This window comes from Sphingopyxis sp. H073 (genome assembly GCF_001468395.1).
In the GTDB taxonomy this organism is placed as follows: domain Bacteria; phylum Pseudomonadota; class Alphaproteobacteria; order Sphingomonadales; family Sphingomonadaceae; genus Sphingopyxis.
The window spans coordinates 1-55898 of the sequence record NZ_LNSG01000015.1; the positions used below are offsets into that span (position 1 = coordinate 1).

General features: G+C 64.6%; 56 protein-coding genes, 3 tRNA genes and 1 pseudogene (1 of these 60 running past the window's edge). 42 read left to right on the forward strand and 18 right to left on the reverse strand.

Annotation, left to right across the window (positions count from 1 at the left end; all coding sequences use genetic code 11):
- Positions 1-381: pseudogene (locus ATE64_RS19460) on the reverse strand (energy transducer TonB); the annotation flags it as partial.
- A 46-nt stretch (positions 382-427) separates the two neighbouring features.
- Entirely contained in the window at positions 428-1294 is an 867-nt protein-coding gene (locus ATE64_RS19465; protein ID WP_058456694.1) for an alpha/beta hydrolase, read from the reverse strand.
- A gap of 94 nt (positions 1295-1388) precedes the next feature.
- Here ATE64_RS19465 and ATE64_RS19470 point away from each other — a divergent pair, with 94 nt between their 5' ends.
- Complete coding sequence (locus tag ATE64_RS19470; RefSeq protein ID WP_058456695.1) at positions 1389-2180, forward strand: SDR family oxidoreductase; 792 nt, start codon at positions 1389-1391, stop codon at positions 2178-2180.
- A gap of 43 nt (positions 2181-2223) precedes the next feature.
- On the opposite strand, the gene ATE64_RS19475 is transcribed toward ATE64_RS19470, so the two are convergent.
- Positions 2224-2298: transfer RNA gene (locus tag ATE64_RS19475), tRNA-Val, on the reverse strand.
- Between the two features lie 71 nt (positions 2299-2369).
- On the reverse strand, positions 2370-2747 hold the full coding sequence (locus ATE64_RS19480; protein ID WP_058456696.1) for a response regulator: 378 nt from the start codon (positions 2745-2747) through the stop codon (positions 2370-2372).
- A 207-nt stretch (positions 2748-2954) separates the two neighbouring features.
- Here ATE64_RS19480 and ATE64_RS19485 point away from each other — a divergent pair, with 207 nt between their 5' ends.
- Positions 2955-3761 (forward strand): N-formylglutamate amidohydrolase, encoded by an 807-nt coding sequence (locus ATE64_RS19485; protein WP_058456744.1) that lies wholly within the window; start codon positions 2955-2957, stop codon positions 3759-3761.
- A 167-nt stretch (positions 3762-3928) separates the two neighbouring features.
- Here ATE64_RS19485 and ATE64_RS19490 read toward each other — a convergent pair.
- Both ATE64_RS19490 and ATE64_RS19495 read right to left on the reverse strand, forming a co-directional pair.
- A tRNA-Pro gene (locus ATE64_RS19490) sits at positions 3929-4005 on the reverse strand.
- A gap of 104 nt (positions 4006-4109) precedes the next feature.
- Positions 4110-4538: a JAB domain-containing protein gene (locus tag ATE64_RS19495; RefSeq protein WP_231729171.1), complete on the reverse strand. Its 429-nt coding sequence runs from the start codon at positions 4536-4538 to the stop codon at positions 4110-4112.
- A 141-nt stretch (positions 4539-4679) separates the two neighbouring features.
- On the opposite strand from ATE64_RS19495, the gene thyA reads away from it, so the two are divergent.
- The 4 genes from thyA (at position 4680) to ATE64_RS19515 (ending at position 9309) form a co-directional block, all read left to right on the forward strand.
- The gene (thyA, locus tag ATE64_RS19500) at positions 4680-5615 is read left to right on the forward strand and encodes a thymidylate synthase (protein WP_269433234.1); all 936 of its coding nucleotides are present in this window, start codon (positions 4680-4682) and stop codon (positions 5613-5615) included.
- Positions 5616-5708: 93 nt separating this feature from the next.
- Positions 5709-7004 carry a 3-methyl-2-oxobutanoate dehydrogenase (2-methylpropanoyl-transferring) subunit alpha gene (locus ATE64_RS19505; protein WP_058456698.1) on the forward strand — a complete coding sequence of 432 codons (1296 nt, stop codon included), beginning with the start codon at positions 5709-5711 and terminating at the stop codon, positions 7002-7004.
- Between the two features lie 20 nt (positions 7005-7024).
- Complete coding sequence (locus tag ATE64_RS19510) at positions 7025-8029, forward strand: alpha-ketoacid dehydrogenase subunit beta (RefSeq protein WP_058456746.1); 1005 nt, start codon at positions 7025-7027, stop codon at positions 8027-8029.
- Positions 8030-8034: 5 nt separating this feature from the next.
- Positions 8035-9309 carry a dihydrolipoamide acetyltransferase family protein gene (locus ATE64_RS19515; RefSeq protein WP_058456699.1) on the forward strand — a complete coding sequence of 425 codons (1275 nt, stop codon included), beginning with the start codon at positions 8035-8037 and terminating at the stop codon, positions 9307-9309.
- Here ATE64_RS19515 and ATE64_RS19520 read toward each other — a convergent pair.
- The 4 genes from ATE64_RS19520 to ATE64_RS19535 all read right to left on the reverse strand — a co-directional run bounded on the left by ATE64_RS19520 (position 9306) and on the right by ATE64_RS19535 (position 16989).
- A complete protein-coding gene (locus ATE64_RS19520; RefSeq protein ID WP_231729172.1) occupies positions 9306-14384 on the reverse strand; it encodes a DUF11 domain-containing protein in 5079 nt (1692 codons plus the stop codon). The two genes, ATE64_RS19515 and ATE64_RS19520, sit on opposite strands and share 4 nt — an antisense overlap.
- Positions 14385-14472: 88 nt before the next feature.
- A complete protein-coding gene (locus ATE64_RS19525; RefSeq protein WP_058456700.1) occupies positions 14473-15531 on the reverse strand; it encodes a DUF11 domain-containing protein in 1059 nt (352 codons plus the stop codon).
- 73 nt (positions 15532-15604) lie between these two features.
- Positions 15605-16069, reverse strand: a complete 465-nt coding sequence (locus tag ATE64_RS19530) for a hypothetical protein (protein WP_058456701.1) — start codon at positions 16067-16069, stop codon at positions 15605-15607.
- A complete protein-coding gene (locus tag ATE64_RS19535) occupies positions 16069-16989 on the reverse strand; it encodes a DUF11 domain-containing protein (protein ID WP_231729177.1) in 921 nt (306 codons plus the stop codon). Before ATE64_RS19535 ends, ATE64_RS19530 begins: the two co-directional genes overlap by 1 nt.
- Before the next feature lie 278 nt (positions 16990-17267).
- Here ATE64_RS19535 and ATE64_RS19540 point away from each other — a divergent pair, with 278 nt between their 5' ends.
- Both ATE64_RS19540 and ATE64_RS19545 read left to right on the forward strand, forming a co-directional pair.
- Positions 17268-18467: an AI-2E family transporter gene (locus ATE64_RS19540; RefSeq protein WP_058456702.1), complete on the forward strand. Its 1200-nt coding sequence runs from the start codon at positions 17268-17270 to the stop codon at positions 18465-18467.
- A 43-nt stretch (positions 18468-18510) separates the two neighbouring features.
- A tRNA-Asp gene (locus ATE64_RS19545) sits at positions 18511-18587 on the forward strand.
- A 78-nt stretch (positions 18588-18665) separates the two neighbouring features.
- Here ATE64_RS19545 and ATE64_RS19550 read toward each other — a convergent pair.
- The 4 genes from ATE64_RS19550 to ATE64_RS19565 form a co-directional block, all read right to left on the reverse strand.
- The gene (locus ATE64_RS19550) at positions 18666-18896 is read right to left on the reverse strand and encodes a DUF2842 domain-containing protein (RefSeq protein ID WP_269433235.1); all 231 of its coding nucleotides are present in this window, start codon (positions 18894-18896) and stop codon (positions 18666-18668) included.
- Entirely contained in the window at positions 18893-19531 is a 639-nt protein-coding gene (locus ATE64_RS19555; RefSeq protein ID WP_231729173.1) for a 5-formyltetrahydrofolate cyclo-ligase, read from the reverse strand. The genes ATE64_RS19550 and ATE64_RS19555 overlap by 4 nt, the downstream gene beginning before the upstream one ends.
- 177 nt (positions 19532-19708) lie before the next feature.
- Positions 19709-20131, reverse strand: a complete 423-nt coding sequence (locus ATE64_RS19560; RefSeq protein ID WP_058456704.1) for a cell division protein ZapA — start codon at positions 20129-20131, stop codon at positions 19709-19711.
- Positions 20124-20324, reverse strand: a complete 201-nt coding sequence (locus ATE64_RS19565; RefSeq protein WP_058456705.1) for a hypothetical protein — start codon at positions 20322-20324, stop codon at positions 20124-20126. The genes ATE64_RS19560 and ATE64_RS19565 overlap by 8 nt, the downstream gene beginning before the upstream one ends.
- 157 nt (positions 20325-20481) lie before the next feature.
- Between ATE64_RS19565 and tkt the strand changes: the two genes are divergently transcribed.
- The 5 genes from tkt to ATE64_RS19590 all read left to right on the forward strand — a co-directional run bounded on the left by tkt (position 20482) and on the right by ATE64_RS19590 (position 26464).
- The gene (gene tkt, locus ATE64_RS19570; RefSeq protein ID WP_058456706.1) at positions 20482-22449 is read left to right on the forward strand and encodes a transketolase; all 1968 of its coding nucleotides are present in this window, start codon (positions 20482-20484) and stop codon (positions 22447-22449) included.
- 36 nt (positions 22450-22485) lie between these two features.
- A complete protein-coding gene (gap, locus tag ATE64_RS19575) occupies positions 22486-23493 on the forward strand; it encodes a type I glyceraldehyde-3-phosphate dehydrogenase (RefSeq protein WP_058456707.1) in 1008 nt (335 codons plus the stop codon).
- 143 nt (positions 23494-23636) lie between these two features.
- A complete protein-coding gene (locus ATE64_RS19580; protein ID WP_058456708.1) occupies positions 23637-24833 on the forward strand; it encodes a phosphoglycerate kinase in 1197 nt (398 codons plus the stop codon).
- 100 nt (positions 24834-24933) lie between these two features.
- Positions 24934-25803, forward strand: coding sequence for a fructose bisphosphate aldolase (locus ATE64_RS19585; RefSeq protein WP_197410182.1), 870 nt, complete (start codon positions 24934-24936; stop codon positions 25801-25803).
- A 1-nt stretch (position 25804) separates the two neighbouring features.
- Complete coding sequence (locus ATE64_RS19590) at positions 25805-26464, forward strand: O-methyltransferase (protein ID WP_058456710.1); 660 nt, start codon at positions 25805-25807, stop codon at positions 26462-26464.
- Here ATE64_RS19590 and ATE64_RS19595 read toward each other — a convergent pair.
- Complete coding sequence (locus ATE64_RS19595) at positions 26461-26862, reverse strand: hypothetical protein (protein WP_231729174.1); 402 nt, start codon at positions 26860-26862, stop codon at positions 26461-26463. The two genes, ATE64_RS19590 and ATE64_RS19595, sit on opposite strands and share 4 nt — an antisense overlap.
- A gap of 35 nt (positions 26863-26897) precedes the next feature.
- Here ATE64_RS19595 and thiE point away from each other — a divergent pair, with 35 nt between their 5' ends.
- Entirely contained in the window at positions 26898-27533 is a 636-nt protein-coding gene (gene thiE, locus ATE64_RS19600; protein ID WP_058456711.1) for a thiamine phosphate synthase, read from the forward strand.
- On the opposite strand, the gene ATE64_RS21815 is transcribed toward thiE, so the two are convergent.
- On the reverse strand, positions 27518-27682 hold the full coding sequence (locus ATE64_RS21815) for a hypothetical protein (RefSeq protein WP_156416627.1): 165 nt from the start codon (positions 27680-27682) through the stop codon (positions 27518-27520). The genes thiE and ATE64_RS21815 overlap by 16 nt on opposite strands.
- A 136-nt stretch (positions 27683-27818) precedes the next feature.
- Here ATE64_RS21815 and ATE64_RS19605 point away from each other — a divergent pair, with 136 nt between their 5' ends.
- The 3 genes from ATE64_RS19605 to ATE64_RS19615 all read left to right on the forward strand — a co-directional run bounded on the left by ATE64_RS19605 (position 27819) and on the right by ATE64_RS19615 (position 31385).
- On the forward strand, positions 27819-29774 hold the full coding sequence (locus tag ATE64_RS19605) for an oligopeptide transporter, OPT family (protein ID WP_058456712.1): 1956 nt from the start codon (positions 27819-27821) through the stop codon (positions 29772-29774).
- Positions 29775-29880: 106 nt separating this feature from the next.
- The gene (gene efp / locus ATE64_RS19610) at positions 29881-30444 is read left to right on the forward strand and encodes an elongation factor P (protein ID WP_058456713.1); all 564 of its coding nucleotides are present in this window, start codon (positions 29881-29883) and stop codon (positions 30442-30444) included.
- 122 nt (positions 30445-30566) lie between these two features.
- Positions 30567-31385 carry an inositol monophosphatase family protein gene (locus ATE64_RS19615; protein ID WP_058456714.1) on the forward strand — a complete coding sequence of 273 codons (819 nt, stop codon included), beginning with the start codon at positions 30567-30569 and terminating at the stop codon, positions 31383-31385.
- Between the two features lie 122 nt (positions 31386-31507).
- On the opposite strand, the gene ATE64_RS19620 is transcribed toward ATE64_RS19615, so the two are convergent.
- Positions 31508-31990: a YbjN domain-containing protein gene (locus ATE64_RS19620; protein ID WP_058456715.1), complete on the reverse strand. Its 483-nt coding sequence runs from the start codon at positions 31988-31990 to the stop codon at positions 31508-31510.
- 218 nt (positions 31991-32208) lie between these two features.
- Between ATE64_RS19620 and ATE64_RS19625 the strand changes: the two genes are divergently transcribed.
- The 23 genes from ATE64_RS19625 (at position 32209) to ATE64_RS19730 (ending at position 52052) form a co-directional block, all read left to right on the forward strand.
- A complete protein-coding gene (locus tag ATE64_RS19625; protein ID WP_058456716.1) occupies positions 32209-32583 on the forward strand; it encodes an NADH-quinone oxidoreductase subunit A in 375 nt (124 codons plus the stop codon).
- A 29-nt stretch (positions 32584-32612) separates the two neighbouring features.
- On the forward strand, positions 32613-33146 hold the full coding sequence (locus tag ATE64_RS19630; RefSeq protein WP_058456751.1) for an NADH-quinone oxidoreductase subunit B: 534 nt from the start codon (positions 32613-32615) through the stop codon (positions 33144-33146).
- Positions 33146-34066, forward strand: a complete 921-nt coding sequence (locus ATE64_RS19635) for an NADH-quinone oxidoreductase subunit C (RefSeq protein WP_058456717.1) — start codon at positions 33146-33148, stop codon at positions 34064-34066. Before ATE64_RS19630 ends, ATE64_RS19635 begins: the two co-directional genes overlap by 1 nt.
- Before the next feature lie 35 nt (positions 34067-34101).
- Positions 34102-35319 carry an NADH-quinone oxidoreductase subunit D gene (locus tag ATE64_RS19640; RefSeq protein WP_197410183.1) on the forward strand — a complete coding sequence of 406 codons (1218 nt, stop codon included), beginning with the start codon at positions 34102-34104 and terminating at the stop codon, positions 35317-35319.
- Positions 35316-35531, forward strand: coding sequence for a hypothetical protein (locus ATE64_RS19645; protein WP_058456719.1), 216 nt, complete (start codon positions 35316-35318; stop codon positions 35529-35531). The genes ATE64_RS19640 and ATE64_RS19645 overlap by 4 nt, the downstream gene beginning before the upstream one ends.
- Positions 35524-36192, forward strand: a complete 669-nt coding sequence (locus ATE64_RS19650; RefSeq protein WP_058456720.1) for an NAD(P)H-dependent oxidoreductase subunit E — start codon at positions 35524-35526, stop codon at positions 36190-36192. The genes ATE64_RS19645 and ATE64_RS19650 overlap by 8 nt, the downstream gene beginning before the upstream one ends.
- A 112-nt stretch (positions 36193-36304) precedes the next feature.
- A complete protein-coding gene (nuoF, locus tag ATE64_RS19655) occupies positions 36305-37597 on the forward strand; it encodes an NADH-quinone oxidoreductase subunit NuoF (RefSeq protein ID WP_058456721.1) in 1293 nt (430 codons plus the stop codon).
- Complete coding sequence (locus ATE64_RS19660) at positions 37594-37947, forward strand: hypothetical protein (RefSeq protein ID WP_058456722.1); 354 nt, start codon at positions 37594-37596, stop codon at positions 37945-37947. The genes nuoF and ATE64_RS19660 overlap by 4 nt, the downstream gene beginning before the upstream one ends.
- A gap of 9 nt (positions 37948-37956) precedes the next feature.
- On the forward strand, positions 37957-39969 hold the full coding sequence (nuoG, locus tag ATE64_RS19665) for an NADH-quinone oxidoreductase subunit NuoG (RefSeq protein WP_058456723.1): 2013 nt from the start codon (positions 37957-37959) through the stop codon (positions 39967-39969).
- Entirely contained in the window at positions 39966-40241 is a 276-nt protein-coding gene (locus ATE64_RS19670) for a hypothetical protein (protein WP_058456724.1), read from the forward strand. Before nuoG ends, ATE64_RS19670 begins: the two co-directional genes overlap by 4 nt.
- Positions 40238-40378 carry a hypothetical protein gene (locus ATE64_RS21820; protein WP_156416628.1) on the forward strand — a complete coding sequence of 47 codons (141 nt, stop codon included), beginning with the start codon at positions 40238-40240 and terminating at the stop codon, positions 40376-40378. The genes ATE64_RS19670 and ATE64_RS21820 overlap by 4 nt, the downstream gene beginning before the upstream one ends.
- Positions 40379-40526: 148 nt before the next feature.
- Positions 40527-41552, forward strand: a complete 1026-nt coding sequence (gene nuoH, locus ATE64_RS19675; RefSeq protein WP_156416630.1) for an NADH-quinone oxidoreductase subunit NuoH — start codon at positions 40527-40529, stop codon at positions 41550-41552.
- The gene (locus tag ATE64_RS19680; RefSeq protein ID WP_058456725.1) at positions 41549-42031 is read left to right on the forward strand and encodes a hypothetical protein; all 483 of its coding nucleotides are present in this window, start codon (positions 41549-41551) and stop codon (positions 42029-42031) included. Before nuoH ends, ATE64_RS19680 begins: the two co-directional genes overlap by 4 nt.
- Complete coding sequence (gene nuoI / locus ATE64_RS19685) at positions 42028-42516, forward strand: NADH-quinone oxidoreductase subunit NuoI (protein ID WP_058456726.1); 489 nt, start codon at positions 42028-42030, stop codon at positions 42514-42516. Before ATE64_RS19680 ends, nuoI begins: the two co-directional genes overlap by 4 nt.
- A gap of 168 nt (positions 42517-42684) precedes the next feature.
- A complete protein-coding gene (locus ATE64_RS19690) occupies positions 42685-43296 on the forward strand; it encodes an NADH-quinone oxidoreductase subunit J (protein ID WP_058456727.1) in 612 nt (203 codons plus the stop codon).
- Complete coding sequence (gene nuoK / locus ATE64_RS19695; RefSeq protein WP_058456728.1) at positions 43293-43598, forward strand: NADH-quinone oxidoreductase subunit NuoK; 306 nt, start codon at positions 43293-43295, stop codon at positions 43596-43598. Before ATE64_RS19690 ends, nuoK begins: the two co-directional genes overlap by 4 nt.
- 4 nt (positions 43599-43602) lie before the next feature.
- A complete protein-coding gene (nuoL, locus tag ATE64_RS19700; protein ID WP_058456729.1) occupies positions 43603-45654 on the forward strand; it encodes an NADH-quinone oxidoreductase subunit L in 2052 nt (683 codons plus the stop codon).
- Complete coding sequence (locus tag ATE64_RS19705; protein WP_058456730.1) at positions 45651-47207, forward strand: NADH-quinone oxidoreductase subunit M; 1557 nt, start codon at positions 45651-45653, stop codon at positions 47205-47207. Before nuoL ends, ATE64_RS19705 begins: the two co-directional genes overlap by 4 nt.
- Positions 47204-48637 carry an NADH-quinone oxidoreductase subunit NuoN gene (gene nuoN, locus ATE64_RS19710; protein WP_058456731.1) on the forward strand — a complete coding sequence of 478 codons (1434 nt, stop codon included), beginning with the start codon at positions 47204-47206 and terminating at the stop codon, positions 48635-48637. Before ATE64_RS19705 ends, nuoN begins: the two co-directional genes overlap by 4 nt.
- Positions 48559-49359 (forward strand): biotin--[acetyl-CoA-carboxylase] ligase, encoded by an 801-nt coding sequence (locus ATE64_RS19715; protein WP_082657830.1) that lies wholly within the window; start codon positions 48559-48561, stop codon positions 49357-49359. The genes nuoN and ATE64_RS19715 overlap by 79 nt, the downstream gene beginning before the upstream one ends.
- 12 nt (positions 49360-49371) lie before the next feature.
- Positions 49372-50157, forward strand: coding sequence for a type III pantothenate kinase (locus ATE64_RS19720; protein ID WP_058456754.1), 786 nt, complete (start codon positions 49372-49374; stop codon positions 50155-50157).
- On the forward strand, positions 50154-51788 hold the full coding sequence (locus tag ATE64_RS19725; protein WP_058456732.1) for a ribonuclease J: 1635 nt from the start codon (positions 50154-50156) through the stop codon (positions 51786-51788). The genes ATE64_RS19720 and ATE64_RS19725 overlap by 4 nt, the downstream gene beginning before the upstream one ends.
- Positions 51789-51791: 3 nt before the next feature.
- Complete coding sequence (locus tag ATE64_RS19730) at positions 51792-52052, forward strand: DUF1467 family protein (RefSeq protein ID WP_058456733.1); 261 nt, start codon at positions 51792-51794, stop codon at positions 52050-52052.
- 236 nt (positions 52053-52288) lie between these two features.
- Here ATE64_RS19730 and ATE64_RS19735 read toward each other — a convergent pair whose 3' ends face one another.
- Complete coding sequence (locus tag ATE64_RS19735) at positions 52289-54652, reverse strand: hypothetical protein (RefSeq protein WP_058456734.1); 2364 nt, start codon at positions 54650-54652, stop codon at positions 52289-52291.
- A 68-nt stretch (positions 54653-54720) separates the two neighbouring features.
- Here ATE64_RS19735 and ATE64_RS19740 point away from each other — a divergent pair, with 68 nt between their 5' ends.
- Entirely contained in the window at positions 54721-55017 is a 297-nt protein-coding gene (locus ATE64_RS19740; RefSeq protein WP_058456735.1) for a hypothetical protein, read from the forward strand.
- A 161-nt stretch (positions 55018-55178) separates the two neighbouring features.
- Positions 55179-55898 carry the 5' portion of a hypothetical protein gene (locus ATE64_RS19745; RefSeq protein WP_058456736.1) on the forward strand. 555 nt of this gene lie beyond the right edge of the window, so the window shows 720 of its 1275 coding nt (coding positions 1-720); the start codon lies at positions 55179-55181; its stop codon lies off the right edge, out of view.

The window sequence follows — 55898 nt, forward strand, 5'->3', positions numbered from 1 at the left end:
GCCCGATCCGGGGCCGGGGACGGGGGTAGCCCCGGCCGACGCATCGCTGCCCGTGCCTGGCCGGGGGGCGGCGCTGACCGGAGGCGGTTCGGGTGGCGGCAGCCTGGGTTCGGGGGCGGCGACGGGGGCTGCTCTTGCAAATCTGTTGGCGGCCGATGCCTTGGCGCTTGCCTTCTCGTGCTGCGTCTTGGTGGGCACGATGACGTCTTGCGGAGGTTTCGGCGCGGGGATGGCGATGGCGCTGATCGCCTCGCTGGCGGCGCGAACGACATGGAGGTCGAGCCCGCCGACAAGCCCGGCGCCGATCGCGAATGCCGCGAGCAGCGCGGCGCTGCCAGCGATAAGCCGCTGACGTCCGGTTATCTGCCCCGTATAGGCCATGACAACATCCGCGGCGAACGCCCTTCGTCCGCCTTCGCCATGCCGTTTAGAGGAAATCCTCTAGCGTGGACATGAACCGGTCGAACTGGTCGTGATGCAGCCAGTGACCGGCATTCTCGAATTCGATCACTCTAGCGGTATTGAAATGCGCGATGCGTCCGTCTTTTTCGGGGTTGGAAGCCCAGCTGTCGGCGCCATAAAGAAGAAGCGTCGGGCAGCTGATCGCTGACCAGAGCGATTCGATGTCGCTTTGCGGAAGGTCGACCACCGGCCAGACGTTCAGATAATTGTCGAACTTCCAGCTCCAGCTGCCGTCCTCGTTGCGGTTGATGCCATGGATCGTCAGGTGGCGCGCCTGATCGGGGGTCAGATAGCTGTTCTCGGCGATCATCCGCGCCAGCGCGTCGTCGAGCGTCGCATAGCGGCGCGGCGTGCGGCCCGCCGCCTGGCGCTTTTTGTCGATCCAGCCGCGAAAACGTTCGGCGAAGGGCGTCTCGGCACGCTCGGCCAGAACCTTGGGCGAGGGGCCGAGTCCTTCGATTGCGACGAGCTTGCGGACGTTATCGGGATAGAGGCCGGTATAACGCAACGAGACATTGCCGCCCATCGAGTGCGATACGATCGTCACCGGCGCGAGATCGAGCTGGTGGATGAGCTGCGCGAGGTCATAGACGAAGGCGCCCATCTCGTAATTGCCGTCGGGCGCCCAAGCGCTGTCGCCATGGCCGCGCAGGTCCGGCGCGATGACATGATAGCGATCGGCGAGCTTCTCGGCGACCCAGTCCCAGCTTCGGCAATGGTCGCGGCCGCCGTGGACAAGCAGGAGCGGCGGCGCGTCGCGATTGCCCCAATCGACATAATGGAGCTTCAGCCGCTGTGAAATGATGCTGTTCGAGGTCGGGCCGCTTGCCATCTTGTCGTCCTTGCTGTCTGATCGGGTTTCAAAAGGCGACTGAATGGCATCCGTCAAGCCCGGTCGCGATCATCGGGAAGGGAGCGGCAGGCGCATGACGACATTTCGGGACAATCTGCTTGCGGGCAAGACGGCCTTCGTTGCCGGCGGCACGAGCGGCATCAACCTGGGCATTGCGAAGCGCTTCGCCGAGCTTGGCGCCAAGGTCGCAGTCGCGGGGCGCGACCCCGACAAGGCGCGCCGCGCCGCAGAGGAGATCGGACCGGGGGCAATCGGCCTGTCGGGCGATGTGCGCGACTATGCCGCGATCCGCGGCGTGATGGAGACCGTCGCCGACAGACTCGGGTCGATGGATATCGTGATCTCTGGCGCAGCGGGCAATTTCCTGGCGCCGGTGCTCGGCATGTCGGCGAACGCTTTCCGCACGGTGGTGGACATCGATCTCAATGGCACCTTCAACGTGTTCCGGGGATGCCATGACCTGCTGAAACGACCCGGAGCATCGCTGATCGCGATCACGGCGGGGCAAGCGGTCAACGCTTCGGCGCTGCAGGCCCATGCCTGCGCCGCGAAGGCGGGGATCAACCAGCTGATTCGCGTCCTGGCGCTCGAATGGGGCCCCGACGTGCGCGTGAACGGTATTTCGCCGGGACCGATCGCCGATACCGAAGGAATGAAACGCCTCGCGCCCGACGCCGGGACGCGTCAGGCGCATTATGACCGCATCGCGATGAAGCGCTGGGGAACGATCGCCGAGGTCGCCGAATCGGCGGTGTTCCTGTGTTCGCCGGCCGCGGGCTATTTCACCGGCACGATCCTCGACTGCGACGGCGGCAGCCAGATCGGCGACGCCTCGCGCGGCGATCTGGCGAAGGGCATGGCCTGAACGCAAAAACGCCGCCAACCCATTGGGTCGGCGGCGTTTTTAATGGTGGGCGTGGCAAGGATTGAACTTGCGACCCCTGCGATGTCAACACAGTGCTCTACCACTGAGCTACACGCCCATCCCTTGGGGTGACGCGCCCCCTAATCTCCTCCGCCGGGCTTTGCAACCCCTTCGCGCGAAGTTGCGTCGTTATTGTTGGTGCGACTGGTCGGCGCGCCCGAACAGGCTGTCGACCTCGCGCACCAGATCCTTGAGGTGGAAGGGCTTCGACAGCAGCTTCGCCTGCGGCACATTTTCCTCGGCGCGGAGCGACACGGCGGCAAAACCGGTGATGAACATCACCTGCGTTTGCGGCGCGACTTTGGCTGCGTGCTGCGCCAGCTCGATGCCGTCCATCTCGGGCATCACGATGTCCGACAGCAGCAGGTCGAAGGTGCCCGATTCGACATAGGGCACGGCCTCGGTCCCGCGATCGACGGCGGTCACATGATAGCCGGCGCTGGTCAGCGCGCGCGCCAGATACTCGCGCATCACATCATCATCTTCCGCGAGCAAAATGCGAATCATGGCCCGAAATACGCTCCCTGGTCCTTCATGGCGCCCGTTCCCGGCGCCGTCCGTGGTGAAACTGTCCTATAGCGGGAGACATTTAACAAATTGCGGCGCGGCTGGATTTGCTTCTCCTTTTTTGCCACGCTTCCCGCAATGACCCTTTTCGGCATTCCGTCCAGCGCCATCGCTGTCAATCGGCCCGCGTCGGGCGGCCCCGTTATCGTGTCGATTCCCCACGCCGGGCGCATCTATCCGCCCGAGATACTGGCCGCCGCGCGTGTCGGGCGGGAGCAGCTAGAACGGCTCGAAGACAGTTGGTGCGACCTGATCGCGGGGCAAGCCGCCGATCGCGGGGCGACGGTGGTCCAGGCGGTATGGGCGCGTGCGGTCGCCGATTGCAATCGCGGCGAAGGTCAAATGGCGCCCGGAGATGTCGCGTTACCGCTGCGCGCGCAATTTTCCGCACCTGGACGGAAGGAACGCGCCGGGCTGGGCGTCATCCCGACGCGACTTGCCGATTGCGGTCCCCTCTGGCGATTCCCGATCGACCGGCATGGATTGAACTGGCGGCTCGAATCCTTTCACCGCCCCTATCATCTGGCGCTGTCGCGCGAATTGGTGCGCGCGCGCGCCAGGTTCGGCCATGCCGTTCTCATCGACCTGCACAGTATGCCGGCGATTCCCGCCGGTCAGTCGGGTCACGGCGCGCGGATCGTCATCGGCGACCGTTTCGGACGAACCGCCGATGACCGGATTACGGACGCTGTCGTCGAGCAGGCCGAGAGACTGGGCGTCGCGGTGACGCGAAACCAGCCCTATGCCGGGGGGCATATCGTGTCGGCGCACGGCCGGCCGGACCGGTCGATCCACGCGGTGCAGATCGAGATCGACCGCAGTCTCTATCTTCGCTCGGACCGATCCCCCGATCATGAGGCGGTTGCCCGGATGTCCGAATGGTTCGGTGGGCTGATCGACCGGCTGGCGGGCTTTGCGCCCGGCGAAGACGAGGTGCCGCTCGCTGCCGAATAAAAAACCACCTCGTACCGAAGTACGAGGTGGCCAGGGTCCAGGGAGGACGCGCCCGCGTCGAACGACGGGGCACTCGCCGAAATGGAAAGGGGGAAAACCACGACGGCGTGGGGACAATCTAGGGATAGTCGCCGCGCGTTACAAGGTCTGTTGATTACAAAAGATACTGGTCGGGGAGAGAGGATTCGAACCTCCGGCCCCTGCCTCCCGAAGACAGTGCTCTACCAGGCTGAGCTACTCCCCGACCGATCCGGCGCCGGTAGTCCGGCGCGAGGGCAGGGCGGTCCTCTAGACGCGCATTTTGCGAACATCAAGCGCCAATCGGCATGGCGGTCACGATTGTTCGGTCTAGATCAGCAGGGCATTGCGGAAGCTGAAATGTCCGCTTTCGACGAAAATCAGATGATCGGTGAGGTCGATGCCGACAAGCCGCAGGAACTGCGCGGCTTCGCGCGTGCATTGCAGGTCGGCGGGGCTCGGCCGCGCTATTCCCGACGGGTGGTTGTGCGCCATCTGCACCGCCACGACACGGCCGCCGAGCAGCCGGTGCCAGCATTGCGGCGTGATGACGCATCGGTCGGTTGCCTCGCCCGCAATGCGCTGGAAGCTGGCAAGCCGGGCATAGGCGTCGAAGCCTGCGAGGATCATGATTTCGCGATCGGCGGGGATCGTCGGGCGGTACAGCAGGCGCGCGATCTCGTCCTCCGCCTCGCGCGGTATGAAGCCGGCCGCGATCGTCGATCGGGGCAGCTTGCCGATGGGCTCGATCAGGGTCACCGGGCTGCTCATGCGGCCGATAACGAAGCTGCGAAAGACGGGATTGGGCCGTATCGGACAATAGGTCCGTCCGCGAGGCCGCGCCCCTTGTCGCGCGGCGCGGGGCGGCCTAGCAAAGACGGTGAAAGCGAGGAGCGAGTCTTGCCCGAATCCATCCATTATGAACTGCAATATCTCGACCTGATGCGCCGCATCTGGGTCGAGGGCGACGAGCGCGTCGACCGCACGGGGGTTGGCACGCGGTCGCTGTTCGGCGAGACGATGCGATTCTCGCTGGCGGACGATGCGATCCCGCTCCTGACCACGAAGCGCGTCTATTGGAAAACCGCGCTGCGCGAGATGCTGTGGTTCCTGACCGGCGACACGAATATCCGCTCGCTGGTGGCGCAGGGGGTCCGGATCTGGACCGACTGGCCGCTCGACAAATATCGCCGCGCGACCGGCGACGAGATCAGTGCCGAGGATTTCGAGGCACGGATCGTCGCCGACGAAGATTTCGCGGCGCAATGGGGCGATCTCGGCCCCGTTTACGGCCATCAATGGGTGAATTGGCCGCGCTACGAACCGGTGGGCGACGGGCTCTTCCGCCGCGCGGGCCAGGGCTACAACCAGATTGCGACGCTGATCGACTCGCTGCGCACCAATCCGGGGTCGCGGCGGCACATCTTTAGCGGCTGGAACGTCGCCGACCTCGACCGCATGGCCTTGCCACCGTGCCACATGACCTATCAATTCCACGTCCGCAGCGACGGGGGATTGTCGTGCCTGCTGTTCCAGCGCTCGTGCGATCTGGGGCTGGGATTTGCCTTCAACATCTTCGAGGCCGCGCTGCTGACGCGGATGATCGCGCAGCAATGCGATCTCACCGCGCACGAGGTCGTCTGGACCGGCGGCGACGTTCATCTCTATCTCAATCATGCCGAGCTGGTCGAACAGCAGCTGCGACGCGTTCCACAGGGGGCACCCAAGCTGCGCATCCTTCGTCGGCCCTCGAGCATTTTCGACTACAGGTTCGAGGATTTCGCGGTCGACGCCTATGCACCGCAAGCGCATATTTCCGCCCCTGTCGCGGTCTGATCGCTGCCGTTGCATTCGTATGGCGACCGTAATAATATGTCGCCACACTGAAATATAACTAGGCGCGCGATTCGCGGCCGAAGGGAAGAAGATATGCCTGAGTCGGACAGCCGACCGGCGAGCAATCTGCCGCCGCTCTCGCTCCATATTCCCGAACCGCGCTATCGCCCCGGCGACACGCCCGACTTCGGCGATATCGCCGTTCCGGCGGTCGATGCAACGCCGCGCCCGAGTGAAGATACGAAGCCCGATGCGATGCGCGATATGTGCTACGGCTTGGTCCGCGTGCTCGACTTCGACGGGGTTGCGAAGGGGCTGTGGGATCCCAAGCTTTCGGCCGAGCGCTTGCGTGCGATGCTGCGCTACATGATGCTGACCCGCGCCTTCGACGAGCGGATGTTCCGTGCGCAGCGGCAGGGCAAGACGAGCTTCTACATGAAATGCACCGGCGAAGAGGCGACGTCGGTCGCTTCGACGATGGCGATCGACCGGTCGGACATGTGCTTCCCGAGCTATCGCCAGCAGGGCATTTTGATCACGCGCGATTATCCGCTGATCCAGATGATGAACCAGATCTATTCGAACCGCGGCGACCATCTGCTCGGTCGCCAGTTGCCGATCATGTATTCGGCGCCCGAGCATGGCTTTTTCAGCGTGTCGGGCAATCTGGCGACGCAATATCCGCAGGCGGTCGGCTGGGCGATGGCGTCGGCGTCGAAGGGCGATACGCGGATCGCGACCGTGTGGTGCGGCGAGGGCTCGTCGGCCGAGGGGGACTTCCATTCGGCGCTGACCTTCGCGACCGTCTATAATGCGCCGGTCATCTTCAATGTCGTGAACAACCAATGGGCGATTTCGAGCTTTTCCGGCTTCGCCGGCGGCGAGCGGACGACCTTCGCGGCGCGCGCGGTGGGCTATGGTATCGCGGGCCTGCGCGTCGACGGCAACGATCCGCTTGCGGTCTATGCCGCGACGCAGTGGGCGGCCGATCGCGCGCGCACCAACAACGGCCCGACTTTGATCGAGCATTTCACCTATCGTAGCGAAGGGCACAGCACGTCCGACGATCCGAGTGCCTACCGCGCCGCCGACGAGGCGACCGCGTGGCCGTTTGGCGATCCGATCGCGCGGCTGAAGCAGCATCTGGAAGTGCTGGGCGAATGGGACGATGAACGCCATCAGGCGCAGGCCAGAGAGCTCGAAGATCTGGTAAAGACGACCCAGAAACAATCGGAAAAGCTCGGTGTTCTTGGTCACGGAATGCACCAGCCGTTCGAAACGATGTTCGAGGACGTGTTCGAGGACATGCCTTGGCACCTCAAGGAACAATGCGATCAGATGCTCGCCGAGCAAGAGGCCAAGTTCGGCCCGAACTGGAAGCCCGAATGATGAGCGCCGATACCAAGACCATGAACATGATCGAGGCGATCAACAGCGCCATGGATATCATGCTCGAACGCGACCCCAACACCGTGGTGATGGGCGAGGATGTCGGCTATTTCGGCGGCGTCTTCCGCGCGACCGCGGGCCTGCAGAAAAAGCATGGCAAGACGCGGGTGTTCGACACACCGATCAACGAATGCGGCATCATCGGCGTCGCGGTCGGGATGGGCGCCTACGGCCTGCGTCCGGTCCCCGAAATCCAGTTCGCTGACTATATCTATCCCGGCCTCGACCAGCTCGTCAGCGAGGCGGCGCGGCTGCGCTATCGGTCGGCGAACGACTTCATCTGCCCGATGACGGTGCGCACTCCCTTCGGCGGGGGGATTTTTGGCGGTCAGACGCACAGCCAGTCGCCCGAGAGCATCATGACCCACATTTGCGGCGTGAAAACCGTCATTCCTTCGAATCCCTATGACGCAAAGGGCCTGTTGATCGCGGCGATCGAGGATAATGACCCGGTCGTGTTTCTCGAACCCAAGCGCATCTACAACGGCCCGTTCAGCGGCTACTACGACCGGCCGGTCGAGCCCTGGTCGAGGCATGAGGCGAGCGCGGTGCCCGAAGGCTATTATCGCATCGACCTCGGCAAGGCGGCGACGGTGCGTGCGGGCGAGGCGGTGACCGTCCTCGCTTACGGCACGATGGTTCATGTCGCGAAGACGGTGGTCGAGGAACGCGGCATCGACGCCGAAATCCTCGACCTGCGCACGCTGCTGCCCCTCGACATCGACGCGATCGAGGCCTCGGTAAAGAAGACCGGACGCTGCCTCATCATCCACGAAGCGACCCGAACCTCGGGCTTCGGCGCCGAGCTCGCCGCCTTGGTGCAGGAGCGCTGCTTCTATCATCTCGAGGCGCCGGTCGAACGCGTCACCGGCTTCGACACGCCGTACCCGCACAGCCTTGAATGGGCCTATTTCCCCGGACCGGTGCGCATCGCGACCGCGCTCGACAAGATTCTGAAGGACTGATCGCCATGGCTCGTTTTTCGTTCCGTCTGCCCGACATCGGCGAAGGCATCGCCGAGGCCGAAATCGTCGCCTGGCACGTGCGGGTCGGTGACCGCATCGAGGAAGATTCGCAGCTCGCCGACATGATGACCGACAAGGCGACCGTCGAGATGGAATCGCCGGTTTCGGGGATCGTCGTCGAACTCGCGGGCGAAGTCGGCGACATGGTGTCGATCGGCTCGACGCTCGCGGTGATCGAGACCGAAGGCGAGGGTGTTGACGACGCGCCGCCGGCAGATACGCCGGTCGAGGAAGAAATCGTCGCGGAAACACCGGGAACCGAGGAGGTTACGGTTGTCGAGGTTGCGCCTGCTCCAGCACCCGCGCCCGCTACGGCGCCCGAGCCAGTTCCGGCTCCTGAAACTCCGGCGGCTCATAGTCGCGCTGTTCTTGCATCTCCGGCCGTCCGCGCGCGCGCGCGCGATCTCGGGGTCGATCTCGGCCAGGTTCATGCCGAGGGCGACCGTATCCGCCACGCCGACCTCGACGCCTTTCTGCGTTACAGTGGCGGGCAGGGCTATCATGCGCCGGGCGCCTCGCGCGCCCGCGCCGACGAGCCGGTCAGGGTCATCGGGATGCGCCGCAAGATCGCCGAGAATATGGCGGCTTCGAAGCGCACGATCCCGCACTTCACCTATGTCGAGGAAATGGATGTCACCGCGCTCGAGGATATGCGCGCCGACCTCAACGCCAATCGCGGCAATCGCCCGAAGCTCACGATGCTGCCCTTCCTGATCGTCGCGATCTGCCGCACGATCCCTCAGTTTCCGATGATCAATGCGCGCTACGACGACGAAGGCGGCGTGGTGACGCGTTACGGCGCGGTGCATCTCGGCATGGCGACGCAGACCGATGCCGGGCTGATGGTTCCCGTGATCCGCGACGCGCAGGACAAGAATGTCTGGCAACTCGCGAGCGAAATCAGCCGCTTGGCAGAAGCTGCGCGCACCGGAAAGGCGAAGGTCGAGGAACTGACCGGTGGCACGTTAACGGTTACGTCGCTCGGCCCGCTCGGTGGCATCGCGACGACGCCGGTGATCAACCGCCCCGAAGTGGCGATCATCGGCCCGAACAAGATCGTCGAACGCCCCGTGTTTGACGGCGACGACATCCGCCGCGCCAAACTGATGAACCTGTCGATCAGTTGCGACCACCGCGTCGTCGATGGCTGGGACGCCGCAAGCTATGTGCAGGCGCTCAAGAAGCTGATCGAGACGCCGGTTTTGCTGTTCGCCGATTAGAGGCCGAGCCCCGCAAAGCTCGTCTGGTCGAACTTCAGCTTGAAGGTGACATAGGCCCCCGACCGCGAGAAGCGCGCGTCTTCGAAGTCTCGGTCGTGGAAGCCGGCGAAATTATAGCCGAAGGTTATGTTGGCGTTTTTCATCGGCGCCAGCGTGACCGTCGGACCGCCCGCCCACGCGAGGGTGTCGCCGCCGGTGCCGATGCGCGCGGTGCCCGAGGCGCCGACATCGACACTCTCGGTCAGGTTGAAACGGACGTCGGCGCCGAGCAGGTTCGACCAACCCTCGACATCGTCGGCGCCGAAGCGGTCGAAATTGTAGCGCGTGCCCCAGAACAGGCCGATTTCGGCGCGTTCGTACCAATTGTTGCCGCTGCCGGTCCCGCGGTTGCCGAGCGGGGTCCAGTTGATCGACAGGCTGTTGAGCAGGCGGCGGCTCGTCGCGTCGCCGTCGATCGTCAGCACGGCGCCGCCGATCGGCCCGGCCTGACCCGCAATGGCATCGCGAACCTTGTCCGAGCGGAACTCGCTCTTGTTGAGCCACGAAATTTGCGAGTCGGCGGGGCGGTGCGCCCAGCTTGCCTCGAAGGTGATGACTTCGGTCGTCGGGGTCGAGCCGCTGCCGCTGGCCTTCGCATAGGTGAAGAGCGCGCCGAGTGCCTGGCCCTCGCCGAGCTGGCGGAGGCCGCCGAGCGTCAGGCCATAGCGGTTGGCCAGCTCGCCATCGCGATATTCGGCGCGGCCGGTGATCGTCCAGCGCTGCGAGCGATACGTCGCCCCCGCGCTGATCGCGGTGAAATCCTCGGTCAGCGTGCCGTTGTCGCCCAGGAAGCCGCCCGATGCGACCGGCTGGTCGACATTGAGCACGTCGCTGGCGCGAATGCCGCCGATCGTGCGGTTGCCGTCGAGCGACAGGTCGACCGACCAATGCTCGTCGAGCTTCAATGACTGCGACAGGCCATAGGCGGCGAAGCTGCGCGGCCCATATTCGCCGATTTCCTGCTGGTTCGCAGTCGCGAGAAGTCGTGCGCCAGCCCACGGAGCAAGATCGAAGCCGATGCGGGCGGTGCGGGCGCGCACTGTGTCGCCATCGGCGATTTCATAGCTGCCGACGAGGTTCACGTCGCGCGTCACCGCATAGCGCGCACCGATGCGGTGGCGGGTCGGAAAATCGACGCTCGCGTCCTTGCCTCCGAGGGCGAATTCGGTCTGGGCGTCGAGTTCGAGCTTCTTGTCGAATAGCCGCTGCGTCGCGCCGAGCTGGACGATGTTCGAGGTGTTGCGCGAGCCGTCCGACAGGTGGTCGTCGGCGTGCGTCAGGCCGGCCCGGATCAGCGTCGTGCCGTTGTCATATTCGACAAGCGCGCGTGCGGCGCGGCGGCGCGCATCGACGTCGAGATAGTCTTCCTGCCAGGCGCTGCCGGTCACCGACAGATTGCGCGTTGCCTTCACGCGCGCGTCGAAGCCGAACTTGCGTGTGCCATCCTCGCCGCTGTTAAGCTGGCCCGTGCCGAAGCCCGCTTCGCGTTCGCGGACGTAGGCCAGGAAGTCGGCGTTGCGGCTGTGATGCTCGGCCTCGATCAGCCACGCCTTGGCAGTGCCGACCGCAGCGGTGCTGCTGCCATTCTTCGCCTTTGCGTCGCTCACCGCATATTCAGCGCGTACTTCGGTATCGACGTTCGGACGATAGCGGGCGTCGACGCCGCCGAGGTTCGTCTTGGCGCTATTGTCCTCGTCATGGATGAAGGTCGCGCCAACGCGCAGCTTTTCGTCGCTCGACTGGTAGCTGACCCGCCCGCCTGCATTCAGGACGCGCTCGCCGACACCGTCGACCTCATATTCGGCGACGATGAACTGCGGATCGAGGTTCGACGAACGGCTGAGCACCGGCGAGCGGAAGCGGATCGTGCCCGCGAGATAGTCGATGTCATAATCGACGTGGCGCGTCAGCGTGACGCTCTCGACGATCCGCTCGCTGTGCAGGCGGTCGCGCGTTTCGATGACGATGCGTTCGCTGTTCGGCAGGATGTCGCGCGCACCGAGCTGGTAGGGGCCGGTCAGGCCATTGCCCTGGATTTCGTCGCGGCGGAAGCGGTATGGCGTGTCGGCAATGAACGCGGTGGCGGCGAGGTTGCGGCCGCGATACTCGGCCTTGCCGCCATTCAGCGCGCGCTGGTAGCGGGCGAGCTGCGGTTCGGAAATGCCGGTCTCGATATCGCCGAACATCGCATAGAATTGCGGGCGTTCGAGGCGCAGATAGAGTTTGCGCACCGATGCGGCGTCATAGCGTGTCTCGTTGCGATCGGCGTAGATGGTGTAATAGGCGCGCGGATCGATCACCCCGCCGAAGCGTGCGTCGTCCTTGTCCTTGTCGCTGTCGTACGACAGCGTCATCAGCCATTTACCCTGCACGCGGCCCTTCGCATAGAGCGCGAGGCGGGCGTCGGCATTGAGATCGTCGAGCGTCTCGGCGACGGGCTCCATGCGGTCGTCGAGCGTGTTGTAACCGATCGTGCCGGCAGCGAAGCCGACGACGGTCCACGGACGATTGCCGGGATCGAGCCAGGTTTCGATCGTCTGCTTGCGCGTCACCTTGTCGTCGCGGAAATTGAAATCCATCGTCAGTGTGCCCGACGCGGTCGTCGGTTCGAGCTCGATATAGGCGATGCCGTCGTCGCCATCGATGCGCCAGACCGGCTGCGCGCGTTCGAGGCCGGCGAGTTGCCGCGCCTGCTGTGCATCGGCCTCGACGGCGGGATAATAGGGGGCAGGGACGCTGAAATCGCCGGTCAGGCCCGAACGGACCGGTTTGCCGTCGCGGTCGGTCAGGCGCACCGCGATCACCGGACGCGTCACGCCGTCGGCGATCAGTACCGACTTTTCGCGGATCAGCGTCGCGTGCATCGCGGTGATCGAATAATGGATGCTGCGTTCGAGGGTTTCGAGCACCGCGCCATTCTCGTCCGTCACCTGCGCGACTAGTCTGTTCTCGCCTTCGCGGATCTCGACGGCGCGCCACAGGCTGACCGCGACCAGCCCGTCGGCTGACTTGCTCGTGCCTTCGAACGTGAGCGGATCGACGGGTTTGCCGTTGATCGTCAGCGTCACCTTCTGGCCCGGTGCGTGCTTGATCGCCGCGCGGATCGCCTTGGTGCGCGGATTATGGCCGGCTTCGGGGAAGAGCCAGCCGATGCCCGGCGCCTGACCCGCAAGCCAATTGCGGTTCGCGCCCGCGGCTTCCGGGTCGCCGATCGGCTTGGGGGCTTCGAAGGCCGCGGTTTTCGGCGCTGCTCGCGGGGCGACCGCAATGACGCGGAAGTCGGCGCGCTCCAGCGAGCCCCCGCGCCCCTCGACGAAGCGCGAGATCGTGCTGCCCGCGCTTGCGGTCGAACGCGCGCAATCGATGGCCTCGCGGTCGAGCGGCAGGGTCGATGGATCGATCTGGACCACATGGAGTCCGGGGCGGACACCCTCGAAATGGTAGCGGCCATCCTCGTCGGTGACGGTGTAACTGCCGTCCTGCAGCATCACGCGGACGCCCGCGATGCCCGGTGCCTTGCCGGGGTTCACGCTGCAGCCGCCATCGGTGATACGGCCGATGATCGTCATGCGGTCGCCGAGCTGGTCGCGTTTGATCGCGATGGTCGCTTCGGCGATGTTGCTTTCGGTGCGGCGGTTGTCGACGGCGCTTGCGCGGTTGAGCGCGTTGCCGGGCTGGGCGGAGACCGTCACTTCGGCGACATAGGTCAGCAGGGCAGTCGCGCCGGGCGCGAGCGGGGGCAGGCTGACGGTGAAATCGCGGCCGTTGGCGGTCGCGACGGCGTCTATCCGTTGACCGTTCGCGCGCACGGTATCGGGGCGCAGACGCATCCCGGCGGGCAGAGCGTCGCTGACGGTGACAGCGCCGGTCGAGCGGCGCGCATCGCGGTTCGTGACTTCGATACGATATTGGACGACGTCGCCCGGCGCGGCGGACTGCGTCGAGGTCGTCTTGCGCAGGATCAGCGGCAGGCCGGGCTGGTCGACGGGAAGGTCGACGCGAACAGGCGCGGGGCTGTCGAGCGTGAATGTGCGGCTGTAGCTCGCATCGGTGATGGTGAAGGGCAGGCCGTCGTCGGGACGGCGCAGCGGCGCGAGGTCCGCGGGGCTTGACGTCGACGGTGCGGTGTAGGGCGCGGGGGGCTCGACGATCAGGCGATAGGAGCCGGGCGCGACGAACGGAAAGCGATAGTCGCCCGGCGGATAGCTGTAGAGCCTGCCGCTGGCATCGGTGACGGTCTGACCCGTAACGACGGTCGATGGGTAAGCGGATACGCCGTCGTCGCCGAACACCTGCGCGGGCTGGCCGGTCGCGGCGTCGATCAGCGTGACGCGGCTGCCCGCGACCGCCGATCCGTCGCCGCTGTCGAACACGATGCCGAAGGGGTCGACGAGGAAATCGACCGTCGCGGTGGCAACCAGGCTGGCGTTCGCCTGATCGGTGACGCGAAGCTGGAGCGGCGATCCTGGATTGACCGACAGGCGGCAATCGCCCTGGACGACGGCGGGCGGCACGCCGATCGTGTTGATGAAGCCGGTGAATTCGCCGCTGTTCGATGCGGTCTCGGTAAGCGTGATCTGTTCGCGATCGCCGTTGGCAAGATCAAGGACGACCGGCAGGGTATCGACCGCGTTCGGATCGGTATTGGCCGAGGCAAGGGTGAGGCCGACGACCAGCACTTCACCGGCGCGAAACGCGTTGCTGCTCTGGAGTGACGCCGGGTTGGTCGGCACGCTGGCATAGACACCGGCGAGCTGGATGAGATTGCCGGTACTGGCGCTTGCGGCGATGATCGAGCCCCCGCATTGCGTGGGACGCAGCGGCGCCGATTTGTTGCCGCCGTTTTCGAGCAGGCGATAGGTCTGGATCACCGGCTGTTCGGGCGGGCGTGACCGGACGGTCACGTCGACGCGGTTCGACAGCGTTTGACCCGCGCGGCCATTGTCGGTCCAGTCGGCCGTGGCGGTATTGGAAATGACCTGCGCATGGGCCGCCGGCGCCGCGGGCAGCAGCGCTGCCGCGACCGCGGCGGTCACGAACGACAAACATTTCCGGTGAAACTGCATCGCTGGCCCAGAGGCGGGCAGCGGAAGCACGTCGGACGCCTTCCGCTGCCCCGCAGGATCAGTTGACCGTCGCGCGGAAGACGAGCGTGCGCGTGGCGCCCGCCGCGATCGTTGCGATGGTGCCCGACACGTTCGGCGCCGCGTAGCTGCCGCCGGCAGTGCCGTCGGCGTTGCAGGTGCTGCCCGTGACCGTGCCGTTCAGCAGGATGGTGCCTGCGTTGAACGTCAGCTGGCCCGGGACCGGGTCGGTGATCGCGACCGAAGTCGCCGCCGCGCTGCCGCTGTTCGCGACCGCGATGCAATATTCGACGACGGCGCCTGGGATCAGCTTCGGATTCGTCGTGTTGTTGAACGGATCCGAAATGACGCGGCTGGTTTTGGTCACCGCCAGTGTCGCCGTCTGCACCGTATAGTCGTCGTTATCGCTGTGCGAGCCGTCGCGCGCGGCGTCGCCGGTGACACCGGCGGTGTCGGCGAACACCGTGTCCTTGCCCGATGTATTCGCACCCGCCGTCTCGGTGATCGCAGCGCCCTGCGTGCTCGCGGTGCCGCCCTCGCGCGCTGTGGCGCGGAGCGTGACCCCGGCGACAGCATTGTTGGCGAGGCCCGTCGGAATGTCGGCGACGACGAACAAGGTTGCCGACGCATCGGCGGCGAGTTCGTCGACATAGGTAACGAGCGTGTCGGCCGCGTCCCAGCTGCCGACGGTGCCGCTGGTGCTGTCGCGATAGATGCGGACGTTCGTGGCGTCGAATGTGTCGGTGCCGCCGTGCGAGGCGGTGCCGCCGGTGATCTGCGACGCGACGAGCGCGAAGTCGAGCACCTCGTTCGAGTTATTGGTGAGCTGGAAGGTTGTGACCGCGTTGGTCTGTCCCGGTACGACATTGGTCGTGACGGTCCCCACCTCGGCGACGGTCAGGTTGATCTTGCGGTCAACCGTGAACGTATCCGAAGCGGTCTGCGCGCCTTGGGCGACGCCGCCCACCTGATAGTTGACGGTTGCGGTATTCGTGATCGAGGTTCCCGCGGTGGTCCCGGCCGCATAGGCCGGGCTGGCAGCAGCGGCGAACGCCACTGCCAGACCGATGGAGCCCCAGTAAGTCAGCTTGCTGGTCATAGCTGAATCCCCAGGCTTTGCTGGTCGCCAATTCCCCACCGCCGGCAACCGTTAAGCGGCTTACTTCAAAGGATTATTTGACTACCCCCCGAAACATGAGCTTTCCGGTGCCCCCCGCCGGAATGGGTTTCTGGAACGCCCAGCGGATGTGCGTGACATCGGCGGGCTGCGCCGGACGGCGGGTGCCGTCGGGCTGGATGACCGAGAGCGTATCGAGCGCACCCCATGCCTTGCCGCCGTCGACCGAGACGATCGGGCTGGCGTCGGCCGCGCCCGCGAAGCGCACCGCCGACGGCATCGGATTGGTGATGACGAACTTGTCGGCAGGCTCGCCGCCCGCGTTGCGATAGTTGAGCACGAACACCAGCCGGTCGCCGGGAACGACGACCTTCGGTTCTTCGAGCAATACGCGCTGCTTGCCGCTGGCGTCGGTCGAGACGCGTTCGACGAACACGTTGTTGTCGAGCGCGACCTGGTTGGCGGCGAACGCCGGTGCCGGCGCAAGTGTCGCGAGCAACAGGATAAGGAGCTTTCGCATCAGTTGATCCTCGTGCGGAAGGTGACGGTACGGGTCTGGCCGCCGGCAACGGTGCCGAGGCCGACGTGAATGCGGGTGCCGTTATAGTCGCCCGCGTCGGCGTCTGCGGCGTCGGTCAGCGGACTGCCGCCGAGCGTGATCGATCCGGCGACATAGGCAGTGTCGGCGGGAATATTATCGTTGATCGCCAGCCCGCTCACCGACCCCGACCCGGCGATGGTGGCGGTGATCGTGTAGGTGATGATCGCGCCGGGAACCGGTTCGCTGCCGCCGAAGGGATCGACGATCGTCGCCGATTTGACGAGCGACACGGTCGCGGCGGAAACGAGGAAATTGCCATTGTCCTGACCGTCTGCGCCGGTAGAGCCGACAATCGCATCGCCGCCGCCTTCGCCCTGGCCGGCAAAGGGTGTGCCGGGGGCGCCGGTTCCCGTCTTCGCCGCCGCGACGAGCGTAACGATGCCGCGATTTCCGTCGGTGACGCTGCCCGGGGTCGTCGCGAGGACAAAGACGGTCATCGTCGCGTCGGGCTGCAGCGCGCTTTCCGATCCCGCGACATAGAGGGTGTCGGTCCCGGCATCATAGGTGCCGTTGTTGTTGGCATCGATGTAGATCTGGGTGACAACCGGATCGTAGTCGTCGCCGCCGACATTCGCGGTCGTGCCGAGCGCAAAGGCTTCGGGGCCGTTACCGGTGTTCGTGACGCGGTAGGTCAGAACCTGGTTCGTCGCGCCGGGGGTCGTCGGGACGTCGGTTGCCTGGTCGGCGACCACGACGTCGAGCACCTCGTCGACGCGCATGTCGACGGTGTTCGAATTGATCGTCTGGTTCCCCGAGCCATTGTCGAAGCTGGCGCTTGCGGTGTTGCTGATGGTCGTGCCCGCGAGCGTGCCGGCTGCTTCCGCCGACACGGGCGTCATCAGCGCCACGGCGAGCGCAAGGGTTGAAGAGGGAAGTAGAAGCGTATGATGCCTCGCGCCCCCCACAGGCGCTTTCACCATGATCTTTGACTCCAAATGCTGGTCCTTGATGTTTGGCATCGGCGAAAAAGGGTAATTTCTGGTTAAAATTCCGGTAGAAATCAGCAATCTGCTTCAAATGGGGACAGACGGCATGCGCATTTCGCGGCAAATACGGCCGGGTGGCGCGGCGGCCGAAGCTCGCGTAAGAAGAAGCGGTTAACCGGGAGGCTCGAGGCGTGGCTGAAGACAGGGGGAGGACGAAAGCGGATGCTGCGCGCGCGAGTACCCTGCGCCAGATCGAGGTCGACGATTTCCGGCGCGACCGGCTGCTCGCCGCGCTTGCGCTGATCCTTGGTGCCAGCTTCTGCCTGGGTTTTCCCTTTGCGCTGAAGGCTGGAGCCGAATTCTTCCTGCCGCTCACCGCCGCCATCGTGGTCTCGATTGCGCTCGTTCCGCTGCTCGAATGGCTCGAGCGGCGGGGGTTGCCGTCGGCGCTCGCTGCATTTCTGGCGCTCGCGGGATTCGTGGCGCTGGTGAATGCGGCGCTGGCGATCATCGTCCTGCCTGCGACCGGCTGGTTCGCCCGCATTCCCGAATCGATCCCGCGCATCCAGAGCAATCTGGCGCCGCTCATCGATTTCTATTCGAGCCTGCAGAAGTTCGTCGACCGGACGCTGACCTCGGTCGCGACGGGGACCGAGGCGACCGCGCAGGCGGTAGCGGCGACCGCGCCGTCGTCGGTCGTCGATTATTTCATCTCCGCGGCGCCGTCGGCGGCGATCCAGCTCTTCTTCGCTGTGCTCGTGATCTTTTTCTTTCTGTCCGGGTGGACGCGATTACGGCGCGCGACGATCCGCCGCCGCGGCAGTTTCGACGGCGCGATGCAGACCGCGCGCGTGATCCAGAATGTCGTCGATGCGACCGCGGACTATCTGGCGACGATCACGATGATCAACGCGATCCTGGGGCTTGTCGTCTCGCTGCTGCTCTGGGCTCTCGGCATGCCGTCGCCCTTCATGTGGGGCGGGATCGTCAGCATCTGCAATTTCGTGCCCTATCTGGGACCGATCGTTGCGGCCGCGTTGCTCGGGCTCGGCGGTCTGATGACCTTCGATGCCGTCGGATTCGCGCTGTTGCCGGCCCTGCTCTTCATCGGCGTCCATCTGGTCGAGGCGAATCTCGTCACGCCGCTGGTGCTCGGCAAGCGGCTGACGATCAATCCGCTGCTGATTCTCGTGTCCTTGAGCTTCTGGGGATGGGTGTGGGGAACACCGGGGGCGCTGCTCGCGGTGCCGCTTCTGCTGATTCTGCAGACCATCCTCGCATCGACAGGAACGCCCGATCTGGCGGGTTTCCTGTTCGAACATGGCACGCTGACTACCGCCGAAGAGGTACGCGATCGGCTAAATCGAAAAAAGGAGGATGGCGACGGTTGACAGGCCGGAGCGCGGCGCATATTGGCGCCTCTCCCAAGCACACGCGGGTGTAGCTCAGTTGGTTAGAGTGCCGGCCTGTCACGCCGGAGGTCGCGGGTTCGAGCCCCGTCACTCGCGCCATTTCCTGCCCTTCGGGGCGAAATGGCCACCGCAGCTTGGGACATTCCCCGATCGGAATTTATGGACTGGCGCGGCTTCTCAGCCGCGCCACCGTCCGAGCTCCATCCAGCGCAGCAGCGGCTTCAAGGGCAGCACCCAGATGATGCCTGCGACAAGATAAAAGACCGCCTGGACGAGCATCGGCCATTCGCCGACCCAGGGCGACAGCGCGACGACACCCGTCGCCCAGATCGCGATCAGCAGCAGGATCAGAAACATGCCCGCGGGCTTGCGCCAGCTTGGCTGCGGGTCGGGAAGGGGCGGGGTCACAGGCGGTCTCCGGTCACGATGAATTCCTGTTCGGTCAATATGGCGTCGAGCCGCGCGTCGGTCGGCTCGGTCGGAACAGTGTCAACTTCCTGCACCGACCATGCGATTCCGATGCGCGGGATGCCGGGGTGGGCGGCGAAATAGCGATCATAGTGCCCGCCCCCTTGTCCGAGCCGCCCTCCGGCGCGATCAAAACCGAGAAGGGGGCAGAAGATGAGGTCAGGGACGACGGATTCGCCGGTTTCCTCGGGTTGTTCGGTGCCCCACGGCCCGCGCTCCAGCGCGTCGCCCGGCCGCCAGTGGCGAAAGCTCATCGTGTCGACGCGCCCTGCGTGATGGGGCAAGGCGAGCATCTGGACGCCTGTTAACATCGGGAGAATGTCCGGCTCGTCGCGCCACGCGATATAGGCGGCGATGCACCGGGCGGCCGCCGTCAAATCCGCGAGTGGGGCTGGCAAGCTCCTGAATGCCGCAAACCGCGCCAAAGGGTCGAGATTCGCCGCGAAATGTTTACAACGAAAGCGAAGCTTGTCCCGCAATGCGTTCTTTTTATTTGAAAGACTATCGGATCGGTCTGTCATCGCCCTGATCCGGTCTTTCTGCCGCGCTTGGCGGGTGGGTGGCGGGACCACCATGGGTCGGTTGCCGGAAGATCCTCTGACGCCAGTAACGTCAGGTGGGGGCCATGTACGTCGGACCAGGGTCCGGGCAGGGACAGCTCCCTTGGATGATGTATCGCCTCAGGGATTTTCGCAACGGCTCGTGCCGGGCAGTTCCCGCCGCCTCCTATGTAGGGTGCGCGGCGCCTCGGCTCAAGGGATTTGCTCGACCTTTTCGGCCAGCGCCTCGATACGATCGGCGATCTGCAGCAGCGCGCGGTCGTTGCGCGTCGGGGTGATGACGGCGTCAGCATTGGCTTTTTTGAGTGCGTTGAGCTCGCTGAGGGCCGATTTGAGTTCGTCGCGCGCCTGCGCTTCGCGGCTTTCGGCGAGCGCGACAGCGGCGCGGAGCGAGTCGGATTGAGGTTCGGCCTTGTCGGCCTTGCCCTTCGCCTCGATCGCCTCGTCGGCCAGCATCAGCGACGCGAAGAGCAATTGGCGCGTTTCGGTGCCGCCGGGCATGGCGCGCACCTTTTCGTCGACGATGGCGGCAAGCCCTATAAGCTGCTGCTCCTGGCCGTCCTCACAGTGAACGTCATAGATGCGCCCGGCGATGTTGAGCTTTACGTCACCCATGCTTCGCCTCCGATATCAGCCGGTCGAGTTCGCCGATCACGGCAACGACCTCGGCCTTCAGCGCCGATTGGTCATTCGCTGCGGGTTCGGGGGCGGGACGGTTCGCGCGTTCGGTCAGCGCCTTTTCGATCCGGCTGAGCGCCCGTTCGATGCGGCCGATGGCGAGGCTGGATTCGTCGAGATCGAGTTCCATGTCCAAGGGTTAGCAGCGCCGGCGGAGGGGTGCAATCGCCTCTCCGTACCGAAATGCGCGCTATTTTATGCCGCGGGCGGTTGACTCCTGCCCCTCCCGCCGCAAAGGGCTGTCCCCACCGAATCCCGTCATCTTCACTTCCTGTCCCGGGGGACCCATGACACTGCCCGAACGCCAGCTCGCCAACGCCATCCGGGCGCTTGCGATGGATGCCGTACAGGCCGCGAACAGCGGTCATCCGGGGATGCCGATGGGCATGGCCGATGTCGCGACGGTCCTCTATTCGGACTATCTGAAGTTCGACCCGACCGATCCGAAATGGGCCGACCGCGATCGATTCGTCCTCTCGGCGGGCCATGGTTCGATGCTCGCTTACGCGACGCTTCATCTCGCGGGCTATGCGCACCCGACGATCGATGAGATCCGCAATTTCCGCCAGCTGAGCAGTCCGTGTGCGGGGCACCCCGAGAATTTCGAGCTCGCGGGCGTCGAGACGACGACGGGGCCGCTGGGCCAGGGGCTGGCGACCGCGGTCGGCATGGCGATCGCCGAGCGGCATTTGAACGCGATCTATGGCGACGATCTTGTCGATCATCGCACATGGGTGATCGCGGGCGACGGCTGCCTGATGGAAGGCATCAACCACGAAGCCATTGGTTTAGCTGGGCATTTGCAGCTCGGACGGCTGATCGTGCTGTGGGATGACAACAAGATCACGATCGATGGCGCGACCGACCTGTCGACGAGCGAGGATGTGAAGGCGCGCTATGCCGCCACCGGCTGGCATGTCGAGAGCTGCGACGGGCATGATCCGGCCGATATCCGCCGCGCCATCGACGGTGCGCTGGCTGACAACCGCCCGTCGCTCATCGCGTGCAAGACGCTGATCGGCTTCGGGGCTCCGAACAAGCAGGGCACCTCGGCGACGCACGGTTCGCCGCTGGGCGCCGATGAGGTTGCCGCTGCTCGCGCGACGCTGGGCTGGACGGCCGAGCCGTTCGTCATTCCGGCCGATGTCGCGGCGGCGTGGGCGGGCTTTGGCGAGAAGGGCAAGAAACTTCATGCCGAATGGAATGATCGCCTCGCAAGCGACCAAAAGAAAACGGAATTCGAGGATCGCCTGAGCGGCAAGATAGCGCCGGGCGATGCGTTCAAAGCCTATCTCGACGGGCTGATCGCCGAGCCGCCGAAGGTCGCGACCCGCAAGGCGTCGGAGAACGCGCTGACCGCGCTGACGGCCGATATCGCGTCGCTGGTTGGCGGCAGCGCTGACCTGACCGGCTCGAACAATACCAAGACGTCGTCGACCAAGCCGCTGACGAAAAATGATTATTCGGGCCGCTATATCTATTACGGTATTCGCGAGTTCGGCATGGCTGCGGCGATGAACGGCATGGCGCTCCACGGCGGCATCGTGCCTTATGGCGGTACGTTCCTGGTGTTTGCGGACTATTGCCGCGCGGCGATCCGCCTGTCGGCGCTCCAGCGCCAGCGCGTCGTCTATGTGATGACGCACGACAGCATCGGCCTCGGCGAGGATGGCCCGACGCACCAGCCGATCGAACATCTCCAGTCGCTGCGCGCGATGCCGAACCTGCTCGTGATGCGCCCCGCCGACGCGGTGGAAACGGCCGAATGCTGGGCGCTGGCGATCGCGCAGACCGCGCGGCCCTCGCTGCTCGCGCTGACCCGTCAGAATCTCCCGCCGCTGCGTCATGACGTCACGGAAAATCTTTGCGCTAAAGGCGGTTACCGCCTCCGCGGCGCATCGGCTGCGCGCAAGGTCGTGCTGGTCGCGACGGGCTCTGAGGTGTCGCTCGCGATGGAAGTCGCCGACAAGCTGGAAGCCGCCGGGCAGGGCGCCGACGTCGTGTCGATGGTCTCGACCGAGCTGTTCGACGAACAGGCCGCCGCCTATCAGGCCGACATCCTGCCCGACGATACGCTGATCGTCTCGATCGAGGCGGGTACGACCTTCGGCTGGGAGCGCTACACCGGTCGTCACGGCCTCCGCTTCGGCATCGACAGCTTCGGGGCCTCGGCGCCGATCGAAGACCTATTCAGGCATTTCGGCCTTACCGCCGATGCTATCGCACCCCAGATCCTGGCACGGCTCGGCGCGTAAGACCCAAGCCCCCACACGCAGAAAGGACTCCTCGACATGGCAGTGAAAGTCGCAATCAACGGTTTCGGACGCATCGGCCGCAATGTAGCGCGCGCCATTCTGGAGCGGACCGACCACGACCTCGAACTCGTGTCGATCAACGACCTGGGCGATGCCAAGGCGAATGCCCGCCTGCTTCGCCATGACTCGGTGCATGGTCCGTTCAACGGCAGCGTCGAAGTCGACGGCAACGACCTGATCATCAACGGCAAGCGTATCCAGGTGACCGCCGAGCGCGATCCGGCCGCGCTGCCGCACGCCGCGAACGGCATCGACATCGTGATGGAATGCACCGGCTTCTTCACCGACAAGGCCGGCGGACAAAAGCATCTCGACGCTGGTGCGAAGCGCGTGCTGATCTCGGCCCCCGCCAAGGAAGTCGACCTGACCGTCGTCTATGGCGTCAACGACGACAAGATCACCGCCGAGCACCGGATCATCTCGAACGCCTCCTGCACCACCAATTGCCTCGCGCCCTTCGCCAAGGTTCTGCACGAGGCAATCGGGATCGAGCGCGGCCTGATGACGACGATCCACGCCTATACCAACGACCAGAAGATCCTCGACCAGATCCACAGCGACCCGCGCCGCGCCCGCGCCGCCGCGATGTCGATGATCCCGACCTCGACCGGTGCGGCCGTGGCCGTCGGCCTGGTGCTGCCCGAACTCAAGGGCAAGCTCGACGGTTCGTCGATCCGCGTGCCGACCCCGAATGTGTCGGTCGTCGACCTGACCTTCACGCCGTCGCGCGACACGACGAAGGAAGAGGTAAACGCGGTGCTGAAAGCCGCTGCCGAAGGCCCGCTGAAGGGCGTGCTCGGCTATACCGACGAGCCGCTGGTTTCGATCGACTTCAACCATAATGCCGCAAGCTCGACCATCGACAGCCTTGAAACCGCGGTCATCGACGGCAAGCTGGTGCGCGTGCTGAGCTGGTACGACAATGAATGGGGCTTCTCGAACCGCATGGTCGATACCGCGGGCGTGATCGCCAAGTTTCTGTAAGTCGATATTTTGATGTTCCCCCGCGAAAGCGGGGGCCCATCTCCGACCATATCGAAATCGCGCGAACCGCAGTGGGCAACGAGAGCGCAGGTGATGGACCCCCGCTTTCGCGGGGGAACATTTCAGGATTGGAGCGAGGAAAAGTGGCGAACTTCAAGACCCTCGACGATATCGGCGACGTCACCGGCAAGCGCGTGCTCGTGCGCGTCGACCTCAATGTCCCGATGATCGATGGCGCGGTCAGCGACGCGACGCGGATTCAGGCGGCGATGCCCACGATCCGCGAGCTTTCGGACAAGGGCGCAATCGTCCTGCTCCTCGCCCATTTCGGGCGACCCAAGGGCGCGAAGAACCCGACGCAATCCTTGAGCCTCGTCATGGGCGGGGTCGAGGATGTGCTCGGCCATTCGGTGATGTTCATCCCCGAAGCAGTCGGCGAGGGCGCGAAGGCGGGCGTTGCAGTCCTCGCGCCGGGCGACGTCGCGGTGCTCGAAAATACCCGCTTCTATCCCGGCGAAGAGACGAATGATCCGGCCTTTGCTGATGCGCTCGCCGAAATTGGCGACCTTTACGTCAACGACGCCTTTTCGGCGGCGCACCGCGCGCATGGCTCGACCGAGGGCATTGCGCACCGGCTGCCCGCCTACGCCGGCCGCGCGATGGAGGCCGAACTGAAGGCACTCGACGCCGCGCTCGGCAATCCGGCGCATCCGGTCGCGGCGGTCGTCGGCGGCGCGAAAGTGTCGAGCAAGATCGATGTGCTGCGCAACCTTGTCGGCAAGGTCGACCATCTGATCATCGGCGGCGGGATGGCGAACACCTTTCTGGCCGCGCGCGGGGTCGATGTCGGCAAGTCGCTGTGCGAGCATGACCTTGTCGATACCGCCAACGCGATCTTCGACAGCGCCGATGCCGCGGGTTGCACGATCCATCTTCCGTATGATGTCGTGGTGTCGAAGGAATTCGCGCCCAATCCGCCGACGCGTACCGTCAACGTCCATGAAGTCGCGGCCGACGAGATTATCCTCGACGTCGGCCCCGCCGCGGTCGAAGCGCTGGCGGACGTGCTCAAGAACTGCCGCACGCTCGTCTGGAACGGCCCGCTCGGCGCGTTCGAGACGCCGCCGTTCGACACCGCGACCGTCGCGCTCGCCAAGACGGCAGCCGCGCTGACCCGCGAAGGCTCGCTGATTTCGGTCGCGGGCGGCGGTGATACCGTTGCGGCGCTGAACCATGCCGGCGTCGCTGATGATTTCTCTTTCGTCTCGACCGCGGGCGGTGCTTTCCTCGAATGGATGGAAGGCAAACCGCTGCCGGGCGTCAACGCGCTCAAAATCTAGTTGTTTTCTCGCATTTGCATCCCCGAAGCGGGGAAGCTATGCGCGCCACCGCATACCTATGCAAAGTCACGGAGAGTTTATGACGACCGCCAATGCCGAGATGCTGGAACAGATCAAGTCGGGGCAGGGATTTATCGCCGCGCTCGACCAGAGCGGCGGTTCGACGCCCAAGGCGCTCAAGGGCTATGGCATAGAGGAAGATGCCTATTCGAACGACGAGGAGATGTTCGGCCTGATCCACGACATGCGCAGCCGCATCGTGACCGCGCCCTGCTTCAACGGCAAGAAGGTGATCGGTGCGATCCTGTTCGAGCGCACGATGGACGGCGAAGCGGGCGGCAAGCCGGTTCCGGCGCTATTGTGGGAACGCGGCGTCGTGCCATTCCTGAAGGTCGACAAGGGGCTTGAGGACGAAGCCGATGGCGTCCAGCTGATGAAGCCCAATCCGGGGCTCGATGCGCTGTGCGAACGCGCGGTCGCCAAAGGCGTTTTCGGCACCAAGATGCGCAGCGTCATAAATCTTGCCAACCCCGCCGGGATCAAGGCGATCGTCGCGCAGCAGTTCGCCGAGGCGGCGCGAATCGCGGCGCATGGGCTGGTTCCGATCATCGAGCCCGAGGTGAACATCAAGAGCGCCGAGCGCGGCGCCGCTGACCGCCTGTTGCTCGAGGAAACGCTGGCCGCGCTCAACGCATGGACCGGCGCGCCGGTGATGCTGAAGCTGTCGCTGCCGACCGAGGCGGGGCTGTTCCAGCCCCTGGTCGATCATCCCAAGGTGCTGCGCGTCGTCGCGCTGTCGGGCGGTTTTGCGCGGCCCGAGGCTTGCGTCGAACTGGCCAAGAACCCCGGCATCATCGCGAGCTTCAGCCGCGCGCTGTTGGAGGACCTGCGCCACCAGATGAGCGACGAGGAATTCAATGCGTCGCTGGGCGGCGCGATCGACGAAATTCACGCGGCCTCGGTGGCCTGATGTGAAGGGAGAGGGATGGCAAGCCGTCGACGAATATATTGTCGGCAAACTGCTGGGCGCCGACGATGCGCTTGCCACCACCCTCGCCAACAATGAGAAGCAGGGCCTGCCGCCGATCGACGTGTCGGCGCCGCAGGGGAAGATGCTGTTCCTGCTCGCGCAGATGGCGGGCGCAAGCCGCATTCTCGAAGTCGGAACGCTTGGCGGCTATTCGACGATCTGGCTGGCGCGGGCGCTGCCCGAGGGCGGCCTGCTGGTGACGTTGGAGATAGACCGCGCGCACGCGCGCGTCGCCGCCGAAAATGTCGAACGCGCCGGGCTGGCCGACCGGGTCGATATCCGCGTCGGTCCGGCGAAGGATAGTCTGGCCGCGATGGTGCCGGGCGAGCCGTTCGATTTCATATTCATCGACGCCGACAAGCAGGGCAACGCTCATTATGTGGCCGAGGCGATCCGGCTCGGCCGCAGCGGTACCACGATCGTCGTCGACAATGTCGTGCGCGAGGGCGGGGTACTCGACGCGAACAGCGGCGATCCGCGGATCGACGGCACGCGCGCCTTGTTCGAGATGCTGCACGGCGATTCGCGCCTCGACGCGACCGCCGTGCAGACGGTCGGATCGAAGGGGTGGGATGGTTTCGTGCTGGCGCGGGTGCTCTAAAGGCCGCCGGCGAAGCGGAAGCTGAATCGATAGTCGCCGGGTTTGATCGTTGCGTCGGTGCGCTTTTCGGGCCGGACCGATTCGAGAGTGAATTGGCCATCGGCAAGCTGGACAGGTTCGCCCAGCGTCGCCTCGAACGGCTGCTTGTCGCCATTGCCGCGAATCCACACCATCTGCACCTTCACGCGGCCCGCCCAGACGCAGCGCGCGTTCATCGGGCAGCGGCTGTCCTCCAGCACCGCGACCGGCTGAACCAGCGGGCCGTCGACATAGGCGCGCTGGCCGAGCGCGACGTCGCTGCCGTCGGCAAGCGGCGCATCGCGGCCCGCCGTGGCGCAGGCCGAAAGCGTGAGAAGGGCGGCGAGGGCCGGGGCGGCAATGCGGGTCAAGTTCTGCATTTGCCCACGTCTGGCGCCGTCGCTATGAACCCGCCATGACCACGACTTGCCAGCTTTACCTGATCTCGCCGCTCGACGTCGGCGGCGACTTTCCCGACCGGCTCGATGCCGCGCTGTCCGCCGCCCCCGTTGCGGCGTTCCAGTTTCGCGTCAAGGGTCTCGACCAGCATGAGGCGGCGCGGCTTGCAGCGCCGTTGCAGGCGATCTGCGCGGCAAAGGATGTCGCCTTCATCGTCAACGACGATATGGCGCTCGCAAAACGTCTCAAGGCTGACGGCGTACATCTGGGACAGGGCGACGGCGATCCGAAAGAGGCACGGAGCCTGCTCGGCCCCGGGGCACAGATCGGCGTGACTTGTCACGCGAGCCGTCACCTCGCGATGGAAGCGGGAGAGGCGGGCGCCGACTATGTTGCGTTCGGCGCCTTCTTTCCGACGACGACCAAAGAGGTCGAGCACCGCGCCGACCCCGAGATCCTGACCTGGTGGCAGGGATTGTTCGAATTGCCGTGCGTCGCGATCGGCGGGATCACGCCTGACAATGCGAAGCTGCTGGTCGATGCGGGCGCGGATTTTCTCGCGATGTCGGGCGCGGTCTGGAACCATCCCGAGGGGCCTGCCGCCGCGGTGAAGGCTTTTGCCGCGATCCTTAAGGGTCAGCCGACCGGATAGTCGCGGCCCGGCGATTTTTCCGGCTTGGCTTCCCGCGGCGGCGCGCCCTCCTTGCGCCAACCGAACAGCCCGGCACAGGGAGCGGAACGCTTCGGTGGCTTGGCTGCCCGGAGACCGGACGGCTGGTCAGGGATATCCACGTTCATCATGGGCCGCCTTTTGCTCCGGGGCGACGGAAAGGGATTGGATCGATACGTCAAATCATCCTCGTCTCGTCGGTTTTTTGCTTGTGCGGGGCGCCAAGTCACCCCAACACGGCGGAATTGAAGAGGCGGAAGGACGATTATGAGCCGCGATGGCACGGCAATGCGCGAACTGACGGTCCGGGCGATCCTATTGGGCGGATTGCTGACTTTCCTGTTCACCGCCGCCAACGTCTATTTCGGGCTCAGGGTCGGCCTGACCTTCTCGACCGCGATTCCCGCTGCCGTCATCTCGATGGCGGTGCTGCGGACGCTCGGCGGGTCGAACATGGTCGAGAACAACATCGTCCAGACGATCGGCAGCGCTGCCGGCGCGGTCGCGACGATGATTTTCATCCTGCCGGGACTCGTCATCGTCGGCTGGTGGACGAATTTCCCTTACTGGACGACGATGCTGACCTGCGCAGCGGGCGGTGTGCTCGGCGTGATGCTGTCGGTGCCGCTGCGCCGGGCGCTCGTGATCAATTCGGACTTGCCCTATCCCGAAGGCGTCGCGGGTGCCGAAATCCTGCGTGTCGGCATGGCGGGCGACGAAGGCACGCGCGAAAACCAGCTTGGCCTGTCGACGATCGTCCTTGGTGCGCTGGTCGCCGCTTTCTACGGCGTAATGACCGCGCTCAAGGTCGCGGCGGGCGAGGTTGCGAAGAATTTCAAACTCGGTGCGGGCGTGAGCGGGGTGGCCGGCACGATGTCGCTCGGGCTGGTCGGGGTCGGTCATCTGATCGGTCTCGCGACCGGGATCGCGATGGCGATCGGCGCGAGCATCTCCTGGTTCATCCTGCTGCCCTGGCTGAGCGCTGGCAAAGCCGGTCCGGTCGATGATGTGGTCGGCACTGTGTTCAGTCAGGAAGTGCGGTTCGTCGGCGCGGGCGCGATAGCAGTTGCCGCAATATGGGCGCTCGTCCGGATCGCGGGTTCGATCGCACAGGGGCTGCGCGGGATCGCTCGAGCGGCGGAGGCGCGCAAGAGCGGGCAGGCGCTCGAACTGACCGAGCGCGACCTTCCCGGTTCGATCGTCCTTGGGACCAGCCTGCTCCTGATGATTCCGATCGGGGTGCTGATCTGGAACTTCGTTCAGGGCGGGCCGCTGGCGGGAGAGATCGGTGCGGCGCTGACGCTCGCGATCCTGTTCATTCTCGTGATCGGCGTCGCGACCGCGATCGTCACCGGCTATATGGCGGGCCTCGTCGGCACGTCGAACAGTCCGGTTTCAGGGATCGGTATCCTGTCGATCCTCGTCGCCTCGGTGCTCGTCGCCGCGATCTTCGGAGGGCAGGTGGCGGCCGCCGACCGCGCGCCGCTGATCGCCTTCGCGCTGTTCGTCACCGCATTCGTCTTCGGCATCGGGATTGTCGCGAATGACAATCTTCAGGATCTGAAGACCGGCCAGCTCGTGGGTTCGACGCCCTGGAAGCAGCAGGTCGCGCTTGTCATCGGCGTCGTCGCGGGCTCCTTCATCATTCCGCCGGTGCTGGATCTGCTCAACACCGCCTTCGGTTTCGCGGGCGCACCGGGAGCCGGGCCGAACGCGCTCGCCGCGCCGCAGGCTTCGCTGATCTCGTCGATCGCGCGGGGCGTGCTCGGCGGGACGCTCCGTTGGGATCTGATCGGACTCGGCGCGGGTATCGGCGTGGTGGCCATCATTTTCGATGAAATCCGCGGGCACACGAACAAGACCCGCTGCCCGCCGCTCTCGGTCGCGATGGGCATGTATCTGCCGATGTCGGTGACGCTGCCGACGATCATCGGCACCGTCATCGGTCACGTCTGGAACCGCGGCGCCGACCGTACCGCACGGCCCGAATTCGCGCGGCGCATGGGCGTGCTGCTCGCGACGGGCCTTGTGGTGGGCGACAGCCTCTACGGTCTGGTTTTCGCAGGCACGGTGGCGGCGGTGGGCGATGCCGACCGGCTCGCGATCGTCGGTGACGGGTTTGGAACGGCATCGCAGTTCATCGGCCTCGGCCTGCTCGCGGCGCTGGGCTGGTTCGCCTATTCGCGCACGAAGAAGCGCGTCGAAGCGGCACCTGCCGAATAGGCACCGCTTGCCCTCGGCTGCTTGTCCGGCTAAGGGCGCGCTCCTGTGACCGGCACATGCGATGCGCCGGCGGCTCTTTCCATCCTTGAACTAGCGAGTGTGCGCGATGAAAATCACCGGCGTTGAAATCCGTCCCGGCAATATTATCGAATTTGAAGGTGGCATCTGGAAGGTCACCAAGATCCAGCACACCCAGCCGGGCAAGGGCGGCGCCTATATGCAGGTCGAAGCCAAGAATCTGATCGACGGGCGCAAGCTCAACAACCGTTTCCGCAGCGCTGACACGGTCGAGAAGGTCCGCCTCGACACCAAGGATTTCCAGTATCTCTACGCCGAGGGCGACGATCTCGTCTTCATGGACAAGGATACATACGAGCAGATTACCATTTCGAAGGACGTCGTGGGCGAGGCGCACGAATTCCTGCAGGACGGCATGGAAGTCGTGCTTGAACTCTGGGAAGAGCGCCCCATTTCGGTCGAGCTGCCCGAGCAGATCGAAGCCACGATCGTCGAGGCCGATGCGGTGGTGAAGGGCCAGACGGCGTCGTCGTCGTACAAGCCCGCGATCCTCGACAATGGTGTGCGCGTCATGGTGCCGCCGCACATCACCAGCGGCACGCGCATTGTGGTCAATGTCTATGACCGCGAATATGTTCGCCGCGCCGACTAATTGAGTTCCCCTCCCGCTTGCGGGAGGGGTTAGGGGAGGGCCTGTCGAGGGACGGGCTCTTTCCGGTAGGAAACATTCCCTCCCCCGACCCCTCCCGCAAGCGGGAGGGGGGAGTTACGACTATGGCCATTTCCGGCATCATCACCGTCATGGAACGCGCCGCGCGCAAGGCCGGCACGAAGCTGCGCCGCGACTTCGGCGAGATCGAGCATCTGCAGGTCTCGCAAAAGGGGCCCGCCGACTTCGTGTCGAAGGCGGATCAGGCGGCCGAGCGCACGCTCTATGACGAGCTGACCCACGCGCGTCCCGGCTGGGGCTTCCTGATGGAAGAGGCCGGCGAGATCGAGGGCGAGCCGGGCAAACCGCGCTTCATCATCGACCCGCTCGACGGCACGTCGAACTTTCTCCACGCGATCCCGCAATTCGCAATCTCGATCGCGGTGCAGGAGCCGAAGCTCGGCGGCGGCTGGGGCGACGTGACCGCGGCGCTGATCTATCAGCCGGTCACCGACGAAAGCTATTGGGCCGAGCGTGGCCGCGGCGCGTGGCTGCACGACCGGCGCCTCCGCGTCGCCTCGCGTCGCCACCTCAACGAATGCCTCATTGCGACGGGCATCCCCTTCATGGGCCATGGCGACATGGCGCAGTGGAGCCGCATTTTCGGCGCGGTCGCGCCCGAAGTCGCCGGCATCCGCCGCTTCGGCGCCGCCAGCCTCGATCTAGCCTGGGTTGCGGCGGGCCGTTTCGACGGTTTCTGGGAAAGCCAGCTCAACATCTGGGATGTCGCCGCCGGCATGTTGCTGGTGCGCGAGGCGGGCGGCTTCGTCAGCGATTTCCGCGGCGGCGACCGCGCGATCGAGCGCAGCGAATTCATCGCGGGCAGCGGCGCGGTGCATTCCAAGCTTCAGAAGCTGGTCGCGGGCGCGCTGCGCAACGCCTGACGGGCCGTAGCTCTTCCATCGTCATGCCGGACTTGATCCGGCATCCATCTCGGCGTCGAAGCCATGGACCCCGGATCAAGTCCGGGGTGACGAAGGAGGGGCGGGGCCGACCTACGTGGCCATCACTTTTCGAAAACATACTCGCGGAAACTGTCCATCAGCGATGACCAGGTGTTGAGCGTCTCGCCCAGATTTTCGCGCGGGATCCCGGCAAAATCGACATCGACGTCCATTTCGAGCACCGGGTCGCCTTCGTCATCGCGATAGGCGCGTGCGAAGCGCTTGGTCCGGTTCCATTGGTTGAGTCGGTCGAGCGACACATCCTTCGCGTCGCTGAAACCCATATAATATTGCAGGGTCTTGCAGTTCCGGTTGTCCTCGCAGTTCATGAACAGGACGAGGAATTTCAGGCCGTTCCGGTTGCTCTCGATATAGGGATCGTCGCCGTCCTTGGTGACAAGCGTCGCCGGCCAGCCCTGCGACTCGAGGATCGCCTTGATCGTCGCGGGATTCTTCGCATTCACCAGTTCGGCATGGGCTGGCGCCGCCGACAGTGCCAGTGCGGCGGCCGCTGCGACGATGGCGCGATGAAAAATTGGTCCCATAAAAGCTCCCCAGTTTCGAAACGGGCGCCAAAGGCCCGAAATATCGACCCCTGCCGTCCGCGTATCATGAGGATAGGGGCGCGTTCCAGCGCCGTTTGTGCTTTTGGTCACAACGGCAACGAATTTCCTCGCCGCAGCGCTTGCGAGGCGCGGCTTGCTGGCCTAAAGCGCGCCCAACAAAGGGGTGGTAAACGCCTTAAAACAGACTGCGAGCTCCCATGGTCGATCTGACGCAATATCTGCCGATCCTGATCTTTCTGGTCATAGCCGTTGGCCTTTCCTCGGCCTTCGTCTTCCTGCCGATGGGCGTCGCGCGCCTGACCGGCGCGCACAAGCCCGATCCGGCGAAGCTCACCGAATATGAATGCGGCTTCCCCGCGTTCGAGGATGCCCGCAGCCAGTTCGATGTGCGCTTCTATCTCGTCGCCATCCTCTTCATCATCTTCGACCTCGAAGCCGCCTTCCTCTTTCCCTGGGCGGTCAGCCTCAAGGAAATCGGCTGGGCCGGTTGGGCCACGATGATGATCTTCCTTGCCGAACTCGCGATCGGCCTTGTGTACGCGTGGAAAAAAGGCGCGTTGGATTGGGAATGAGCAGCTCCAGCATCATCATGCCCGGCCAGATGCCGGTCGCCAGCCCTGTCGCTCCGGGAACCAACCCGGATCAGAGCTTCTTCGACGATCTCAACAGCGAGGTTGGCGACAAGGGCTTCCTCGTCACCACGACCGAGGATCTGTTCAATTGGGCGCGTACCGGCTCGCTGTGGTGGATGACCTTCGGCCTCGCATGCTGCGCGGTCGAGATGATCCACGTCAACATGCCGCGCTATGACATGGAACGCTTCGGCGTCGCGCCGCGCGCCAGCCCGCGCCAGTCCGACGTGATGATCGTCGCGGGGACGCTCTGCAACAAGATGGCCCCGGCGCTGCGCCGCGTGTACGACCAGATGTCGAACCCCAAATATGTCATTTCGATGGGCAGCTGCGCCAACGGCGGCGGCTATTACCATTACAGCTATTCGGTGGTGCGCGGCTGCGATCGCATCGTGCCCGTCGACATCTATGTCCCCGGCTGCCCGCCGACCGCCGAAGCGTTGCTCTATGGCGTGATGCAGTTGCAGCGGAAGATCCGCCGCACCGGGACGATCGAACGCTGATGGCCAGTCCCGCTCCCCTGATCGCGGCCCGCGAGGGCGTTGGCCCCGCACTGCAAAAGCTGCTCGGCGACGACCTGATCGAGCATGTCTTTGCCGTGGGCGAGGACAGCATAACCGTGCGCCGCGAAGCGGTCGCCGGTGTGATGGTCATGCTGCGCGATGAACTCGACTATCAGCAGCTGATGGAAATCGCCGGGGTCGACTATCCCGAACGCGCCGAGCGCTTCGAGGTCGTCTATCACCTGCTCAGCGTGACGAAGAACCACCGCCTGCGCGTCCGCGTGTCGACCGACGAAACGACGCCGGTACCGAGTATCGTGCCCGTCTGGCCCGTCGCCGGTTGGCTCGAGCGCGAAGTTTTCGACATGTACGGCGTGCTGTTCGCGGGCAATCCCGACCTCCGCCGCATCCTGACCGACTATGGCTTTCAGGGGCATCCGCAGCGCAAGGACTTCCCGCTGACCGGCTATATCGAGCTGCGTTATTCGGAAGAGGACAAGCGCGTCGTCTATGAACCGGTGAAGCTGGCGCAGGACTTCCGCAACTTCGACTTTCTCAGCCCCTGGGAAGGCGCCGACTATGTGCTGCCGGGCGACGAAAAGGCCGGTGGCACCGGCGAAGCGCCGGGCAAGGGTGCGCCGTCGCCGATGACCGCGCAGCAGGTCAAGGTCGCCGACGACAAGGCCGAGAAGAAGGCGCCGGCGCCGACCCCGAAGACCACCGAGAAGCCCGAACAGACCGGCGCGGGCGCGAAGGCGAATATCAAGGCCGCGAAGGCGAGCCGCGACGGCGCCAAGGCGACCACGGCCGCCAAAGCGAAGACTCCGGCCACAAAGAAGGCCGAAAAGGCGCCTGCCAAGCCCAAGGCGCCCGCGAAGCCGCGCGCGCCGCGCAAGCCCAAGACAGGAGGTGACGCATGACCGACTCTCCTCAGGTCAAGCACCACGGCAGCGACATGTTCGAAGGCTATCCGGTCGACACCGCCGATACCGCGGGCGACCAGGCCGTCACCAACTACACGATCAACTTCGGCCCGCAGCACCCCGCGGCGCATGGCGTGCTGCGCATGGTGATGGAACTCGACGGCGAGATCATCGAGCGCGTCGATCCGCACGTCGGGCTGCTGCACCGCGGCACCGAGAAGCTGATCGAGTACAAGACCTATCTGCAGGCGCTGCCCTATTTCGACCGGCTCGACTATTGCTCGCCGCTCGGCATGGAACATAGCTATGTGCTCGCGATCGAGAAATTGCTCGACCTCGAGGTGCCCGACCGCGCGCAGTACCTCCGCACGATGTTCGCCGAGCTGACGCGCATCTGCAACCACATGCTCAACATCGGGTCGCACGTCATGGACGTCGGCGCGATGACCCCGAACCTGTGGATCTTCGAGCTGCGCGAGGATTGCCTGAACTTCTTCGAGCGCGCGTCGGGTGCGCGCATGCACAGCGCCTATTTCCGCCCGGGCGGCGTCCATCAGGATGTCCCCGAAAAGTTGCTCTACGACATCGGCCAGTGGTGCGAGACGCGGCTGCCGAAGCTGTTCGGCGACGCGATGAGCCTCGTCATCGACAATCGCATCTTCAAGCAGCGCAATGTCGATATCGCGACCGTAGCGAAGGAAGACGCGCTGGCGTGGGGCTTCTCGGGCCCGATGATCCGCGGCAGCGGCATTCCGTGGGATCTGCGTAAGTCGCAGCCCTACGACGCCTATGCGAAGATGGACTTCGACATTCCCGTCGGCACGCGCGGCGACTGCTACGACCGCTTCATGGTCCGCGTGCAGGAAGTCTATCAGTCGCAGCGGATCATCCTGCAGTGCATCAACGCGATGCCTTCGGGCCCCATCGCCAGCCTCGACCGCAAGGTCGTGCCGCCGAAGCGCGGCGAGATGAAGCAGTCGATGGAATCGCTGATCCATCACTTCAAGCTCTATACAGAGGGTTTCCACGTCCCCGCGGGCGAGGTTTATGTGGCGACCGAAAGCCCCAAGGGCGAATTCGGCGTCTATCTGGTCAGCGACGGCACCAACAAGCCGTACCGCTGCAAGATCCGCCCGACGGCGTTCTCGCACCTGCAGGCGATGGACATGATGTGTAAGGGCCACATGCTCGCCGACACCACCGCGATCATCGGCGCGATCGACGTCGTGTTTGGGGAGTGCGACCGGTGAGGATAGTTGCGGCCTTCCGCATCGCGCTCGCGATCAGCGTGCTGAGTTACCTGTTAACGCTTGCTGTCGGGGTCAGCGCATTGATTCCGGGCGAACTGGCTTTGGCGATCGGCATTTATGCCGGAGCGGCAATGGGGCTGTCGGCGCTGGGTTGCGTCGTGACACAACTCGTTCTCTTTATCTCTCACAAGCGGCACATCGCTCATGGCTGACGCACCCCAAATCCCCGACGAAGCCGAAACCCGCGCGCGCTGGGGCGCTTTTGCGTGGACGAAGGAAAATGCCGAGAAGGCGAAGGCGATCATCGCGCGCTATCCCACGGGGCGCCAGCGTTCGGCGGTGATGCCGTTGCTCGACCTCGCGCAGCGGCAGGTCGGCGCCGAGACCGAGACGCAGGGTTGGCTGCCCGTGCCGGTGATCGAGTTCGTCGCTGCCGAGCTCGATATGCCGTTCATGCGCGCCTATGAAGTCGCGACCTTCTACACCATGTACAATCTGGCGCCGGTCGGCCGCTATCATGTGCAGGTTTGCGGCACGACGCCGTGCCTGCTGCGCGGATCGGACGACGTGATGGCCGCGTGCAAGAATCGCGGGATGACCAAGGGCAAGACCACGCCTGATGGGCTGTTCACGCTGACCGAGGTCGAGTGCATGGGCACCTGCGCCAACGCGCCGATGGTCCAGATCAACGACGATAATTACGAAGACCTCGATTATGACTCGATGGTCCGCATCCTCGACGATCTTGCCGCGGGCAAGCAGCCGAAGACCGGCCCCCAGAACCCCAAGCGCCACACGAGCGAGCCCGAGGGCGGCCCGACGACGCTGAAGGAAATGGTCAAGGCCAACCATGACTATCGGAAGGAATGGTGATGATGACAAACGCCGCATTCCTTCGTCATGCCGGACTTGATCCGGCATCCATCGCAGCGCTGAAGTCGTGGACCCCGGATCAGGTCCGGGGTGACGAATTGGGAGCGGCCCGATGAGCCTCGCGGACAAGGATCGTATCTTCACCAATCTCTACGGCTTTCAGCCGTGGAACCTGAAATCGGCGCAGGCGCGCGGCGATTGGGACAAGACCAAAGACCTGATGAGTCGCGGCCAGGACGCGATCATCGAGGAGATCAAGGCATCGGGCCTGCGCGGCCGCGGCGGCGCGGGCTTCCCGACCGGGCTCAAATGGTCGTTCATGCCGAAGGAACCGCGCGCCGACCGCCCGAGCTTCCTCGTCATCAACGCCGACGAATCCGAACCCGGTTCGTGCAAGGACCGCGAGATTATCCGCCACGATCCGCACAAGCTGATCGAAGGCGCGCTGATCGCGGGCTATGCGATGCGTGCGCGCGCCGCGTACATCTACATCCGCGGCGAATTCATCCGCGAGGCCGAGACGCTCTTCGCGGCGGTGCAGGAGGCGTATGACGCCGGCCTGCTCGGCAAGAACGCCGCGAAATCGGGCTACGACTTCGACGTCTTCGTCCACCGCGGCGCCGGCGCGTACATCTGCGGCGAAGAAACCGCGATGATCGAAAGCCTCGAGGGCAAGAAGGGCCAGCCGCGCCTGAAACCCCCGTTCCCGGCGGGTGCGGGCCTCTACGGCTGCCCGACGACGGTCAACAATGTCGAGAGCATCGCGGTCGTCCCGACGATCCTGCGCCGCGGCGCGGTCTGGTTCTCCAGCTTCGGGCGCGAGAATAACAAGGGGACCAAGCTCTTCCAGATTTCGGGCCATGTCGAGCGCCCGTGCGTCGTCGAGGAAGAGATGGGAATCACCTTCCGCGAGCTCATCGAAAAGCATTGCGGCGGCATTCGCGGCGGCTGGGACAATCTGCTCGCGGTGATCCCCGGCGGCTCGTCGGTTCCGCTTGTCCCTGCGGCGGAGATCATGGACGCGCCGATGGACTTCGACGGGCTGAAGGCGCTCGGCTCGGGCCTCGGCACCGCCGCAGCGATCGTGATGGACAAGTCGACCGACGTCGTCCAGGCGATCAGCCGAATCAGCTATTTCTACAAGCATGAAAGCTGCGGCCAGTGCACGCCGTGCCGCGAAGGCACCGGATGGATGTGGCGCGTGATGGAGCGCCTGCGCACCGGCGACGCCGACATCAGCGAAATCGACACGCTCTACGACGTCACCAAGCAGGTCGAAGGCCACACCATCTGTGCGCTCGGCGATGCCGCCGCGTGGCCGATCCAGGGCTTGATCCGCCATTTCCGCCCCGAAATCGAACGCCGGATCCGCGAGAATGGTGGCGCGCTGGAGGCGGCGGAATGATTGGCCGTAGCCTTCTTGTCATCGGACTAGCCGTTGGCGGCATGGCAATCGCCGCGCCAGCAAACGCAAAGGGCAAGATGGACGCGCTCGTCGAGTGCATGTGGCAAGAAGCGCCGACTTCTACTGCGCGTTACATCGACAATCAGGATAAGACGAAAGAGGCTGCTCTGTTCATGAGAGCGGTTATGCCTTGCCAGGGTTCGATGAATATCGATCTGAAGCAGTTGAAGAAGCGTCTGGTAGCTACGCGCCCCTCCGAAATTCAGCCCGACAAAGAAACGGATGCCTCTGCTGTAATTTGCGCAAAAGATGCGTCCGGCGAAGATCATTGCGCTCCGGTTGAGGAGTGAGGAAAACAGATGCCTAAAGTAACCGTAGATGGCGTAGAAATCGACGTTCCGCAGGGCGCGACCGTCTTGCAGGCGTGCGAGATGGCGGGGAAGGAAATTCCGCGCTTCTGCTACCACGAGCGCCTGTCGATCGCCGGCAACTGCCGCATGTGCCTCGTCGAGGTCGCGCCCGGCCCGCCGAAGCCGCAGGCATCGTGCGCGCTGCCGACCGCCGAGGGCCAGATCATCAAGACCGACAGCCCGATGGTGAAGAAGGCGCGCGAAGGGGTGATGGAGTTTCTGCTCATCAACCACCCGCTCGACTGCCCGATCTGCGACCAGGGCGGCGAGTGCGACCTGCAGGACCAGTCGGTCGCCTATGGCCGCGGCGCGACGCGCTATGACGAGAACAAGCGCGCGGTCACCGAGAAATATATGGGTCCGATCGTCAAGACGGTGATGACCCGCTGCATCCAGTGCACGCGCTGCGTCCGCTTTGCGGAGGAAGTCGCGGGCGTCGAGGATATCGGCGCGATCTATCGCGGCGAGAATATGCAGATCACCTCGTACCTCGAACATGCGGTCGCGAGCGAGCTGTCGGGCAATATCGTCGATCTGTGCCCGGTCGGCGCGCTGACCTCGAAGCCCTATGCCTTCGAAGCGCGCCCATGGGAGCTGACCAAGACGCTGGGCATCGACATGATGGACGCGGTCGGCACCAACGTCCGCATCGACAGCCGCGGCCGTCAGGTGCTGCGGGTGCTGCCGCGCGTCAACGACGACGTGAACGAGGAATGGGCGAGCGACAAGACGCGCCACCATGTCGACGGCCTCGTGCGCCGCCGCCTCGACCGGCCCTATCTACGCAAGGGCGGCCAGCTGGTCGAAGCGACGTGGGCCGAAGCGTTCGACGCGATCAAGGCCGCGAAGGCCGGCAAGTCGGTCGCCGCGATCGCGGGCGACCTCGTCGATTGCGAAACGATGTTCGCGGCGAAGGCCCTGGTGAATGCGCTGGGCTCGACGCTGCTCGAAGGCCGCCAGACCGGCCTCGACTATGATGTGTCGAGCCTGTCGGCGGTCAATTTCAACACCACCATCGCCGAGGCCGAGAATGCCGACGTCATCCTGCTGATCGGCACGAACCTGCGCTGGGAAGCGCCGCTGATCAACACGCGCATCCGCAAGGCGGCGTGGAAGAAGGGCGCGAAGGTTTTCGCGATCGGTCCCGAGAAGGACCAGACCTACAAGGTCAATTGGCTCGGCGACGACGCCTCGCTCGTCGCCAAGCTGCCCGCCGCGGCGCTCGATGCGCTCAAGGGCGCGGAACGGCCGCTGATTATCCTTGGCGGCGGCGGCCTTGCCGTTCCCGGCGTCCATGGCGCGACGCTGGCGCTTGCCAAGTCGGTGAACGCGGTCAAGGACGGCTGGAACGGTTTCAGCGTCGTCCATATGGCGGCGAGCCGCATGGGCGGGCTGATGCTCGGCTATGCGCAACCGGGCGGCATCAAGGGCATCGTGGCGGCGAAGCCGAAGCTCGCCTTCTTCCTCGGCGCCGACGAGGTCGATTTCACCGCCTTCGACAAGACGCTGAAGGTCTATGTCGGCCATCATGGCGACAAGGGCGCGCATGCGGCCGACGTCATCCTGCCGGCTGCGGCGTGGACCGAAAAGGACTTCACCACGGTCAATACCGAGGGCCGCGTCCAGCGCAGCGAGAAGGCGGTGTTCGCGCCCGGCGACGCGCGCGAGGACTGGAGCATTTTCCGCGCGCTCGCCGATGCGCTCGGCGTGTCGGTCGGCTTCGACAGCTTCGACCAGTGCCGTGGGGCGATGATCGCCGCGGTGCCCGCGCTCGGGACCGAAGGCCTTGCCGGTTACGGCTGGTCCATGCCCAAGCTCGACGCCAAGCCTGCCAAGGGACCGATCCCGTCGCCGATCAAGGATTTCTATCTCACCAACGCCATTTGCCGCGCGTCGCCGACGATGCAGCGCTGCTCGGAAGAGCTGGTCCATGGCGCGGACTTTGCGGAGGCGGCGGAATGAGCGGCGCTCTGCCCGAGTGGATTCAGAGGTCGCCCCGCTATTTCTATGCGGCCGCCGTTCTGATGTTCTTCGCCTATTTCGCGTTGGGTGTGTACGAGATCAAAAATTACACGATGGCTTATGGTGAGCAGGGGCCGATGCGCATCGCGTCCTTGCGGGTACTGATCGATGCCTTGCGCGAGGCGATCTATCTTTTTGGAACCGGCGTCGGGACGCAGATTTTTCTCGCGATCTGGGCGCGCGTGCGGCCTGCAACGGAGGCAGTCCAATGATCCACGTACCTATCGTCGCCGGCGCGATCTTCGTCGGCATGGGCTATGCGGTGTGGCGCGGCTTTAATCCGCGCAGCAAGTCGGATGTGCCCGGTCCGCACAATGGCTGGCGTAACCAGGACGGAACGCGGAAATGAGCCTGGTCTTGCATATCATCGTCATGCCGGACTTGATCCGGCATCCATGGACCCCGGATCAAGTCCGGGGTGACGAAAAGGGGGCGTCGCTGTGACCGAATATTTTCAGCGCATGATGCTCTATGTCCCGTTCAAGGGCTGGGTCGATATGGGAATGTCGGCCGAAGCGGCATGGGCACTTGCGACGATTTGCGGCATCCTGCTCATCGCGCTGCCGCTGATGCTCGCGGTCGCGATGATCATCTATGCCGACCGCAAGATCTGGGCGGCGATCGCGTTGCGTCGCGGCCCGAACGTCGTCGGCCCCTTCGGCCTGCTCCAGAGCTTCGCCGACGGTCTGAAAGTGTTCCTGCAGGAAACGATCATTCCGTCGAGCGCGAACCGCGGGCTGTTCCTGATCGCGCCGATCATCACCTTCACGGTGGCGCTGATGGCGTGGGCGGTGATCCCGTTCAACTCGGGCGCGATCCTCGCCGACATCAACGTCGGGCTGCTCTACATCCTCGCGATTTCGTCGCTCGGCGTGTACGGCGTGATCCTGTCGGGCTGGTCGTCGAACTCGAAATATCCTTTCTTCTCGGCAATGCGCGCTTCCGCGCAGATGATCAGCTATGAAGTCTCGATCGGCTTCATCCTGATCGGCGTCGTGCTGTTTGCCGACAGCTTCAACATGAACGATATCGTCAAGGCGCAGCAGGGCCATGGGCTCGGCTTCGTCAACGCCTTCGGCTTCAACCTGCTGCTGTTCCCGCTCGCGGTGATGTTCCTCATTTCGGCGCTCGCCGAAACCGCGCGCGCGCCGTTCGACCTGACCGAGGCCGAGAGCGAACTCGTCGCGGGCTATCAGACCGAATATTCGTCGATGAGCTTCGCGCTGTTCTGGCTCGGCGAATATGCCAACGTGCTGCTGATGTGCGCGCTCAACGCGATCCTGTTCTGGGGCGGCTGGCTGCCTCCCGTCGACTGGGCGCCGCTCTATGCCGTGCCCGGCATCATCTGGCTGTTCGCGAAGATCCTGTTCTTCTTCTTCGTCTTCAGCTGGGTCAAGGCGACCGTGCCGCGCTACCGCTATGACCAGCTGATGCGGCTGGGCTGGAAGATTTTCCTGCCGATCTCGCTCTTCTGGGTCTTCCTGATCTCCGGCTATCTGATGCTGACGAGGTATGGGGCATGATGCTCGTTGGGCTATTATTGGCAAATGCGGTTGCTACCGCGCCGACACAGCGTGACTATTCTTGCGTGCCAACCGCGATGAATGCCGCCGAGGGAGGCACGGAATTTACACTGTCGTCAGTCGAAGCTGATGCGTTCAGTGTCTTGGTGAGGATTAAGTCATCTTCCGGGGACGTTACCGTTAGCCCAGCCACGAGCGCATCGTTGTTGGAATCCAAGAAACAGACATTTCTGCATGTTAAGCATTTCTCGAAATTGTCCAAGGACCAGAAAAGTCGTCTTAATCTGATGGTTATTTTGGAAGCTCGAAATTTGCCGCGCGAACTGTCGAAGCCGATAATCTCCATGAAATATCGCGGTTTGGAACAAAAAATGTCGTTCAATATCCAAAATGTCAAAAAGAGCTATGCGACTGGCCAGCATGTTGAGAGCGACGAATATGTGATGTTGTCGGGAGAATGCTTGGAGCAGTCGTCATGACCACTGTCGTCCACCTCCTCAAAAGCTTCACCTTGTGGGAATTCGTCAAAGCCCATTGGCTGACACTGAAATATTTCTTCAAGCCCAAGGCGACGATCAACTATCCGTTCGAGAAGAACCCGCTGAGCCCGCGTTTCCGCGGTGAACATGCGCTGCGCCGCTATCCGAACGGCGAGGAGCGCTGCATCGCGTGCAAGCTGTGCGAGGCGGTGTGCCCGGCGCAGGCGATCACGATCGAGGCCGAGCCGCGCGAGGATGGCTCGCGCCGGACGACGCGCTACGACATCGACATGACCAAGTGCATCTATTGCGGCTTCTGTCAGGAAGCTTGCCCGGTCGATGCGATCGTCGAGGGGCCGAACTTCGAATTCGCGACCGAAACGCGCGAGGAGCTGCTCTATGACAAGGCCAAGCTGCTCGCCAATGGCGACAAATGGGAACGCGCGATCGCGGCGAATCTTGCCGCCGACGCGCCCTATCGATAAGGGCGCGCGCATGATTGATTCAGCCAAGACGATCCTCCCCGGAACGGGGAGGGGGACCACCCGAAGGGTGGTGGAGGGGCACATGATGTCGAACGCCGTGGATGCGGGCCTGTGCCCCTCCACCATGCTTCGCATGGTCCCCCTCCCCATGCTGGGGAGGAGCGCAGCGTGATTCAGGTCATCGCCTTTTGGCTCTTTGCTTCGATCGTCATCGCTTCGGCGACGATGGTCATTCTGGCCCGCAACCCCGTCCACAGTGTGATGTGGCTGATCCTCGCCTTCTTTAACGCGGCGGGGCTGATGCTGCTGACCGGCGCCGAATTCATCGCGATGCTGCTCGTCATCGTCTATGTCGGCGCGGTCGCGGTGCTGTTCCTCTTCGTCGTGATGATGCTCGACATCGATTTCGCCGAACTGCGCAGCGGTTTCGTGCGCTATCTGCCGCTTGGCGCGCTGGTCGCGATCGTCCTTGCCGCAGAGCTGGTATTCGCGGTGGGCGCCTGGCAGGCCGGCGGGGTCGATCTTGCGGCGCGCGCGGCGCCCGCCGCGACCGATACCAGCAACATCCAGCAGATCGGCGAGCTGCTCTACACGCGCTACATCTTCCTGTTCGAGGCGGCGGGGATCGTGCTGCTCGTCGCGATGATCGGCGCGATCGTGCTGACGCATCGCCAGCGCGGCGGGGTGCGCATCCAGAATATCTCGGCCCAGAACCGCCGCCGTCCCGAGGACGCGACGCGCCTGGTCGATCCGGGCGTCGGGCAGGGGATGGAATTGTGATTTCGGTCGGCCATTATCTCGCCGTTTCGGCGGTGCTGTTCACGCTCGGCGTGCTCGGCATCTTCATCAATCGCAAGAATATCATCGTCATCCTGATGGCGATCGAACTCATCCTGCTCGCGGTGAACATCAATCTCGTCGCGTTCAGCGCCGCGCTGAACGACCTCGTCGGGCAGGTCTTCTCGATGTTCGTGCTGACCGTCGCCGCGGGCGAAGCCGCGATCGGTCTTGCAATCCTTGTCATCTATTTCCGCGGCCGCGGCACGATTGCCGTCGACGATGCCAACCGGATGAAGGGGTAAGCCGGTGATCCAGGCGATCGTTTTCCTGCCGCTCTTGGCGGCGCTTGTTGCAGGGCTGGGCCAGCGCGCCATCGGTCCGTTCGCATCGAAGCTGGTCACGACCGGCGCGCTGTTCACCAGCTGCGCCCTGAGCTGGCCGATCTTCCTCTCGTTCGTCATGGGGACGGGCGAGGCCGGCGTGACGCCGGTGCTGCACTGGGTCTCGTCGGGCGCGCTCCAGTTCAATTGGGAGTTGCGGGTCGACACGCTGACTGCGGTGATGCTCGTCGTGATCACGACGGTGTCGGCGCTCGTCCACCTCTATAGCTGGGGCTATATGGAGGAAGATCCGGACCAGCCGCGCTTCTTCGCCTATCTCTCGCTCTTCACCTTCGCGATGCTGATGCTCGTGACCGCGAACAACCTCGTCCAGATGTTCTTCGGCTGGGAAGGCGTCGGTCTCGCATCCTATCTGCTCATCGGTTTCTGGTACAAGAAGCCGAGCGCCAATGCCGCCGCGATCAAGGCGTTCGTCGTCAACCGCGTCGGCGATTTGGGCTTCATGCTCGGCATCTTCGGCACCTTCCTTGTGTTCGGCACGGTCTCGATCCCCGAAATTCTGGCCGCTGCGCCGGGCATGGCGGGCAGCACGATCACCTTCATGGGGATGCGTCTCGACACGATGACGATCCTCTGCCTGCTGCTGTTCATCGGCGCGATGGGCAAGTCGGCGCAGCTTGGCCTGCACACATGGCTTCCCGACGCGATGGAGGGTCCGACCCCGGTGTCGGCGCTGATCCACGCCGCGACGATGGTCACCGCGGGCGTGTTCATGGTGTGCCGCCTGTCGCCGATGTTCGAGACCGCACCGGTCGCGTTGGGTGTCGTCACGTTCGTGGGCGCAGCGACCTGCTTCTTCGCCGCGACGGTCGGCACGACGCAGTGGGACATCAAGCGCGTCATCGCCTATTCGACCTGTTCGCAGCTCGGTTACATGTTCTTCGCCGCGGGCGTCGGGGCCTATGGCGCGGCGATGTTCCACCTGTTCACGCACGCCTTCTTCAAGGCGCTGCTGTTCCTTGGCGCGGGCTCGGTCATCCATTCGATGCACCATGAGCAGGACATGCGCTACTACGGCGGCCTTCGGAAGCACATCCCGATCACCTATTGGGCGATGCTGATGGGCACGCTGGCGATCACCGGTGTCGGGATCGCGGGCGTCGCGGGCTTCGCCGGCTTCTATTCGAAGGATGGCATCCTCGAGGCGGCGTTCGCGTCGGGCGGCGGCGGTCAGGTCGCGTTCTGGGTCGGGATCTTCGCCGCGCTGCTCACGAGCTTCTATTCGTGGCGCCTCGTCTTCCTGACCTTCTTCGGCAAGCCGCGCTGGGAGCAGAGCGAGCACATCCAGCATGCAGTGCATGGCGATCACCACGATCATCCCTCGGATGAGGACGCGGGTCACGATCATGCTCACGCGCATCATCACGAGGCGCCTGGTGACGGCACGGCGGGCTACCATCCGCATGAAAGCCCGCTGAGCATGCTCATTCCGCTGATCGTGCTGTCGATCGGTGCGGTGTTCGCGGGTATCGTTTTCCACCACCAGTTCATCTATCCCGAAGAGGGCATGGCGTTCTGGAAGGGCAGCCTCGCGTTCGACGAACATCTGATGCACGCCGCACACGAAGTGCCGCTGTGGGTGAAGTGGATGCCGTTCACGGTGATGGCGATCGGGCTGTTCCTCGCGTGGAACAGCTATATCCGGAACACCAGCCTGCCGGCGAAGTTCGTGGCGCAGTTCCGGCTGCTGCACCAGTTCCTGTACAACAAATGGTATTTCGACGAGCTCTACACCATCCTCTTCGTGAAGCCCGCCTTCTGGATCGGCCGCTTCTTCTGGAAGAAGGGTGATGAGGGCACCATCGACCGCTTCGGTCCCGATGGCGCCGCGGCGCTCGTCGCTGGGGGGACCCGTCTCGCGGTCCGGCTGCAATCGGGTTATGTTTATGGATATGCGTTCGTGATGCTGCTCGGTCTTGTCGGCCTCGCCAGCTGGGCGATGGTGAGGTTCCTGTGAGCGGTGTTCCCATCCTTTCGTTGATGCTGGCGATCCCGACGGTCGCCGCCATCGCGTGCCTCTTTGCCGGCGACCGCAATGCACGCCTGATCGCGCTGGTCGCGACGCTGATCGACTTCGCGCTCGGCGTCATGCTGTGGGCGAATTTCGATATCGGCGGCGCGCAGTGGCAGTTCGTCGAGTCCGCGCCCTTGTTCGGCCGCTTCAACTATGCGCTTGGCATCGACGGCATGGCATTGATGCTGATCATGCTCAGCGTCTTCCTGATGCCGCTCTGCATCCTTGCGAGCTGGGAATCGATCACCAAGCGCGTCGGGCTCTACATGGCGATGTTCCTGATCATGGAGGTCGTCATGATCGGCGTCTTCATGGCGCAGGATCTGCTGCTCTTCTACGTCTTCTTCGAGGCGGGCCTGATCCCGATGTATTTCATCATCGGTATCTGGGGCGGGGCGAACCGCATCTATGCGGCGTTCAAATTCTTCCTCTACACGCTGCTTGGTTCGGTGCTGATGCTGATCGCGATGATCGCGATGATCCGCGAAGCGGGCACGACCGACATCCCGACCTTGCTCAATTACAACTTCCCGCCGGAGATGCAGACCTGGCTATGGCTCGGCTTCTTCGCCAGCCTTGCGGTCAAGATGCCGATGTGGCCCGTCCACACCTGGCTTCCCGACGCGCATGTGCAGGCACCGACCGCGGGTTCGATGATCCTGGCCGGCGTGCTGCTCAAGCTCGGCGCCTATGGTTTCATCCGCTTCATGATGCCGATGTTCCCCGAAGCCTCGGCGCAGTTCATGTGGGTCGTCTTCGCGCTGTCGATGGTCGCGGTGGTTTACACCAGCCTCGTCGCACTGGTGCAGAGCGACATGAAAAAGCTGATCGCCTATTCGTCGGTCGCGCACATGGCGATCGTCACCGCAGGCCTCTATGCGCTGAACCAGCAGGGGATCGAGGGCGCGCTGATCATCATGCTCAGCCATGGCGTCGTCTCGGCCGCGCTCTTCTTCTGCGTCGGCGTGATCTACGACCGGCTCCATACGCGCGAGATCGACCGTTACGGCGGGCTTGCCGTGAACATGCCGGCCTATGCGCTGTTCTTCATGCTGTTCACCATGGCGTCGATCGGCCTGCCGGGCACCAGCGGGTTCGTCGGCGAGTTCCTGAGCCTTGCCGGTATCTATGAGGCGTCGAGCACGGTCGCGTTCGTCTGCACCACCGGCATCATCCTCGGCGCCGCCTATATGCTCTATCTCTATCGCCGCATCGTGTTCGGCGAACTCACCAAGGACGATGTGAAGGCGATGCCCGACCTCAACCCTCGCGAATGGGCGATCCTTGCGCCGCTTGCCGCCGTGGCGCTGTGGATGGGTGTCTATCCCGAAAGTTTCCTCGCGCCGATGCGCGGTGACGTGACGACCGTGGTCGCGCGCCTCGCGCCCGCCAAGCCTGCCGGCGACGCGCATCTTGCCGCGGGCAAGCCCAAGCCGGCCGCTGCAGGCCACGGAGAAGCATCGGGCGAAGCGCATCATGCGGGAGGCGCCCAATGACCGCCGATCTCGCGCTCATCTGGCCCGAACTGATCCTGACGATCGGCGGGCTGGTCACGCTGATGCTCGGAACCTATGCGGGTGATCGCCAGGTCGGGCTCTATCAGCTCGCCGCGATGGTGACGCTGGCGGCGGCCGCCGCAGCGGTGCTGGCGCTGTTCGGGACCGACACCACGGTCTTTTCGGGCACGCTGTCGGTCGACAGCTTCGGCGGTTTCGCCAAGCTGCTGATCTATGCCGCGAGCTTCATCTGCGTCGTCATCGCGCCGCGGTTCTTCAAGGATGCGATGCGCGCCGAATATCCCGTGCTGATCCTGTTCGCGGCGCTCGGCATGGGGATCATGGCGTCGTCGCGCGACCTGATGACGCTTTATGTCGGGCTCGAGCTCAACAGCCTGGCCTCCTATGTGCTCGCGAGCTTCATGCGCAGCGACGAACGGTCGAGCGAAGCGGGGCTCAAATATTTCGTCCTCGGCGCGCTTGCGAGCGGAATCCTGCTCTATGGCATCTCGCTGCTCTATGGCTTCACCGGTTCAACCGATTTTGCCACGATCGCCGCGGCGCTGGGCGGTGAGCTGAACATCGGCATCATCTTCGGCATCGTGTTCGTGATCGCCGGCCTGGCGTTCAAGATCAGCGCCGTGCCGTTCCACATGTGGACTCCCGACGTTTATGAAGGCGCGCCGACCCCGGTGACGGCCTTCTTCGCCACCGCGCCCAAGGTCGCGGCGATGGCGCTGATGACGCGTGTCGTGATCGGCGCGGTTGGGCCGGCGGTGGGCGCATGGCAGCAGATCATCATCTTCCTCGCGCTCGCGTCGATTATCCTCGGTGCGGTGGGCGCGATCGGGCAGAAGAATATCAAGCGCCTGCTCGCTTACTCGTCGATCAACAACGTTGGCTATATGCTGATCGGCCTTGCCGCGGGAACGCAGCAGGGGGTCGAGGGCGTGCTGACCTATTTGCTCGTCTATATGGTGACGACAATCGGAAGCTTCCTGATCGTGCTGCAACTGCGCGACGACCGCGGCAACCAGATCGAAAGCATCCCGGCGCTCGCAGGTTATTCGCAGCGTCGCCCCGGCCTCGCCGCGGCGATGGCGGTGTTCCTGTTCAGCCTTGCCGGCATCCCGCCGCTCTTTGGCTTCTGGCCGAAGTATCTGGTCTTCGAGGCCGCGGTGAACGCCAACCTGGTGCCGCTGGCGGTGGCCGGTATCGTCGCTTCGGTGATCGGCGCCTTTTATTATATCGCCATCATCAAGACGATGTATTTCGACGAAAAATCGGACACCGAATTCCCGCGCGGAACGGGCACGGTGGTCGAGGATGCGGTGATCACCGCGAGTGCGCTGTGGCTCTCGGTCATCGGCTATCTCTTCATCGGCGTCCTGGCCGCGCTGTCGGCGACCGCGGCGGCGGTGCTGTTCTGATCCCGCCGATCGAGCGGATCGCGGAGACAGGTTCGACCAACGCCGACCTGCTGGCGCGACTGGCCAGCGGCGAGCATGTCGGCGAGGGGCATTGGCTCGTCGCCGACCGCCAGAACGCCGGGCGGGGCCGTCTGGGCCGGGCGTGGGGCGATGGCCACGGCAATTTCATGGGATCGACGGTCGTTCACCTGGCCGCGGGCGACCCGTCTCCCGCGACCCTAGCGCTGGTTGCCGGGGTCGCGCTGGCGAAAGCCGTCGCAGCGCTGGCACCTGCTGTCACCGCAACCCTCAAATGGCCGAACGATCTGCTGATCGACGGCGCGAAATGCGCCGGCATATTGATGGAGCGGACGGGCAACAGCGTCGTCATGGGTATCGGGGTCAATCTGGTCTCCGCTCCCGAAATCCCCGATCGCGCCACTGCATCGCTCGCCGGCAAGGGTGCGCTCCTCGACCGCGACCGCTTCGCCGAGGCGCTGGCGATCGCGATGACGGACGCTTTGTGGACGTGGCGGCAGGAAGGCGTCGGCAGCATCGTCAACGCCTGGCTGCCGATGGGGCATCCGGTCGGCACGCCGCTGCATGTTTCCGAACAGGGGATCGACGGCCTATTCGACGGTCTCGCGCCCGATGGCGCGCTGCGCTTGCGCGTTGCGGGCGGGGGGACCATGCTGGTTCACGCGGGCGACGTCGAATTGCAGCGGCCCGTGGAGGGGAATTAGGTGTCCATGCAAATTCTGCTCGCGATCGATGTCGGCAACACCAACGCCAAATTCGCCCTGTTCCGGGGAACCGAACTGCTCGCGCGCTGGCGCATCGCGACCGACGACCGGCGCACGGCCGACGAGTATATGGTCTGGCTCGACCAGCTTATGCGGATCGAGGGGCATGACCGCGCCGAGGTTGGCGCCGTGATCATCTCGACCGTGGTGCCCCGGGCGCTCCACAACCTGCAACTGCTCGCGGTCAAATATTTCGGCGTCGACGCGCTCGTCGCGGGGCGCGATCCGGTGAGCTGGGGCATCGCGCTCAGGGTCGACGAGCCGCAATCGGTGGGCGCCGATCGCGCGGTCAACGCGATTTCCGCGCAGGCGGTCGAGCCGGGCAAGGACAAGCTCGTCATCAGTTTCGGCACCGCGACGACGCTCGACCATATCGGCCCTGAGGGCGCCTATCTCGGCGGGATCATCGCGCCCGGCGTCAACCTGTCGCTCGAAGCGCTCGTTGCCGCGGCCGCCAAGCTGCCGCGCATCGCGATCGAGGCGCCGGCGACCGCCAGCGTCATCGGCCGCACGACCGAAAGCCAGATGCTGATCGGCGTCTATTGGGGCTATGTCTCGATGATGGAGGGGCTGATCGCGCGGATGAAGGTTGAGATCGGCAAGCCGCTGACGGTGATCGCCACGGGCGGCCTTGCAACGCTGTTCCAGGAACAGGCGCACCTGTTCGACCGCATCGAACCCGATCTGACGCTGAACGGGCTGATGCATCTCTATCATCAACGAAAGCCGACATTATGACGACTCCGGGCAAGGAGCTGCTTTTCCTCGCATTGGGCGGATCGGGCGAGATCGGCATGAACGCCAATCTCTATGGCTGCGACGGCAAATGGATCATGCTCGACCTCGGCGTGACCTTCGGCAGCCAGGATTATCCGGGGATCGAGATCGTGATGCCCGACCTCGAATTCATCGAGGACCGCAAGGACGACCTGCTTGGCATCGTGCTGACGCACGGGCATGAGGACCATATCGGCGCCATCCCCTATCTTGCCGCCGACCTCGGCGTGCCACTCTATGCCAATCGCTTCACCGCCGGGCTGATCGCGAACAAGCTCGCCGAAGAGGGGCTGGAGAAAGAGGTCGAGATCAGGGTCGTCGATATCGACGAAAGCTTTCGCATCGGCCCCTTCGGTATCCGGCTGGTGCCGCTGGCGCATTCGATCCTCGAGATGAGCGCGGCGGTGATCGACACGCCCTATGGGCGCGTCTTCCACACCGGCGACTGGAAGCTCGACGACGACCCGATCCTCGGAACGCCGGCAAGTGCGGCGGCGCTGACCGCGATCGGCGACGAGGGGGTCGACGTGCTCGTCTGCGATTCGACCAATGCCTTCAATGCACAGGCATCGGGCAGCGAGGGCAGCGTGCGCGACGGGCTGATGGCCGCGGTCGGCGCGGCAAAGGGCAGGGTGGTCGTCACGACCTTCGCGTCGAACGCGGCGCGGCTCGCGACCCTTGGCGCGGTTGCCAAGGCGACGGGGCGGACTTTGTGCGTCGCAGGACGCTCGCTCGACCGCATTCTCGGTGTCGCGCGGACGGTCGGTTACCTCAAGGATTTCCCGCCGACGGTCGATTTCGACGAGGCGATGCGCCTGCCGCGCAACAAGGTGATGGTGATCGCGACCGGCGGGCAGGGCGAGCCGCGCGCCGCGCTGGCGCGCATGGCGGCCGACATCCACCAGATCAAGCTGGAGGCGGGCGACACGGTCGTCTTTTCGTCGAAGCAGATCCCCGGCAACGAGGTTGCGATCGGACGGATCATGAACCAGCTTGCCGCGAAGGACGTGCTGACCGTCACCGAGAAGCAGGCGCATATCCATGTCAGCGGCCATCCGGGGCAGCCCGAACTCGCCGCGCTCTATGGCTGGTTGCGGCCGAAGCTCCTGGTGCCGGTGCATGGTGAGATCCGCCATATGCACGAACAGGCGCGCTTTGCGCTCGAACGGGGCGTGCCCGACATGCTGGTGCAGGAGAATGGCGACCTTGTCCGCCTCGCGCCGGGGCCGGCGCGGATCGTCGAACGCGTGCGTTCGGGCCGCCTGATCCTCGACGGCGACGTGATCTTGCCCGCCGATGGCGAGACGATCAACGAACGGCGCAAGCTCGCCCTTTACGGCCAGATTTCGGTCGCCGTCGTGCTGTCGGACGGCAAGTTCGAGGGTAGCGCGATCCAGTATCGCGGCGTGCCGGTCGAGGATGACCGCGAAAGCTTCCTTGAGGAAATGAACGAAGCGGCCGAGCAGGCGGCGAAGGGGCCGGCGCGCGACCGCGAGGCGCTGAAAGAGGCGATCCGCCTCGGCGTGCGGCGGGTCGCGACCGACTGGACCGGCAAGAAGCCGATCACCGACGTGCTGATCGTGGATGTCTGAGTCATGAAATGGACGTCTATCCTGGCAATCTACACGCTTTTCTGGGCTTTCAGCGCCTTTTTCGTGCTGCCCTTCCATGGCCGCCGTGCCGAGGATGATGCGACGCCGCTGGTGCGGGGGCAGGATCGGGGCGCGCCGGCCACCGTGCGTCCGGGACGCATCCTGCTGCAGATGACGATCGTCGCGACGATCGGCTTCGTGCTTTATTACATCGCTTATGTGAACGGCTGGGCCGACCCCGATGTGCTGAGCGGGCGGGCCTGAGCGGTAACCTGATTTGGCGGCTTTGGAGTGGGGAGCGGACGTATAATCCTCCCTGTCGCGCAGCGATGGGGAGGGGGACCGCCGCCGAAGGCGGTGGTGGAGGGGCCGCGACGGTGGCGGCATTGCCCCTCCGTCAGCGCTTCGCGCTGCCACCTCCCCATGGCTGCGCCACAGGGAGGAACGAATGTTCCCAACCGGTCGAAGGCTGCCGGGCCAACCCGGCTGCTTCAGCGCAATCAGCCCCGCAGGCGGTCGATCGCCTGCGCCAGCGCCACATAGAGCTTGCCGATATCCGACGAGAGCAGGGTGACGCTGATCGCCGACCCGTCGCGCGCGCCCATCAGCAGGCGCAGCATCGCCTCGAAATCGTGAATGAACTGGTTCACCGCGGCGTGGAAGCCGTCGTCATTCTGGTAGAGGCGCAGGATTTCCTTCGCCTCGCCATTTTCGATCAGCTTGACCGCGCGCCGCGCGAAGACGCCGCGGTCGCCCTTGAGATAAGCGTCCCACGCCATGTCGCTGACCTCGCTCGACAGTATCTTGGTCATGTCGATCGCGGTCGATTTGAGCGCTTCGGTCAGCACGCCGACCTGCTTCGCCATCGAATCGCGGTCGGAGGCAGCGATCGCCTGTTCGGCCTCGATCGCGCGCGCCTCGACGCTGGCGCTCGTGTCCATGATCGTGATCAGCTGGCGCATCAGCCGGTCGGTCGCAGCGTTGGCGGCTTCGACCGCGCGGCGTGAGGCTTCCTCGATCGCGGTGAGCTGCGTCATGATTTCGGTCTTGAACGAGGCGTCGATCGCTTCGCTTGCCGTCGCCTTCATTGCGTCGCGGGCACCCGAGACGAGCTTTTCGAGCGTCTGGCGCGCTTCCTCGGCCGCGCTGTCGGCGGTCGCGCGGACTTCGCCGAGCGTCGCGATCATTCGTGCGCCGCCCTGTTCGGCAAATTCGTCAGCGCCGCTGCGCAGTCGGGCGAGCGCGGTGTCGGCGTCGGCGAGCGACGCCTTGATGCGATCGGCGAGCGCCTGCTGGCTGTCGGCGTGCGCCGCCATCTGCTCTTCGTTCGACTGCAGCGTCGATTTGACGGCGTTCACGTGCGACAGCGTCGATTGCGCGACGAGCTCGGAGGCTTCGAGCATCGGCTTCATTTGCGACAGCGCGGTCTGCGTCGCCTTGCCGTGCGAATTCAGGCGGTCGATCGCGTGCGGCAGCGTCTCGTCGAGCTCGCGCGTTACCGCGTCGAGCGCAAGCAGCAGCGACTCCGCCTGCGTGATCAGTTGGTGCGCCGATCCGTTGCTCTTTTCCGCTTCGGCCATGAAGGCGGCGAGCTGGCCCTTGGTGTCGTCGATCGCGCGGCCGATGACGCCGGTGCTGGACGTAACGCTGGTGTCGAGCGCCGCGAGTTGTTCGCCGACCGTCGCCACATGCGAGCTGATCTGCCGGGCGAGCGCGTCGCTCGTTTCGCCATGTGCGGCGAGTTGGGCTCCGAGCGTGTCGCCGGCTTCGCGTGCGGCGGCAAGGCGCGCGTCGAGCAACTCGGCGGCAGAAGCGACACTATCGCGGAAATGGCGCCAGCTGCCGTCCATCTGCCCCGTCACCGCAGCGATCGTCGCCTTGAGGTCGTCGCGCGCGGTTGCCGAGGCCTGCGTCATCTGCGCCAGCGCGACGCCATGCGCGTCGGTCACCTGCGACGCGACCGCGATCAGGCTCATCTCGGCGTCGCTGGCCTGTTGCCGCAACACGCCGATGGCTTCGCTCAGGCTGGTAGCCGAGGCTTCGCCGATCTGCGCGGTTTTGCCGGCTTCCTCGGCAAGCGCGGCGAGCTTGGCCTCGAGGTTCGCGCCCTGCTGGTGCGCAACAAGGCCCGCCTCGCGGAAATTGACCGCAAGCCGCTGTGCGACGTCGTCGATCCGCGGCAGGCCGGCGAGCAGGCCGTCCATCCGCTGCATCGCCACATCGCCCGAGCGCGCGAGCTGGTCGTGCGCGTTGGCGATGACCGACGCGTTCGTCGCGAGCTTGTCGCTGCTTTCGTTGAGGCGCAGAACGGTATCGACGCCGAGCTGCTGCACCGTGCGTGCCTGTTCGCCGAGCTGGCGCTGCGCATCGGCAAGATTTTCCGCGAGGGCCCGCATCGAGGCATTGAGCGCCATATTCTCGTCGCGGAGCGCGTCGGCAACCCGCGCGAAACGCGCCTGTTCGGACCGGCTCGATCGCAAGAGGGCCATCCAGAGCACGGCGATCAGGGTGAGCGGCATCGCGATTGTCGCGAGCAGCACCGGCCATGCGGCGAAGGCGGGCGCGCGGGTGAAGCGGTCGGTTCCGGCCGCAGCCGCGAAGGCGACCCAGCCGATGGCCACCATAATCAGCAGCGCGGGAACGATCCGGTCCTTCCACGACGAGCCTGCCGCATCGGTTTCGTCATAGTCCTGGGCGGCATGGGTGATGGCTGACATATCGAGCCAGTCGCGCTCCTCGGGAAGGGCGGTTTCGACTGCAGGCGCGGTCTCGGCCGCCGCGGCGGCCGCCTCGTTCTGCGCTTCGGCATCCGGATTTGCGGCGGAATCCCGCCACAGTCCGACGATCTTCTTTTCCCCCGTCATCCGGCCATATTAGCATCAAATCGCGTTCATGGAACGGAAACTTAACCACAATCCGGCATGGTTGTGGAATGTCGTTCGATAGTGGGCCCCTGGATCGGTATCTTCATGCGGCGGTCGGAGACGATCCCGCGGTAGCCCGAGAGCTGCGGGAGAGCTTTGCCGCGAACACGCGCGAACTGGCGGATCTGATGCGGCGCGCGCGGTGCGACGCCAACTGGCGCGTCGCCGCCGAGCGGATGAAAAGCCTGGCCGCGACCTTCGGGGTGATTCCGCTGATCCAGCTCGCCGAAGCGGCGATCGAGGGCGTGCCCGGCGATCCAGCGATCCTGCGCGACATCAACGCGGCGATCGACAGCTTCGCCTGAGCGCTGTCGCGGGTTCAATCCCCGTTCAGCCGCCCCCTGCCATTGGAAATATCGATCCCGGCCGTCTTGCCTTGGCAACGCTACGGGTCTAGCCGCGTTGTGAACCGCGGCTGACCCCCGCATGCTTCTGGCAAGGCGGCCGTTTCAGAGGAGAGATATCGATGTTCACCCGTTTCCGCCCGACGACCGCGACCGCTGTGGCCGCCGTTTTGGGCTGCGCGCTGATGGCGACGGCCACCCCCGCCGTGGCGAAGGAAAAGCCGAAGAAGGAAGAGGCCGCGCAGGGGCCGAAGGTTTCGCCGAGCAAGGCATTCATGCCCGCTGTGAAGAAGATGGGCGACGCGACCAAGGCCAAGGATGCCGCCGCTTTGCAGGCGGCGCTGGCCGAGGGGCAGGCGACGGCGACCTCGAACGATGACAAATATCTGATGGGTTTCTACACGCTGCAGCTCGGCATCCTGACCAAGGATGAGGCGACCCAGAGTCAGGGCCTGGAGGCCGCGCTCGATTCGGGCCTCGTTCCGGCGGCCGACCTTGGCAACTATAATTTCTATTCGGGCCGTTTCGCCTATGTGAAGAAGGACTATGTCAAGGCCGCGACGCGGTTCGAGGCGGCGAAGGCGGCGGGATCGACCGATTCCGCGCTGCCGCTGCTGCTGATGGACAGCTATCTGAACTCGGGACGCGTCGATCAGGGGATCGCGCTCGCCAAGGCGACGATCGATGCCGAGCGCGCGGCGGGCCGGGTGCCATCGGAAGAATTGTATGTGCGTCCGGCGAAGTCGCTCCAAGCCGCGAAGCGCACCGACGAACTGCTCGACATTCTGACGCTCCGCGTCCGTGACTATCCGCAGCCCGCGGTCTGGCGCAACACATTGTAC

Bases quoted from the DNA above. Each gene is read 5' to 3' on its own strand.
- ATE64_RS19465 (WP_058456694.1), bottom strand. From the start codon at position 1,294: ATGGCAAGCGGCCCGACCTCGAACAGCATCATTTCACAGCGGCTGAAG.
- ATE64_RS19470 (WP_058456695.1), top strand. From the start codon at position 1,389: ATGACGACATTTCGGGACAATCTGCTTGCGGGCAAGACGGCCTTCGTT.
- ATE64_RS19480 (WP_058456696.1), bottom strand. From the start codon at position 2,747: ATGATTCGCATTTTGCTCGCGGAAGATGATGATGTGATGCGCGAGTAT.
- ATE64_RS19505 (WP_058456698.1), top strand. From the start codon at position 5,709: ATGCCTGAGTCGGACAGCCGACCGGCGAGCAATCTGCCGCCGCTCTCG.
- ATE64_RS19510 (WP_058456746.1), top strand. From the start codon at position 7,025: ATGAACATGATCGAGGCGATCAACAGCGCCATGGATATCATGCTCGAA.
- ATE64_RS19515 (WP_058456699.1), top strand. From the start codon at position 8,035: ATGGCTCGTTTTTCGTTCCGTCTGCCCGACATCGGCGAAGGCATCGCC.
- ATE64_RS19525 (WP_058456700.1), bottom strand. From the start codon at position 15,531: ATGACCAGCAAGCTGACTTACTGGGGCTCCATCGGTCTGGCAGTGGCG.
- ATE64_RS19530 (WP_058456701.1), bottom strand. From the start codon at position 16,069: ATGCGAAAGCTCCTTATCCTGTTGCTCGCGACACTTGCGCCGGCACCG.
- ATE64_RS19535 (WP_231729177.1), bottom strand. From the start codon at position 16,989: ATGACGCCCGTGTCGGCGGAAGCAGCCGGCACGCTCGCGGGCACGACC.
- ATE64_RS19555 (WP_231729173.1), bottom strand. From the start codon at position 19,531: ATGGTGGTCCCGCCACCCACCCGCCAAGCGCGGCAGAAAGACCGGATC.
- ATE64_RS19560 (WP_058456704.1), bottom strand. From the start codon at position 20,131: ATGGGTGACGTAAAGCTCAACATCGCCGGGCGCATCTATGACGTTCAC.
- ATE64_RS19565 (WP_058456705.1), bottom strand. From the start codon at position 20,324: ATGGAACTCGATCTCGACGAATCCAGCCTCGCCATCGGCCGCATCGAA.
- tkt (WP_058456706.1), top strand. From the start codon at position 20,482: ATGACACTGCCCGAACGCCAGCTCGCCAACGCCATCCGGGCGCTTGCG.
- gap (WP_058456707.1), top strand. From the start codon at position 22,486: ATGGCAGTGAAAGTCGCAATCAACGGTTTCGGACGCATCGGCCGCAAT.
- ATE64_RS19585 (WP_197410182.1), top strand. From the start codon at position 24,934: ATGCTGGAACAGATCAAGTCGGGGCAGGGATTTATCGCCGCGCTCGAC.
- ATE64_RS19595 (WP_231729174.1), bottom strand. From the start codon at position 26,862: ATGCAGAACTTGACCCGCATTGCCGCCCCGGCCCTCGCCGCCCTTCTC.
- thiE (WP_058456711.1), top strand. From the start codon at position 26,898: ATGACCACGACTTGCCAGCTTTACCTGATCTCGCCGCTCGACGTCGGC.
- ATE64_RS21815 (WP_156416627.1), bottom strand. From the start codon at position 27,682: ATGATGAACGTGGATATCCCTGACCAGCCGTCCGGTCTCCGGGCAGCC.
- ATE64_RS19605 (WP_058456712.1), top strand. From the start codon at position 27,819: ATGAGCCGCGATGGCACGGCAATGCGCGAACTGACGGTCCGGGCGATC.
- efp (WP_058456713.1), top strand. From the start codon at position 29,881: ATGAAAATCACCGGCGTTGAAATCCGTCCCGGCAATATTATCGAATTT.
- ATE64_RS19615 (WP_058456714.1), top strand. From the start codon at position 30,567: ATGGCCATTTCCGGCATCATCACCGTCATGGAACGCGCCGCGCGCAAG.
- ATE64_RS19620 (WP_058456715.1), bottom strand. From the start codon at position 31,990: ATGGGACCAATTTTTCATCGCGCCATCGTCGCAGCGGCCGCCGCACTG.
- ATE64_RS19625 (WP_058456716.1), top strand. From the start codon at position 32,209: ATGGTCGATCTGACGCAATATCTGCCGATCCTGATCTTTCTGGTCATA.
- ATE64_RS19630 (WP_058456751.1), top strand. From the start codon at position 32,613: ATGCCGGTCGCCAGCCCTGTCGCTCCGGGAACCAACCCGGATCAGAGC.
- ATE64_RS19635 (WP_058456717.1), top strand. From the start codon at position 33,146: ATGGCCAGTCCCGCTCCCCTGATCGCGGCCCGCGAGGGCGTTGGCCCC.
- ATE64_RS19640 (WP_197410183.1), top strand. From the start codon at position 34,102: ATGTTCGAAGGCTATCCGGTCGACACCGCCGATACCGCGGGCGACCAG.
- ATE64_RS19650 (WP_058456720.1), top strand. From the start codon at position 35,524: ATGGCTGACGCACCCCAAATCCCCGACGAAGCCGAAACCCGCGCGCGC.
- nuoF (WP_058456721.1), top strand. From the start codon at position 36,305: ATGAGCCTCGCGGACAAGGATCGTATCTTCACCAATCTCTACGGCTTT.
- ATE64_RS19660 (WP_058456722.1), top strand. From the start codon at position 37,594: ATGATTGGCCGTAGCCTTCTTGTCATCGGACTAGCCGTTGGCGGCATG.
- nuoG (WP_058456723.1), top strand. From the start codon at position 37,957: ATGCCTAAAGTAACCGTAGATGGCGTAGAAATCGACGTTCCGCAGGGC.
- ATE64_RS19670 (WP_058456724.1), top strand. From the start codon at position 39,966: ATGAGCGGCGCTCTGCCCGAGTGGATTCAGAGGTCGCCCCGCTATTTC.
- ATE64_RS21820 (WP_156416628.1), top strand. From the start codon at position 40,238: ATGATCCACGTACCTATCGTCGCCGGCGCGATCTTCGTCGGCATGGGC.
- nuoH (WP_156416630.1), top strand. From the start codon at position 40,527: ATGGGAATGTCGGCCGAAGCGGCATGGGCACTTGCGACGATTTGCGGC.
- ATE64_RS19680 (WP_058456725.1), top strand. From the start codon at position 41,549: ATGATGCTCGTTGGGCTATTATTGGCAAATGCGGTTGCTACCGCGCCG.
- nuoI (WP_058456726.1), top strand. From the start codon at position 42,028: ATGACCACTGTCGTCCACCTCCTCAAAAGCTTCACCTTGTGGGAATTC.
- nuoN (WP_058456731.1), top strand. From the start codon at position 47,204: ATGACCGCCGATCTCGCGCTCATCTGGCCCGAACTGATCCTGACGATC.
- ATE64_RS19725 (WP_058456732.1), top strand. From the start codon at position 50,154: ATGACGACTCCGGGCAAGGAGCTGCTTTTCCTCGCATTGGGCGGATCG.
- ATE64_RS19730 (WP_058456733.1), top strand. From the start codon at position 51,792: ATGAAATGGACGTCTATCCTGGCAATCTACACGCTTTTCTGGGCTTTC.
- ATE64_RS19735 (WP_058456734.1), bottom strand. From the start codon at position 54,652: ATGACGGGGGAAAAGAAGATCGTCGGACTGTGGCGGGATTCCGCCGCA.
- ATE64_RS19740 (WP_058456735.1), top strand. From the start codon at position 54,721: ATGTCGTTCGATAGTGGGCCCCTGGATCGGTATCTTCATGCGGCGGTC.